Genomic DNA, 42961 nt, shown 5'->3' with positions numbered 1-42961 from the left:
ATAAGATTGCGTTGAACATCAGCCTATTATCCATTGGAGGACGTCCGGTTTTTGCTACTGAAAATAAATCCTTTATTTGATTCCATTGTTCATCAGATATTTCATAACGTTTTTGTGCCATAATAGTTACCTCTAAGTTTTTTCTTTTATTTTACCTAAAAATTAAATTTTGTACAAATTTCTGTTTTCAGACACGCCTAGTCTAACACAAAAATATCAAATGAAGCATTAAATTCTAATGAACCGCCGTATACCGAACGGTACGTACTGGTGGTGTGAGAGGATGCTAAATAAAATAATTATTTAGCTCCTACTCGATTCTTTTTCATGTGATTATTATATTATCAATAAAGGATATTTTTTCTAATATTTTCTATAAAAAAGTATTGCAAAAAGTAACGGAATATGTTAACATTTTAATAATTTAAGAATGCGTTTTGCATAAATTTATTTATATGAAAGCCTATGATAAGAATAGTAGATAATAAAGCTTAGTGTAAAGAGAGTCCGAAGTTGGTGAGATTTGGATACTGTAGATATTATTGAATGGGTCTTTGAGGTGACATTTTGAAATTTTTAAGAGTAGGAATGTACGGGAAGTCAGCCGTTAAAATGACAGGATATAAATTATGAGATTAATAAAGTTAAAGTCTCATTATCAGTATCTGATAAAGTATATACATTAGGTGGTATAGCGAATTTGTAACATTTCGTCCTAGTTTTAGGATTAAGTGTTTTTTTATTTATATTTTTGATTAAGAAGTTATGCATATTATGGAAGTAATTATTTTTTATCGTTTTAAATTGCATAGACAATATTAATTGAATGTAAAAATATAATTGTAAAATATCATTTGGCTTGTATTTAAATTTGGGTGGCATAACGAGTCACTTCGTCCCAAAACTTTAGGACGAAGTGGCTCTTTTTATTATATTTAAAAGAAATATAACTTATTGTGTTTGGGGGAAGGTTTATGATAAACATATCAAAAGAGATTTTTAATGAAAAGAAAAAAGCAGAAAATGTATTTTCTTTAATAAGCGAATTTAGAGGAGATGAAATTACTCCTATAAAGATTTTTGGAGGCTTTAAAGGAAGCAGAAGATTTATTTTTGAAAGTGGAACTAAGGAAGATTATTTTGGAAGATACTCATTTTTAGGAGAAGATCCATATAAAGAAATCTTAGGTGATGATCAGGCTGAAATGGATGAACTTAAAAAGGAAAGCAGAATTAAGTTTGATATAAGCACAAATTCATTTTCTTTTAAAGGTGGAGCAATTGGATATATGGGATATGATTCTATACAACTATATGAGAAAAAGCTTAATTTTCAAAATGAAGATGAATTAAAGGTTCCAGTAATACGATTTAATTTCTATAATAGATATCTTTGTTATGATCACTTTATGCATAAGGTTTATGTTATAGATAATATTTTTAAAGATGATACTAGAGAATATTATGAAATAATTTCTTCACAAAATGAATATATAAACAGCTTACTTTATAAGCCAACAATAACAGAACCGTCAGAACCTAAAAAGGATATAACTTTTAAATTTCATACTTCTGAAAAAGATTATGTTGAAAAAGTAAAGAAGGCAAAAGAACATATTTTATCAGGAGATATTTTTCAAGTTGTATTATCTCAAAGAATGACTTGTGAAACAGAAAAGACTCCTTTAGAAATCTATCGAAAACTTAGAGAAGAAAATCCATCACCTTATATGTTTTTAATAGATTATGATAATTATCAAGTTGTAGGTTCATCACCAGAAAGTCTTGTGTCTGTTATGGATGGGAAGGCTATTACAAATCCTATAGCTGGGACAAGAAAAAGAGGTGAAACACCTGAAGTTGATAGTTCTCTTGAAAAGGAACTTATGGAAGATAAAAAAGAACTTGCAGAACATGTTATGCTTGTTGACCTTGGAAGGAACGATATAGGAAAAGTAAGTAAAATAGGAACAGTTAATGTAAGTGAATTTATGAAAGTAGAAAGATTTTCTCATGTAATGCATATAACTACTAAGGTTATTGGGAATATAAGAGATGAACTAGATGGATTTCATGCTTTAGCAGCTTGTCTGCCAGCTGGAACAGTATCTGGTGCACCTAAAATAAGAGCTATGGAAATTATAGAAGATCTTGAAGACTTTAAAAGAGGAATTTATTCAGGAGCTATTGGATTCTTTTCATATGGTGGAAATATGGAAATGTGCATTGCTATAAGAACTCTTATTCTTCAAGGTAAAACTGCTTATCTTCAAGCAGGAGCAGGAATTGTTTATGATTCAGTACCAAAAAAAGAATTTGAGGAAGTTCAAAATAAATTAATGGCATTGAAGGAGGCTTTAAGATGATAGCTTTAATAGATAATTATGATTCATTTACATTTAATTTATATCAATATTTAAGTGAATTTGCAGAAACAAAGGTTTTTAGAAATGATGAAATAACTGTAGAAGAGTTAAAAGCATTAAATCCTAAAGGTATAGTTATTTCACCAGGACCAGGAGTTCCAGAAGATGCAGGAATTTCTATAGAGGTTATTAAGAAATTAGGAGATAAAATACCAATACTAGGTATATGTCTTGGTCACCAAAGTATTGGATCAGCTTATGGTGGAAAAGTAATAAGAGCAAATGAAATTTTCCATGGTAAAACTTCAAGGATTCAGGTAAAAGGAAAAGATATATTTGAAGGAATTCCAAGAAAGCTAGATGTTATGAGATATCATTCGCTAATAGTTGAAAATAGTTCACTTCCGAATTGTCTTGAAGTTATAGCGTTCACTATTGAAAATAATGATATTATGGCGATTAAACATAAAGAATACAATGTGTTTGGACTTCAATTTCATCCCGAATCAATATATACACCAAGTGGTAAGCATATTATTGGAAATTTTGTGATTAATATTTGTAATGATGAATTAGAAGAATAAGATTTACTAAATTGATTATAAATTCAATGATACAAAGTGGAGCAAAAATAAGCAATTAATAAAAATTAAAGGGGGATTGAAAAATGACAATTGATAATGCAATTAAAAAATTATCTTCAAAGGAAGTTTTGACTGAAGATGAAGTAAGAGCTGTAATAAACCAAATAATGAGAGGAGAAGCAACCTCAGCTCAAATTGGAGGTTTTTTAATAGGCCTTAGAGTAAATGGAGAAACTTCAGCTCAAATTTTAGGTGCAGTTAAAGCGCTTAGAGATAACTTGATTCATGTTGAAATAAAAGATACAGCTAATTTAATAGATACATGTGGAACTGGTGGGGATGGATCAAAGACGTTTAATATTTCTACAGCAGTTGCAATAATTGCAGCAAGTGGGGGTGCAAAGGTTGCAAAGCATGGTAATCGTGCAGTATCAAGTAAAAGTGGAAGTGCTGATGTACTTATAGAGCTTGGAATAAAAATTGATTTTGATGAAAATCAAAGTAAAAAAATTATTGAGGAAAATGGAATGGCCTTTTTATTTGCACAAAAATATAATGGAGCGATGAAAAATGTAGCAAATGAAAGAAAAGAACTTGGAACAAGAACTATATTTAATTTAATAGGACCTCTTTCAAATCCAGCACCACTTACTGGACAGCTTATGGGAGTATATGATGGTTCTTTAATTAAAACTGCTGGAGAGGTTTTATTAAATCTTGGATTAGAAAGAGCAATGGTTGTACATGGTGATGATGGTTTAGATGAAATAACAACAACAACTACTACTGATGTATGTGAAGTTAAAGATGGAAAGCTTATAACTTATAAATTAGATCCTGAAAAGCTTGGTTTTAAGAAAGCATCATTAGAGGAAATTAAAGGTGGAGATGCTAAAGAAAATTCAGAAATAATCTTAAGAGTATTAAAAGGTGAAAAAGGTGCACCAAGAGATATAGTAGTATTAAATAGTGGAGCTGCACTTTATGTTGCTAAGATTACTGATTCGTTAGAAGAAGGAATTAAAAAGGCTGCTGAGCTTATAGATATAGGTATTGCTTATAAAAAATATGACGAACTTTCAAATTTAAAATAGGTATTGGGAATTAAATAACAAGTGGATAAAGTGAAGTTTATTTTTTACAAAATAAACTGAAATGCTAATTTACTAATGTTTAAGATAATGATAAACAATTACTGAAATTTATAAATTAACATATAAATAATTAACTATGAGGTGATATTTTTGATTTTAGATGATATTGTAGCAAAGAAAAAAATTAGAATAGATAAAAGAAAAAAGGAAATTCCCATAAAAGAATTAGAAAAACAAGCATTACAAAAAGTAAGAGTTGAGAAAGAATCTAATTATAAAAATCCCTTTATAGCTGCATTAAAAAAGAAAGGTTTATCTATAATTGGAGAATTTAAAAAATCTTCTCCTTCAAAAGGTGTTATTGTAGAAAATTTTAATATAAAGGAAATATTAAATTATTATACTTACCTTGGAGTTGACGTATTTTCAATTTTAACTGAAGAAGATTTCTTCTTAGGATGTGATGAATATCTTAAAGAAATAAGAAGAATTTCGCATACACCAATTCTCAGAAAAGATTTTGTTATAGATTTTTATCAAGTTTATGAAGCAAAGATTTTAGGTGCAAATGGAATATTACTTATTGTAAGTGTTTTAGGTAATTCACTCGGAGAATTTTATCGTGAGGCAAAAAGATTTGGTTTAGAGCCTTTAGTTGAAGTGCATAATAAAGAAGAAATTGATTTAGCATTAAAATATAATTGTGAAATTATAGGAATAAATAATAGAAATTTAAAAACCTTTGATGTAACCTTAGATACTACTAAAGAGTTAATTGAAAGTATACCAAAAGATAAGGTTATTATAGCTGAAAGTGGAATAATGAGCATTGAAGATTTAAAGTTAATGAAAGAGTTGGGGGTAGATGGAGCTTTAATTGGAGAATTATTTATGAGAAATATAGACAATCTTGATTTTAAAGCTAAATATAAAGAATTTAGAAATTAACAATAGATATGCAAAGATTGCAAAATATTTCTATAGATGAGGAAGTAATATGATTCAAGTTAAAATATGTGGGATAACTAACAAAAAAGAAATAGAATATTTAAATGTTTTAAAACCAGAATACATAGGATTTGTTTTTACAAAGAGTAAAAGACAAGTGACTGGAAATCAAGCAAAGAAATTATGCTCAAATTTAAATGAAGAAATAAAAAAAGTTGGGGTATTTAGAGATAATTCAATAGATGAAATTTTAGACATTTTAGATAAGGTGGATTTAAATGTTCTTCAACTTCATGGAAGTGAAGATGAAGAGTTTATAACTTTATTAAAGAAAAGTATCAATAAATCCATGGAAATATGGAAGGCTGTATCTATAAAAGATATTAAAAGTGCAAAAAAATATATAATAATTAATAAACAAGACAATGAAGGGGATAATTTAATAGATAATATTCTCATAGATGGAGAAAATCCAGGTAGTGGTGAAGCTTTTTCTTTAGAAAATATCAGTGAATATTTTAAGGAAAATTGTGAAGCTATAAATGGAAATGATTGTTTTAAACAATATAATTTCTTTTTAGCAGGGGGAATAACAGATGAAAATGTCATCCTTAGAATAACTGAAACAAAGCCTAAGGGAATTGACGTTTCATCAGGGGTTGAAATTATAGATGAAAATGGAATTAGAACAAAGTCTTTTGAGAAAATGAAAAAATTAATAGAAAAAGTTAAATCAGTTAACAATTAACAGTTAAAAGTTATGGAACAAATCTCGAAGAGAAAGTTCAATTAACCAAATGTAAAATTTGTAGTTTCACTTTTTTTAAGAAGTTTGGAATAATTAATATTTTTTTCAGAAATTACGTAAGGAATTTCAATATCGGCCTTTAATTGTATACTGTTAACTGAATCAAGTGGAGGGTGAAAATCATGGAAGGTAGATTTAATGAATTTGGGGGACAATATGTTCCAGAGACGGTAATGAATGCTTTAATAGAGCTTGATGAAGCTTATAAGAAGGTTAAAGATGATAAAGAATTTATAGAAGAGTATATGTATTATTTAAAATACTATACAGGAAGACCAAGTCCACTATATTATGCTGAAAATATGACTAATGATTTAGGTGGGGCAAAGATTTATTTAAAGAGAGAAGATTTAAATCATACAGGAGCTCATAAAATTAATAATGCATTAGGCCAAGTGCTTTTAGCTAAGAGAATGGGAAAAAAGAAAGTTATAGCAGAAACAGGAGCAGGACAGCATGGTGTTGCAACAGCTACAGTTGCAGCTAAATTTGGAATGGAATGTAAGGTATTCATGGGTGAAGAAGATATAAAAAGACAAGCCATGAATGTTAAGAAAATGGAGCTACTCGGAACAGAAGTTATTCCAGTTTTAAATGGAGCAAGAACCTTAAATGATGCTGTAACTGAAGCTATTAGATATTGGGCAGCAAATGTTGAAGATACATTTTATATTATAGGTTCAGCTCTTGGACCACATCCATATCCAATTATGGTTAGAAATTTCCAAAGGATAATAGGTGATGAAACAAGAAAGCAAATTGTGGAGCTTGAAGGAAAATTGCCTGATTATATTTTAGCTCCAGTTGGTGGCGGCAGTAATGCAATTGGAATGTTCTATCCATTTATTGAAGAGAAGGAAGTTAAATTAATTGGAGTTGAAGGTGCTGGAAAAGGTATTGAAACTGGGGAACATGCAGCTACAATGGCAAAGAGAGAAAAGGGAATTCTTCATGGAATGTTAAGTTATGTTCTTCAAGATAATGATGGCGGAATACTTGAAGCTTATTCAATATCAGCAGGTCTTGATTATCCAGGTGTTGGTCCTGAACATGCTTATCTTTGTGAAACTGAGCAAGCTACTTATGTAAGTGTAACAGATGAGGAAGCTGTAAGAGATGGATTTATGTACTTAACAAAAATTGAAGGCATTGTTCCAGCACTTGAATCATCACATGCTGTAGCTTATGCTAGAAAATTAGCAGCAACTTTAGGTAAGGATAAAATTTTAGTTATAAATCTTTCAGGGAGAGGAGATAAAGATATGGATGCAGTGCTTGCATATCTTGGTGAAAAATAATGAATAGAATTGATATATCATTTAATAAAGTCAAAGAAAATAAGGAAAAGGCTCTTATACCTTTTGTAACGTGTGGAGCAGATTTTACAATTGAGGAAACTGCCGATTTAGTAGTAAGCTTAGATGAAGAAGGGGCAAATTTAGTTGAAATAGGAGTACCTTTTAGTGATCCACTTGCAGATGGTCCTGTTATTCAAAATGCATATATTAATGCTCTTAATAATGGAACAAAACTAAAGGATGTATTTAGATGTGTAGAATTAATAAGAGAGAAATCAGAAATTCCAGTTGTATTAATGGTTTATTTCAACGTTGTATATTTTAAAGGAATAGAAAATTTTATTAAAGAAGCAGCCAAAAGCGGAGTAGATGGACTTATAGTTCCAGATGTTCCTCTTGAAGAAAGAGGAGAGCTTAATAAAATTTGTGAAGAAAATGCAATTTATCTTATTCCATTAGTAGCTAGAACATCAAAAGATAGGATTGCAGCTATAATTAAAGATGCAAAAGGTTTTGTATATTGTGTTTCTACAAATGGAACTACAGGTGAAAGAACTTCTTTAGATAGTGGAACTCAAGAATATTTATCAGAAGTAAGAAAAATTGTAGACATTCCAATTTGTATTGGTTTTGGAATTTCATCAAAGGAAGTTGTAAAAGAAGTTAAAGACTATTGCGATGGAGTAATAGTAGGAAGTGCAATAGTTAAGAGAATGGGCGAAGGTAAGCAAGCAGTAATTGATTTTGTAAAAGATTTAAAAAAAGGTTTTAATTAATTGGATATTTGGACAAGGATTCAGATTATATAGTTATATCTAAAAATAGTAATAAAGTCTTAAGGGATTTTTGATAAAATTAAAATAAGAAACTAATATATAAAGGTTTGAGAGGAGAAAAATTGTGAACTGTAGGTTTAATGAATATGGAGGACAATATGTTCCTGAAAATGTATTAAAGGCATTAGAAGAACTTGAAGGGGAGTATGAAAAGGCACAAAAAGATGAAAAATTTAAAGAAGAATATAATTATTATTTAAATTATTATACTGGAAGACCAAGTCCACTTTATTATGCAGAAAATATGACAAAGAACTTAGGTGGAGCAAAGATTTATTTAAAGAGAGAAGATTTAAATCATACAGGTGCTCATAAAATTAATAATGCAATTGGTCAAGTTTTATTAGCTAAGAGAATGGGAAAAAAAAGGTTATAGCTGAAACTGGAGCAGGTCAACATGGAGTTGCTACAGCTACAGTTTCAGCAAAGTTTGGAATGGAATGCAAAATATTCATGGGTGAAGAAGATATAAAGAGACAAGCCTTGAATGTTAAAAAGATGGAACTTTTAGGTGCAGAAGTAGTGCCAGTCCTAAGTGGTATGAAAACTTTAAATGATGCAGTTAATGAAGCTATAGGATATTGGGCAAATAATGTAGAAGATACTTTTTATCTTTTAGGCTCAGCAGTTGGTCCACATCCATATCCAACTATTGTTCGTGATTTCCAAAGAGTAATTGGAGATGAAGCGAAAAAACAAATTTTAAAATTAGAAGAAAGACTTCCAGATTATATTATAGCAGCTGTTGGTGGGGGAAGTAATGCAATTGGAATATTTGCTCCCTTTGTTGAAAATGAAGAAGTAAAACTTATAGGAGTTGAAGCTTCTGGAAAAGGTGTTGATACTGATCTTACTGCTGCTACAATAACAAAAGGAGTAAAGGGTGTTATTCATGGAATGATGACATATGTCCTTCAAGATAGTGATGGAAATGTTGCTGAGGCTTATTCAATTTCAGCAGGACTTGATTACCCAGGAGTTGGACCAGAACATGCTTATTTAGCAGATACTAAGAGAGCGACCTATGAATGTATAAATGATAAAGAAGCAATAGAAGCATTTTTAGATCTATCAAAAACAGAAGGAATAGTACCTGCAATAGAATCCTCTCATGCTCTTGCATATGCTAAAAAATTAGTGCCTACTTTAGATAGTGATAAAATAGTAATTGTAAATTTATCAGGTAGAGGAGATAAAGATATGGATGCTATAATTTCATATCTTGATAAAGAAAATAAATAATATTGCTTAATAATAAATAATTGGGTGGTATAACAAAATTAAAACATTTCGTCTTTATTGGCGAGATGTTTTTTTATTTTGGTGATTATGATTTTGATGAATGCTCTGAAAATTTATTTGATTTGATACAAAGATATTCAGATTATAATGAATGAAATTTAGAAATACTCGTGAATGATATTAAATAATTATTTTATTAATTAAGTCATTAAAAATTTATATTAATAAAAATTCTTAGGATTATTGAAAGGATATGAAATGAAGGAAACAATATAGAACAAGGATAACATAAGGATACAGTAACTTTCCAAAATTTAATTAAGTGAAAGAAATCGTTCATTTGATATTTCTCTTTTACTAATTTATAAATATATTAAAAGTGCTGAATAAAATACATTTTACCCTTATTTAGTACCTTGCAAAATATAGCGTACAGTAATATAATCAATGTTGGTAAATTAATAGAAAATTGTCAATAAAAATAAAAATATGTAGACAAGGAAGTTTTTGTAAGCTATAGAAGTGACTGCATTAGATTGTTTTATGTTTCATAAATAGAACTTAAAGGCTTTTATATTGCTTAAATGTAGATATAAAGATAATTTAATTAAGTTTACATATAGAAGCAATGTGAATTGATAATTTTTAATATGAGATAAGAAAGGTAAGGGAAGGAATTTGTTAAAAAATATAAGAGTAAAAGTTAAATTAATTGCAGCATTTTTAATTATGGCATGTTTGATTGGAATTGTAGGAGGAATTGGAATTTTTTCACTTAATGATATTGGAGAAGACGCAGAAGCAATTTATACTCAAAATTTACGTAGTGTGTATATATTAACAGATATGAAGCAAAACTTAACTGAAATTAAAAGTAATGTGCTTTCGCTAATTTATGTAAGAGATTCTTCTAAAAGGTTTGAATTAGAGAAAATTATTAGAGATAATCAAGATGAAGATAATGAATATATTAGTGAATTTGAAAAGCTACCAATAGGGGATGATGAAAAGAAAGTATATGATACATTCATTAATCTTTTGCAACAATATAGACCTTTAAGAGAAGAAGTGATTAAACTTGTAGATGCAGGAAACTTTGCAGGCGCAGAGGAAAAATATTCAGATCTATCTAAAATTAGAGAATTGATGTTTGATACGTTAGATACATTAATTGAAAAAAATTTAAATGACGCTAAATCAGTAAATAATAAAATTCATTCAATAAATGAAGAGTTAAACATAGTAATATGGACAATAACTATTTTAGGATTTGCAGTTGCAGCTTTTCTTGGAATACTTATGACAAATGATATAAGCAAGCCACTGGAAAAGATAAGATATTATGCAATGAGGTTAGCTTCATATGATTTTTCCACGCCAATTTCTATTACAAGAAAAGATGAATTTGGAAAAACAGGTATTCAGTTAAATAAAGCTCAAGAAAACGTAAATAATTTAGTTAAGATAATTCAAGGAAAATCTCAAGATATAGGTGCATCTAGTGAGGAACTTTCTGCAACAGTTGAGGAATTAGCGTCTAAAGCTATAAGTATAGATGAAGCAGTAAATAATATTACTAATAATATGCAAGAATCAAGTTTAAGAACAGAAGAAATGAGTGCTTCAATTCAAGAAGTTGATTCAAGTATAAATATACTTTCACAAAAGGCTATGGATGGAAGCACTAATTCAAATGCTGCTAAAGAGAGAGCTATTGAAGTTAAAATTAATAGTCAAAAAGCATTAAAAGAAGTAAAAGAGATAGCTTTTGAAAAAGAACAAAGAATGATAAAGGTTATTGAAGATGGTAAGGTAGTAAATAATATTAAAGTTATGGCAGATACTATAGCTGATATAGCAGAACAAACTAATTTACTTGCATTAAATGCAACAATAGAAGCATCAAGAGCAGGAGAATTTGGAAAAGGTTTTGCAGTCGTATCTGAAGAAGTTAAAACACTTGCAGAGCAATCAGCAGAGGCAGTAAAAAATATTCAAGAAACTATAAATAAAGTACAAGAAACATTTATAAATAGTATTGATACAGGCAATGAAATAGTACAATTTCTTAATAAAGATATAAATTTACAGTTTAAGGAATATGAACAAACAGGTAATAAATATTATAATGATTCTGATTTTGTAAGCAATATGTCGGAAGAAATTGCAGCTATGTCAGAGGAGGTGGCTGCAACTGTTGGACAAGTAAGCGAAGCTGTGCAAAATATGGCGGGAGTATCACAGAAATCTAGCGAAAATGCAGAAGTAATAAGAGAAAGCATGAATGAAACGACAAAAGCATTAGAACAAGTAGCTATGACAGCTCAAAGTCAAGCAGAGCTTGCTCAAAATCTTAATGAAGTAATTCAAAAGTTTAAGATTTAGACTATGTTTTAAATCAATTTTGAAAATTGATATTTATACTCAAAACTTTTCTGCTGATACTTTTATATGTAGTACAAATGCTTTAACTAAAAATGGAGAACTTTATAATATCGATGGTAATGGGAGCAGAGTTGCACCGATGATTTATGGTCCTAAGCAGGTTATTTTAGTAGCTGGAATAAATAAAATTGTTAAGAACATAGAATAAGCAGAAAAAAGAGTTAAAAATTATTCTGCTTCAATTTATGCAAAAAGATTTAAAAAAAATACTCCATGTACTACTTTAGGTTATTGTGTAGATTGCAAAAGTCCCAATAGAATATGTAACGATTTTACAATTATCAGAGGACAATTTGTTAAAAACAAGATTAAAATAATTATTGTAGGAAAACAGTTGGGATATTAAAATTGTTTAGAGTATAGTATTATTCAAAAATGATTTCAAACAATTTTAATAGGTACTGTCCAAATACTATGTGGACAATACCTATTAAAAGCATATTTTCATGGATTATTAGATTATGATAAAAACTAATTCACATCTGTTAAGTTCATTTTCTTTTTGAACATTAATTTATAGTTTTTTATAATATTCTTTTAGTGTAGTTAGTTTTTCTAATATTAGATTTTGCAAAGATTTTGGTTTTATTGAGACTATAGTATCAGCATAGTTAATTAGATAATTAGCAATAAAACTTTCTTCTCCTTTATTGTAAAAGCCTCTAATAAAATATTGTTCTTCTTTAAAATAAAGCTGCATAGATGGATAATGTTCTTTATAAAACAAATCTATTCCTCTAGGGAGTATCCCAATTTCAAAATCTATTGCATCATCATGCTTAAATATGTTTGATGATTGTTTTTTTAAGTCCTTCATTGGTTTTGAAGGATAGGTTGTATTTGTGCTTAGAGATAAAATTTTATCACATCGAAATATCTGGACCTTATTTGTTTCAAAATTAAACCCTGTTGAATACCACTGGTTATAGGATGAGGAAATATCAAAAAATTGAACATAATAATTTTTTTCTATCCCTTTTTTATCATATGTAATTTCACATATTTTTTCTTCAATAGCAATTTGTAAAATGTCTTTTAGAAACGGACTGCTGTTAGGGTGTTTGGAAGAACTCAAAGTCAATATTTCTTCCATTTTATGAATAATATAAATGTGTTCTTTTGAAAGACACAGTTCAAATTTTTGTTTTAGGGTTTCAACACTTAAATGAAAAGGGGTTGACTCATAGGCATTTAATGTTAGCATAGAAAAATATAAAGCGTACATTTCATCAACTGTAAAGATAATAGGAGACAATAATCGATTTTCTAAAATGCCATAGTGACCATTTCTACCTGGTTCTGAATAAATAGGCATTCCAATTTCCTCAAGGGATTGTATATCTCTTAGTGCAGTACTTTTTGAAATATCATATTTATTCATTATATCTTTTAAATTAAAAAAGTTTTTATTGCTTAGATATATCATCATATCATTTATTCTTTCGGATTTACTCATTATAATATTCCTTTCAGAACTTCTTAAAAGGTATCAAAAGATGACACCTTTTAAGAGTATACTAAAAATACAGAAAAATTGAAAGGAGAATTGATATGAATACAAAAAATGAATTTAAGAGAATTATGGAAACACAAACAGAGGTAGCTTTAGCTACAAGTATTAACGATATTCCTAATGTGAGAATTGTAAACTTCTACTATGATGAAGCTGACAACACTTTGTTTTTTTCAACCTTTGGAGATAATGACAAGGTAAAAGAATTTGAATTAAACAATAATGTAGCTTTTACAACTATTCCACTCCAAGGGAATGCACATATTAAAGCGAAAGGAAAGATTAAAAGAAGCAGTCTTACAATTTATGATATAGCTGATTGCATCACAAAGAAAATTCCAGATTATAAAGAAACAATAAATCAGGCTGGACAATATCTTATATTATTTGAAATTAAATTTGATACTGCAATAGTAACATTAGACTTTGAGAATATTGATACTATTTTTTTGAAGTAAAAACTTGAAATTCATATTTTAAGAAGTTCAGGTTGATTTTAAGATATATTAAGACTAGTTCTATAAAAATGTCTGATTTGTTTTTATAAAAAATCTAAGTTATACCTGTTACATTAAATAGTTCAGAATAGAACGTATGATATTTTAAGTATAATAAAAAAATAACAAGTCAACATATATTATATTTGGACTTGTTATTTTTTGATTAATCTTATTTTTATGATATAATCGTCTTTGAAATGAGGTGTTTAAAATTTATGGCAAAAAGAACTAGTAGAAATACAGATATATTAAAAGAAACTAAAAATACAACTTCTCCTAAAATATATTCTTTATTAGTTAAATTAGTAAATGAAGATAGAAGTGATTTAGCAGAAGATGTTTTGAAAATAGATTATTTATTAGCTTATACAAATAATTGTATTAAAGATAAAGATTTTAAGCAGGCAAAAGAAATAATAGAAATGGCAAAAAACAGAATAGATAAATTAATAAAAAATAATGTTAATGTGGAATATTTAATGTATATATATGATGGAATTAAGTTAAAACTATAATGAACTTGATGATTTTTATATATTTATAGATGTATAGATATATTAGTGTTATAATAAATTAATCTTCATTAAGAAATTAATGACTAAATAAATATGTAAAGTGAGAAACATAAATGAGATTTGATAGTTTGGAAAAAACAATAAATAAATTAGATAATGACATTGAAGCATTAAGAAGAGTAAAACAATATTTATCTAATAAGGATGAAATCAATGAAATAAGTGATTTATTAAATAAGGAAAGACAAGTATATTCAGATGAATTATACTTAGGGGATGTAGCAGCTTATACAGAATGTGTAGAAATTATAAGAGGTCTTATAAGTAAAGAATTAGGTAAGAAAGAGCAATTAGAATTACTAGAACAAATAAAAGAAATGCATGGAAGAAAATCTCCTAATGTATCTAAGAAAAGTCATGGACTTAATGCATGGCTTAAATTTCTTGATGTAGAATGTGATTGGATTGAGAATTCAAATAGTGATTGGTCAACTTTGATTATCACAGGATATATACCCAAAAATAATAATTAAACTATATGAGTTATACATGAACTTTTGGATTATACAAAAGTTTATTTTTTATAGGAAAATGTGGTGATTTGTATTTTATGTATAGATTTTAGTTGTGCTAAGGTATATATTCTTAACTGTGCTTCCCACTCTTTTTTAATGTGCATATCCTTCAGAATACATATAGTAATATTCTGAAGGATATTTATTTTAACTATTTTCTTAAAAAATCTATAAGAGTTTTAACGGCTATAGATAAACTAGATGAATCCTTATAAATAATACCAATATGTCTAGGTGGAATAGGAACATCTAAAGGAATTTCTATAAGATTTTTATTTTTCAAATCATTATATAAAAATTCTTTTACAACAGAAGTAATTCCAAGGCCGATTTTAGCACATTCAATTAAAAAATCCATATTACTAGCTTCAATATCTGGAGTGATATTGAAATTGTGTTTGATAAAATAATTATCAAGAAATTCCCTTGTAGCATTTGGCTTTTCCAGAAACATAAAGGAACCTTTTGTAAAAATATCATCTATAGACCTAATGTTTAAGTTTTCTAAATAGTCGCTACTGGCAACTAAAATATCATGCATTTGCCAAAGTTTAATATATTGAAGGTCATCTTCATTAGAATTTACTGCAATAATTCCCAAATCTAATTTTTCTTCTTGAACTAATTTTATTGTATCGAAAGTTGGTTTGTTTACAATTTTAATTTTAAAATAAGGATATTCTTTTATGAATTCATGAAATTTAGGTAAAAAGTAACTCTTTCCTATAGTAGTACTTACTCCTAAATTAATATTTCCCATTTCTTTATTCTTTAATTTTTGTAAAATATGTTCACCTAATGTAAATTCATCAAAAGCATTTTTTATATGATTAAGTAATATTTCTCCTTCTGGAGTTAGCGTTACTCCTTTAGAACTTCTAGAAAATAAAGTAACCTTAAGAGAATTTTCTAAGCTTTTAATAGATTTGCTTACCGCAGGCTGTGAGACAAAAAGTATTTCAGCAGCACGAGATATATTTTTGCAGCTTGAAACTGTAAAAAAAACTCTATAGAGATTTAAATCAATATTCATAATATAACTCCTGTTTATAGTATTCATAACTAATATATATTTTTATTATACATTAAAACAAGGTAGAATGAAAATAAGTTAAAGAAGATATATAGGTACAAATTAAAGTAAGTGATTAAATTCTTTCAAAATTTCTAAAATATTTTCTGGATAAAGTTCATAAATTTTATTATGTGTATATATAAAATAAATAAGAAAGGAAGAGTATATTATGAAAATTGGAATCATAGGAATTGGTGCTGTTGGTGGCTATATTGGTGCTATGCTTTGCAAAAGCAAAGAAAATGTTTATGTTATAGGAAAGGGTGAAGCAGTTAACCTTATAAAGGAGAATGGATTTAATTTAAGTAGTGAAGCGGTCGGAAGCTTTGTAACATTTCCAACCCTTGTAACAGATGATGCAAATGAAGCTGGAATTATGGATATTGTATTTGTGTGTGTAAAAGGCTATTCTTTAAAAGCAGCAGCTAAAGTCATTTCACCTATGGTTGATGATCATACCTTAGTGGTTCCAATTATTAATGGCGTAAGTGGAGGAAGTAAATTATACTCTTATTTAGGAAAAGGAAAAATAGCAGAAGCTGTAATGTATATTAGTTCTAAAATTAAAGCTGATGGAGCTATAAAGCACACAAGTAAAAATACAAAAATTGTTATTTCATCTAATAAGAATCGCCCTATACATAAGAGATATTTAGAAAAAGTTTATAATGTTTTAACTAAGGCAGATATTATATGTGAAGTAAGAAAAGATGCTGAAGCTGCTGCATGGAATAAATATGTTTTTAATTGTGCTTTTAATGTAACGGATTCCTACTATGATGTTAAGGTAAAAGGAATATTAGAAGATAGGATGAAATTCGAAACTTTTTGCAATGTAGTAAAAGAATGTGAAGAAGTTGGAAGAGCTAAAGGAATTGATCTTCATAAAGATATATATGAGAATTCAATTAATATTTTAAAGAAATTATCAAAGAAAAGTATTAGTTCTATGCATAGAGATGTAGCTTTAGGAAAAAAATTTGAACTTGAATTATTCTGTGGTGATTTATGCCGCATGGGAAAAGATGTTGGTATACCAACTCCTTATACTCAAAAAGCTTATGAAAAACTTAAAGTTTTGCAAGCTATGTAAAAATTATTATAGTAAGTTAATAGTTAACTGTACATTTTTAATTGAAACATATATACTAAAGAAAAAGTCATATTTTAATATGGCTTTTCTGTTTACATAAAAAAGGATGGAGATGCCTTGTGGAAAGCAAAAGAATATTAATTGAAAATTCTCATAAGAGAAGTGAAAGCTATGGAGTAGAAAAAAAATCAAATTGTTCAAAGAAGATACTTTTTGGAGAAGAGTTAGAAAAGGTATTAAATGATAATAAGGAATTAATAGAAGTATCAAAATTATATATTGATATGGTTTTTTCTGCTGTCAGCGATAATGAATTTATTATAGTATTAACTGACAACAATGGATGTATTTTATATATTAAGGGGGCAGAGGAGAATAGTGTTAAATTAGATTGTGATAATGTTAATATTGGTGCTTATATGGATGAGCAAAATATAGGCACTAATGCTATGGGAACTGCTATTAAGGAAGACAAATGTGTTCAAATAACTGCTAATGAGCATTACATAGCTGGACTTCAAGGATTAACTTGTTCAGCAGCACCTATTCATAACGCAAATAATGAAATTATAGGAACCTTAAATTTAACTGGTAGAAGTACTATGAAGCATCCACATACTTTGGGGTTAGTAGTTTTTGGGGTTAAGGCAATTGAAAATGAATTGGATAATAAAAAAATAAGTAATATCTTAACTCAAACTTACAATTATATGCAAAGCGTTATAGATAATTTAGATAAAGGAATTATGATTTTAGATAAAGATGGAAAAATAACCAATATTAATAAATTAGGAGTGGAAATATTTAATAGAGATAAAGATGCTTTGTTAAGTGAAGAAGTACATTATATATTACCTAATTTGGGAAACATATTTGAAGAAGTAGATACAGAAAAAAGAGCTATTATAAAAGAAGTGAAATTTAAGCATGCAAGTGCATATAAAACTAAGTTGGTTTTTAAAGGAATTGAGCATAAAGAAAAAATAATTGGAATGGTTGTAACCATGAGTAATGAAAAAGAGGAAATGGATATAAAAAATACAACAGGAGCCTTTTTGACCTTTAACGATATTATTGGAGAAAGTGCAGCTATTGTTAATGTAATAACAAACAGCAAAATTATTTCCAATAGTCCTTCAACAGTTTTAATTGAAGGAGAAAGCGGAACAGGAAAGGAAGTTCTAGCACAAGCTATGCATAATTATAGCTTAAGAAGAAGCAATAAATTTGTAGCAATAAACTGTGGTGCAATACCTGCGAATATAATAGAAAGTGAATTATTTGGATATGAAGAAGGTACCTTTACAGGCGGTAAAAAAGGTGGAAAGTTAGGCAAGTTTGAAATTGCTAATGGTGGTACTCTATTTTTGGATGAAATAGGAGAAATGCCTTTAGATATGCAGGTTAATCTATTAAGAGTATTACAAGAGGGACGAGTAACAAGACTTGGAGGAAGTAATGAAATTCCCATAGATGTGAGAGTAATAGCTGCTACAAATAAGAATCTAAAAAAAGAAGTTAAAAAGGGGGCTTTTAGAGAAGATCTATATTACAGATTATGTGTGATCCCAATAAAGTTACCACCTTTAAGGGAGCGAAAAGGGGATTTAGAAAAACTTATAGAGTATTTTTTAAGAATAAAATCATTTAAGCTAAATAAGCAGATGCCAGAAATAAAGAAAGATTTGCATAACAGCTTATTAGCATATAATTGGCCAGGTAATATTAGGCAGTTAGAGAATTATATTGAAAATATAGTTAACTTAGATGGAAATCTTTCCTTTGATTTATTGGACGATGTGGATGAAAAGATAAATGAAGTAGTTTATAAGGAAAGTATTGAGGAAAATTTAACAGAAAAATATGAAACTGAAAGAAAAAGCTTTGATTTAGAAAGCTTAGAAAGCAAAACAATCAAGGAAGCGATAAAATCATATAACCACAATATGACAAAGATTGCCAAGGCTCTAGGTATAAGTCGAAATACATTATATCTAAAAATGAAAAAATATAAAATTCAAGTGTCCTAAAATAAGACATTGTCATAAAATAAGACAAGCTATATTTGAATAGTTGTCTTGTTTTATGACAATTATTTTGCGGTGAAAAAATAATAATGGCTAAAATAGAAGGATTGATAAAATAATAACAGGTTGGCATGGTTTTTGCTTGTTATATTTATGACAATCTAAATAAATAAAATAAGTATAAATGATGAGAAAAAATTTAGGAGGAACTAATTTATGGCACGTTTTACTTTACCAAGAGATTTATATCATGGGGAAGGAGCATTAGCAGCACTTAAAGATTTAAAAGGCAAGAAAGCTTTCGTAGTAGTTGGTGGCGGATCAATGAAGAGATTTGGTTTTCTTGACCAAGTGGAAAGTTACTTAAAAGAAGCGGGAATGGAAGTAGAATTATTTGAAGGTGTGGAACCAGACCCATCAGTAGAAACAGTGATGAAGGGTGCGGAAGCAATGAGAACTTTTGAGCCTGATTGGATAGTTGCTATAGGTGGAGGATCACCAATAGATGCAGCAAAGGCTATGTGGATATTCTACGAATACCCAGATTTCACTTTTGAACAAGCAGTTATTCCATTTGGATTACCAGAACTTAGACAAAAGGCTAAATTTGTAGCTATTCCATCAACAAGTGGTACTGCTACAGAAGTTACAGCTTTCTCGGTAATAACAAATTATAATGAAAAAATTAAATATCCTTTAGCTGATTTTAATATAACTCCAGATATTGCAATAGTTGATCCAGCATTAGCTCAAACTATGCCAGCTACATTAACAGCTCATACTGGAATGGATGCATTAACTCATGCTATAGAAGCATATACTGCATCACTTAGATCAAACTTCTCGGATCCATTAGCTATTAAAGCAATAGAAATGGTTCAAGAAAATTTAATTAAATCATTTAATGGTGATAAAGAAGCTAGAAATTTAATGCATGAAGCGCAATGTTTAGCTGGAATGGCATTTTCAAATGCATTACTTGGAATAGTTCACTCAATGGCTCATAAAGTAGGAGCGGTATTCCATATACCTCATGGATGCGCTAATGCAATATTCTTACCATATGTAATCCAATATAACAGAACAAAATGTGAAGATAGATACGCTGATATAGCTAGAGTATTAAAGTTAGAAGGAAATACAGATTCAGAATTAACTAATTCATTAATTAAAATGATTGATGGAATGAATGAAAAATTAAGTATTCCTAAGTCAATGAAGGAGTATGGAATTGAAGAAACTGATTTTAAAGCTAACTTAAAGTTTATTTCTCATAATGCAGTATTAGATGCATGTACAGGATCAAATCCTAGAGAAATAGATGATGCGACAATGGAAAAATTATTTGAATGCACATATTATGGAACTAAAGTAAATCTATAATAAATTAATAATTCTCATAATCTCAATCATAATATAAAAATTTAAAATGCATATAATCTCACATAGTATATAAACAAGGGCTCTCAATCTCAGAGAGCTTTTGTTGTTTGAAAGAAAAATAGGAATAACATAGTAAAGAAACCAATAAAAGTAATGGCAGTTCTATTTTTTAATAAGAAAATAATATTCTGTGTTAATAATTTCTAATTTAATCCTTCAAAGATAATTGACTATGATAAAAAATTATTTGAACAATATGTATTATAAAATGAGTTAAATCTATAAGTTCTAATTGATTTGTTACATTAAAACCATATACAATAAATAAATGTAACTTATTTTTTAGAGCATATTATAATAAAAATTTAGGAGGTACAAAGCGTGTACAAAATAACAAGTAAAAAAGAGCTTACGGATAATATATTTTTAATGGATATAGAAGCACCAAGAGTTGCTAAATCTGCAAAGCCAGGTCAATTTATAATTATAAAAAATGATGAAAAAGGTGAAAGAATACCTTTAACAATAGCAGATTATGATGCAGAAAGAGGGACGGTAACTATAGTTTTTGCAACAATAGGAAAAGGAACAAAACAATTAGCGACTTTTAATGTTGGCGATTATGTTGCAGACTTCGTTGGACCATTAGGAGTACCTAGTGAATTTATAGAAGAAGATTTAGAAAAATTAAAAAAGAGAAAGCTTATATTTATAGCTGGTGGAGTAGGAGCAGCTCCAGTATATCCTCAAGTTAAATGGATGCATGAAAATGGAATAGCTGTAGATGTTATTTTAGGAAGCAGAAATAAGGATTTATTAATATATGAAGAAGAATTAAAAAAAGCTTCAGGAAATCTTTATGTAACAACTGATGATGGTTCATATGGATTTAAAGGAACTGGATCAGATATGCTTAAAGATTTAGTTAATAATCAAGGAAAAAAATATGATCATGCAATTATCATTGGACCAATGATAATGATGAAATTTACTTCTATGTTAACTAAAGAATTAAATATTCCAACTACAGTAAGTTTAAACCCAATAATGGTTGATGGTACAGGTATGTGTGGTGCTTGTAGAGTAACTGTTGGTGGCGAAGTTAAATTTGCCTGTGTTGATGGACCAGAATTTGATGGGCATTTAGTAAATTACGATGAGTCAATGAGAAGACAAACAATGTATAAATCAGAAGAAGGAAAAGCACAATTAAAAATAGAAGAAGGGGATAATCATAACCATGGTGGTTGTGGATGTAAGGGGGATAAATAATGGATATGCAAGAAAGAATGAAAAGAACACCAGTAACTGAGCAAGCTCCAGAAGTAAGAGCTAAAAATTTTAAGGAAGTTTGTTTGGGATATGATGAAGAAAAAGCTATAAAAGAAGCTAGTAGATGTTTGAATTGTAAGAATCCTAAATGTGTTGAAGGATGTCCAGTATCAATTAACATTCCAGGGTTTATTTCAAAAGCTAAAACTGGAGATTTTGAAGGAGCAGCTAAAGAAATAGCAAAATATAGTTCGCTTCCAGCAGTATGCGGTAGAGTATGTCCGCAAGAAAGTCAATGTGAAGGAAACTGTGTACTGGGAATAAAAGGTGAAGCAGTAGCTATAGGGAAATTAGAAAAGTACACAGCAGATTGGTCAAGAAAAAATAACGTGGATTTATCAGAAAGAGAACTATCTAAATGTAAGAAAGTAGCTGTTATAGGAAGTGGTCCTGCTGGTCTTACTTGTGCAGGAGATTTAGCTAAAAAAGGCTATGATGTAACTATATTTGAAGCTTTACATGAAGCAGGTGGAGTTTTGGTTTATGGAATACCTGAATTTAGATTACCTAAAGAAGAGGTTGTTAAAGCTGAAATTGAAAATATAAAGAAATTAGGTGTAAAGATTGAAACTAATGTAATTATAGGAAGAACAATAACTATAGATGAATTAATGGAAGACGAAAGCTTTGAGGCAGTATTTATTGGATCTGGAGCAGGACTTCCAAAATTCATGGGAATACCAGGAGAAAATGCTAATGGAGTATTTTCAGCTAATGAATTCTTAACAAGAGTAAACTTAATGAAAGCATTTAAAGACGGTTATGAAACTCCAGTTAAAGCAGGCAAAAAAGTTGCTGTAGTTGGTGGTGGAAATGTAGCTATGGATGCGGCAAGAACTGCATTGAGATTAGGTGCAGAAGCTCATATAGTTTATAGAAGAAGTGATGCAGAACTCCCAGCAAGAGCAGAAGAAATACACCATGCTAAAGAAGAAGGTGTAATATTTGATGTTTTAACAAATCCAACAGAAATCTTAACCGATGAAAATGGATGGGTGAAGGGAATGAAATGTGTTCAAATGGAACTTGGAGAACCAGATGCTTCAGGAAGAAGAAAACCTGTAGTTAAAGAAAACTCAGAATTTGTTTTAGATGTAGATACAGTAATAATGTCTCTTGGAACATCACCAAATCCATTAATTTCATCAACTACTGAAGGGTTAGAAATTAATAAGAGAGCATGTTTAGTTGCAAATGAAGATGGATTAACTACTAAAAATGGAGTTTACGCAGGTGGAGATGCAGTTACAGGAGCTGCAACAGTTATATTAGCAATGGGAGCTGGTAAAAAAGCTGCTGCTGCTATAGATGAATACTTAAAATAAAATTGTAGTATATTTTTATAAAGGTTGGAAGAAAAACACTTTCAACCTTTAGTTTTTATTGTATAAATTTAATTTAAATAGAAATGAAAAAATTAATATTATATGTAATTTATAAGAAGGTTTAAATAGATTTATATGGGAGTTTAGTAGTGTAATTGATGAAATTTATATAAATATATGGTATAATATAAATATTATATGGTGAAAGGTGGTTGTATTATGGTTTCATTTTATCGTTGTGAATTATGTGGAAATATTGTAGGTCTTATAAAAAATGGTGGTGGTCAATTAGTTTGCTGTGGCAAACATATGACTAAGCTTGACGCTAATTCTACAGATGCAGCACAAGAAAAGCATGTTCCACTAGCAGAAAGAAAAGATGATAAAATATATGTAAAAGTAGGCTCAGCTGAGCATCCTATGGCAGATGAACATTATATAGAATGGATTGCTGTGGTTACTGAAAAAGGAACAGAAAGAGTTTCATTATCACCAGGAGAAAAACCAGAAGCAGTTTTTGTAGATAAAGGAAAAGCAACAGTTTATGCATATTGTAATTTGCATGGATTATGGAAAATAGAAATATAATTATTTAGAATTATTAAAACACTTAAGTGTAAAGCTTAAGTGTTTTTAATTATTAAATGTACTAAAAGATAATAAAATTATCACAAGCCATTTCCATTATACTTGGCAAAGAATTTGCTAGGTCTTTAAAATGGTCTCCTTGAATCAATATCAGAATATTCATCATTTAATCCACCTTCTAAAGTCCCGAAATGCCATCACCCACGTCTAGCATCATTTTTTAATATATTAATGACTTTATATTAAATTCTCATTCATAATTAAAGATACTAACATAGTATTGTTTAAATGTACGTTTATAAATGTCATAACAATATAAATTTATAAAGATAATCAATAATTTCATTAATATAATGTATTATCTTATATAATATTTAGGATATTGACATTATCACTAATTAGTGATAAATTTTATATATAGATAAGAAATATAAAACAGATAGTAATTATGACATAAATTTACCTATCTAAGTTATGTTTACTACAGCAGAACAAAAAATGATAAAATAGAGTATGAAACAATAAAAGCAGTAGGATTAAGTAAATCTTAATATTGTAGTTTCTATAACTAACTAGATATAAGTTTTTAATTAAATATAATCAATTAGTGATAAATGGAGGTGTATATTATGTTAAGAAAGATAGATAATAAAAATATGGGGAAAAGTGATTTAGGGTGGTTAAAAAGTTCATTCCATTTTTCCTTTTCAGAGTATTATGACCCATCAAACATTAATTTTGGAAAACTTAGAGTTATAAATGATGATTTAATACAGTCTAAAACAGGATTTCCTATGCATCCTCATAATGATATGGAAATTGTAACTTATGTTATTAATGGAAAGTTAACTCATAAAGATAGTATGGGCAATTCTCATGAGCTATCAAGAGGTGAAGTTCAATATATGAGTGCTGGTACAGGTGTTTACCATAGTGAATATAACCTTGGGGATAAAGAGTTGAGATTACTTCAAATATGGATTTTTCCAGATAAAAAAGATTATAAGCCAAACTATGGTGAATATAAGTTTAATTGGAGTGATAGAGAAAATAAATGGCTTCATATGGTTTCAAGTGTTGAAGGAAATGCTCCAATTAAAATTCATCAAGATGTTAACATTTATTCAATTTATTTAGATAAAAATAGTGAAGAGTTATTAATTTTAGAGAAGCATAGGCAAGCCTATCTTGTTCAAATTGAAGGAGAGTCTATAATAAATAACATAGAATTAAAGGAAAAAGATGCGTTAGAAATTATAGAAGAAAATATTCAAATTAAAGCAAAAGAAAACTCTCATCTCTTAGTATTAGAAATGAAAAAAGACATATAATATAAAACTAAAGAGTTAGGAGATAGAGAAACAATTATATGTTTAGAATAGGGATGTTTTGAAAAATATGTTATAATAAGTTATGAATTAAAACATAATCTAATGAATAGTAGTTAATTTTTATATAATAATTGCCAGTAAAGTATATAATTTTTATAAGTTTACGCATTGTGCTAGTTTTTTTAGAATATAACACCTAGTACAATGCGTTAAATTAGTTTAAGATAAATATGATTCTCAGTTGATCATCTATCTATATCTAATAATTCAGAATTAAATTGAGCTTTACGTACTTAAAAAATATTATATATGTATTAAAAAAATAATATTACATTAAAACTAGCCATTGTTACGTAATTTTATTGAAGATTATTAAAAAAAAATATATTTTGTTAATAAACATTATGATAAGTTTGAGTTTTTTAAGTATAATAAGAGAAGGAATTTAAAATTCAAGAATACAGTCTATTTTTGGAAGGCTTTTATTCCTATAAAAGTTAAAACTATAAAGTGAGGAAAAATAAATGAATGAGAAAAATATAGAAATGATGAAAAAACTAATAGAAGAAAAGAAACAAAAGGGGAATAATTCTAAAAGCAATAGAAAAGCAGAAAAAGTTACAGGGAAAGTAAGTGCCTTGGGGAGAAGTGCTTCAAAAGGAGTTAAGGTTGGAAATGGTGGAGGATTATTCGATAAGTAGTTAGTAAAATTTGAAAATATATGATACAATCATTTTGCGCTATTATTTAACTAAGGGATTATAAAATTATTTAAAGCGGAGGAAGAAAGATGAATGAAAAGAATATAGAAATGATGAAAAAGCTTATAGAGCAAAAGAAAGAAAAGGGAAATAAAACTAAAAATAATGAAAAGCCTAAAAAGGTTATAGGCAGAATGTTGTTGCATAGTGGAAGAACATCATTATAAATAATATACATCTAATGATGTTAATTTAGTTTAGATAAAATCGTAAGAAAGGAGTCTCAGTTTATGATTGATTTACTTTTATTAGGGTGTGGTGGTGGAATGCCTATGCCAAATAGGTTTTTGTCAGCTGTATTATTAAGCTACAAAGGAAGAAAAATACTTATTGATTGTGGAGAAGGAACACAGGTTTCCATGCGAATGGTCAATGCAGGATTTAAGACTATAGATATTATCTGTATAACGCACATTCATGGGGATCATATTGTGGGACTTCCAGGACTACTTGGAACTATAGGCAATAGTGGAAGAACAGAAACTCTTACCATAATAGGACCAGAGGGGATAAAAGATACAGTTAATAAATTAAGAGTAATTGCAAATTGGCTTCCTTATGAGATTAATATAATAGAAAATCCTAAGGAAATCTTTAATATAAATAATGAATACATAAGTTGGAATGTTCAAATATCAACCTTAGAATTAAATCACTCTTCACCTTGCATAGGATATAGTTTTTACTTTCAAAGACAGCCACAATTTGATGTGGAAAAGGCTATGAAAAATGATGTACCTAAAACTTTATGGAGCAGGTTACAAAAAAATGAAAAAAAGATTATCTTAAATGGTATTGAATATACAAGTAGTATGGTACTAGGAAAAGAGAGAAATGGTATAAAAGTTAGTATGACAACAGATACAAGACCTATAGAAGAAATCCATGAATTTATTGAAAATAGTGATTACTTTATATGTGAAGGGACTTATGGAATTGATGAAGATTTGCCTAAAGCTATAAAAAATAAACATATGACCTTTAGAGAAGCTGCAAAACTGGCCAAGGATGGAAATGTAAAAAAGCTATTATTAACGCATTTTGGGACAGCTATGAACGAACCAGAAATATATTTAAATAATGCAAAAGAAGTTTTTGAAAATACTATAATTGGTTATGACAGGTATGATGTTACTTTAAACTTTGAAGAATAGTAAATTAGTAATGAAATAAAAATTAAATGTGAAAAATTTCATAAAATGTAGAATTTTTATGAAGCTAGTGATATAATCAAATTAACTTAAAGAAAGGGTAAGGTAATTTCAACGATGAGAATGTAATCTATAATCAAGATTTTAAGATATAACAATAAAATTAAATTTATTGTTATAGGTTTGATTTATAAATTAATTATAATTTTATAAATTCAATTCGCTATAATAAATTTAAATCCTATGTTAAAGGAGTTATTGTTATGAGTAAATTTAAGGAGAGTAGATTATATAATCTAATAAGTAGTGATTTTACTAGGTATCAATTAAAGAAGTAAAATATAAATTTCACCCTTTCTAACGGAAGTTTTGAAATATAGATATTGTAATTTTAATTCTTCAACAAAATTGAGTTATCATAACTAATTTTAATGAAGACTGCTTTTTGCAATATCTGCAATAATATTATTTTATATTTTGATGCCAATTACTCTAATATAATATGTTGAGTTCTAATCTTTTTAAGTAAAATAATAACATTTATAATTTTTATATTGTAAGTGTATTTTTAGGACTGAATATTAGATTGGATTAATTACTTAAGTGTTAGTTATAAGCATTTAAGTTAAAATTTCATTTACTAAAATAGATATATACTCTCTCCTATAACTTAGGAGGGATTTTTTTATGCAATTAGGAAAATTAGATAAGATAAAAAAATATTATGGAGATAGATTAATTTTAGATGTCAGCAATTTTGAAATTTTAGAAGGAGACAGAATTGGAATAGTTGGGCAAAATGGAGCAGGAAAAACAACTATGTTAAAGATATTAATGAAGAATATTGAACCTGATGAAGGCCAATGCTTCTTAACTGATAGCTATTCATATATAAGTCAAATGGAAGATGAAATTGAAGAGTGCGAAGAAAGCAAGATAAAAAAAATGTTTGATGCACCAAATAAATATGAAGAGTTCCTATCGGGAGGAGAAAAGGTAAAATTAAAAATATCAAAAGCTTTAAGTGAAAATAAAAAACTTATAATAGCAGATGAGCCAACTTCAAATTTAGATGCGAAGAGTATTAAAATACTAGAAGATATGCTAAAAAGCTATAATGGATCATTATTAATAGTATCTCATGATAGAGAATTTTTAGATTCAATTTGTAATAATATTTTAGAACTAGATGATGGAAAAATCAAAATATACAAAGGAAACTATTCTACGTACTTAAATTTAAAAAATGAAGAAAGAAAAAGAAAGGAATTTGAATACGATGAATATTTAGATGAAAAGAAAAGGCTTGAAAATGCTATTGTGGGAAAGGCTGAATTAAGAGACAGTATAAGGAGAACTCCTAAAAGAATGGGGAATTCAGAAGCACGACTTCATAGAAAAATGGGAGGGCAAAGAGGCAAAAAGAAACTTGACGATAATATTAAAGCATTAAAAAGTAGAATTGATCATTTAGAAGTTAAGGAAAAGCCAAAATCTATAAGTGAAACAAAAATAAATATACAAACTGGTATGGAGATAATTTCTAAAAATGTTGTAGAAGTTAGTAAATTAAATTTATTTGTAGATAACAAATTGTTATTAAAAGATGCTGATTTTAAAATTAAAAGAGGTCGCAAAGTAGGAATAATAGGTAATAACGGATGCGGAAAGACTACTTTGTTAAGGGAAATATTAAAAGGGGAAAGTGAAAATGTAAAAATTGCAAATAAAGTAACTATTGGATATTTTGATCAAAGTCAAAAGATACTACAAAAAGAAAAAAGCATTTTAGAAAATGTAACAGAAAATTGTTCATATAATCAAGGTTTTGTAAGAATTAATTTAGACAATTTTGGTTTTAAGGGCGATACAGTTTATAAAATTGTAAGTTCATTAAGTGGAGGAGAAAAAGTTAAAATAGCTCTTTGTAAAATATTACTAAGTGATAATAATCTTTTAATATTAGATGAGCCAACAAATTATTTAGATATTAAAGCCATGGAAGCTTTGGAAAAATCATTAATTAATACTGAAAAAACAGTAATTATTGTATGTCATGATAGAAAATTCATAGAAAATATATGTGATTTTATAATTGAAATAACGAATAATTGTGTTATAACCTTTGATAGAAGCTATAAAGAATATATTAATGAAAAGAATAAGCCTAAAACAAGCAAGGTTGAAAAAGATAATAAAGAAAAATTAATGTTAATGGAAAATAAACTTTCTGAGGTAATTTCTCTATTAGCAATGGAAAAGGATATATCTAAAAAAGAAAAGCTAGAGCACAAATATAATGAATTATTAAAGAATATTAAGATATTAAAAATTTAGTTTCTAGAATATATGTTGTTAAATTGATTTACATTATAATGTTTAATAGTAATAGTAATAGTAATAGTAATAGTAATAGGTTCGTGGAAAATTTAGTTTCTTTAAAAATTAAAATTGTATATTTGGTTAGGAGAGAATTTTTGAAAAAATATTTATTTTGGTGTCAGAATATTAAATTCAATACCGAATATTATAATAGGTGTGCAAAAATCTAATAATATTTATCCTTTATTATGTTATTGGATTAATACTATTATAAGCCAGTAGATACAAAAAATATATCTTTGCAGTGGAACCCCTCCACTGCAAAGATATACATAGTACCTACTGGTTTATTTTATATCTAATGAATATATAAACTACTCTTACTTTCGGATATAGAATAGTTATTTTAGTGTAGAAATTATGGTTACTTTTTCATATTATGTAGTATAAAATTAAAAGAGGTGAAATACGAAAATGATAAGTATTGATTTAAAGGCGAGATTAAAAAACAAGTCTTTTTGGGTTGCCATGACTAGTGCTATAGCAATATTACTCCAACAATTAGGATTAAATATAATTCCATCAAATTATACAGAAATAGTTAATGCAGTTTTAATCATTCTAACAATGATAGGAATAGCGGTTGACACAAGTACAACCGGCATAAGTGATCAAACTACAACAATTACTAAAACAGAAAACGATCAAGTTGTGAATTCTACCGAAGATACCCAATAGGATAAGTAATAAAAGCTTAGTAAAAATATTTAAGAGTAACTTTTAATTAAGGTTACTCTTTAGTATTTTTTATTATAAAAAATATGAAGAAGAGAGATTTAAATGAGTTATATTAAAGGAATAGACGTAAGTAATAATAATGTTTAAATAGATTTCCATGGAATGAGTAGTTATGGTATAGAAATTATTTATGTAAAAGCAACTAAAGTACAAAGTTTCAAGATAATAAAATAGCTACATTTGAAATTATTGTAAAACTTAAGGACTAATAGTTGAGACATACTATTTTTTTGTTGAAACGTAAATAACTAAAGCATAAGTCAAAGATTTCTATGCAATGATAAAATAAAACACACAATTATTCGACGCACCAAATAGAATATTGAAGAGAAGCATAAAATTTGTGAAAGAAGTAAAGAAATGTACTTAATAAAAATATATCTTACAAATGGTGTAATAATTGATTTTATATGTGAGAATTATAAAATATCACAAAATCGAACAACAGGTGAAGTATCAGGATATTGTTTTGAAAATGCTGATAAAAACATTGTATTTCTTAACAAAACATTAATTATAGCAATTACAGGAGAAAAAATACAATCATGATCATTTTAACAAGTTGATAAAAATAGAGAATAGATGAGAAAAAAGTTACTAATTGTAAATTTATATAGTTGTAATGTAGTTATTTGATTAAGATTATTATTTTGTAACCTTTCATAAAAATATTTAATCCTACGTTTATATCAAAAACACTTATAAAATATAGATGTTTTGATGTGTAATAAATTTAAAACAATTACATTTAAATACAATATTCCCTTTGCTTGCTATAATTAAATAGCGAAAGGGGGGTCATTATGGGAAGTGTTAAGAACATAAATAAAAAGATTTGTGATATGAGACAATCATTACAGGATTTAATTAATGAAAAGCCAAGTTTATTAGATCCAGAAGTCATTATTGCAAGTCAAGAGCTTGATGAAGCTTTGAATGAGTATAACAATTTACTTAACAAAGTAGACAAGTAGAACAAATGGGAGAGATAATTAAATCTCTCCTTATATTTTTTGTTGAATCTAATATTGATGCCACACGAAAATAAATGAAAAGTATTTTTAAAAGCTTATAGCAAAGCCGTTTTTCATAAGAAAGAAGAGATGATTAATGTAAAATTTAAATTTTATATATAAATAATTAAATTATCAGAATGTTAACATCTTGCTAAATATTATCAAAATATGATAATATATTAAATGGTTTGTTGTATTTTTAAAATTTTATGGTAAAAATATTAATTGACTGATATAAATACAAATTAAAAGAGGAATTTTGGCGAAAAAGATTAAATTAAAATTAGGAGGATCTTTATGAACATTTTTAAGAAAAAATCGATAGATCAAATGTTAGAAGGTGCACATAAGACAGATTTAAAGAGAAATTTAAAAGCTAGAGATATTGCAGCATTTGGTATAGGTGCAGTAGTAGGCGTAGGTATATTTGTTGCAACAGGAACAGGAGCGCATTTAGCAGGACCAGCTGTAATAATTTCATTTATTTTAGCAGGTATAGTAGCATGTCTTTGTGCCTTATGTTATTGTGAACTTTCAACAATGTTTCCTGTATCAGGAAGTACATATTCTTATTCATATATAGTATTTGGTGAAATAATTGCAATGATAATTGGATGGTGTCTTACAGCAGAATATTTAGTTGCTTGTAGTGCTGTTGCCTCAGGATGGTCAGGCACATTTGTTGGAATATTAAAGTCAATGGGAATAACCTTGCCAACAGTATTTACTTCATCACCAAGTAAAGGTGGAATAGTAGATTTGCCAGCAATACTAATAATTGCATTAATAACTTACATATTGTTTTATGGTATGAAGGAAAGTGCTAGAGTTAATAATATTATAGTTGGAATAAAGATATCCATAATTCTTATATTTGTAGCTCTTGGAGTAGGGCATATAGATACAGCTAATTATCAACCATTTGCTCCATTTGGATTTGGTGGGATTTTTGCAGCAACAGCTACTATATTCTTTTCATTTATAGGATTTGATGCAATATCTACAGCAGCGGAAGAAGCTGAAAATCCAAAGCGAGATATTCCACTTGGACTTATAATTTGTTTAATAGCAGTTACAGTACTTTATGTTGCAGTTGCAGTTGTACTAACAGGAATGGTTCCTTATAATGAAATAATTTCTGAAAATGCAGTACCAGGAGCTTTAGCAAGAGTAGGTATAAAATGGGGAGCTGCTTTAGTAGGAACGGGAGCTATACTTGGGATGATTTCTACTATTATGGTAGTGCTTTATGGTCAAGTTAGAATATTTATGGTAATGTCAAGAGATGGACTTTTACCAAAATTATTTTCTAAAGTACACTCAACTCATAAAACACCACATATTTCAACTTTAATAACTGGAACTATAGCTGCTGTAATAGCAGGATTTTTACCATTAGATATTATTGTAGAATTTTTAAGTACAGGGACGTTATTAAGTTTTATTTCTGTATCTCTTGCAGTTATAGTACTTAGAATAAGTAAACCAAACTTTAATAGAATGTTTAAAGTACCTGGAGCACCATTTACACCTATAATATCTATAGTATGTTGTATAATTTTATTATGTGGCTTAAAATTAATAACTTGGATAGGTTTTGGAGTTTGGCTTGCTATAGGACTTTTAGTATACTTTTTCTATGGAAGAAAGCATAGTGTTCTTCAAAATGGTGGAAATGTAGAAGATTCTGAGGATGTTGCATAGATTAAAAAAATAAAAATTAATATTATTATAATCGTTCTTCTTATAATGATATTAATTTTTATAAAATCATTATTTAATATATAAGTTCTAATTAAGAAAGTTCATAATTTAGTTGGTTGTCGTATCCAATCACTCTAATATAGAAATTAAATCTTAATGAACAAAATTTTTTAGAACATATATGTCAAAATATTAGCGACTTTTTTATAAAGAAAAAGTCAATTAAACTTATAATTAATTAAGTTATTATTTATTAAATATGAAAGCTGTATTACAAATAAAGAAAGTAATACAGCTTTTTTTATTGGGGTTACCCAGTGATACAAGTAAGCAGGATGATGTCATATAGGAAAAAGGAGTAAAAAGAAGAATTGAGAAGCTTTTCAGTGTTAATGTCTTTTGGTCCAAGCAGTCAATAAAATATTATGTTGAATAATGTCGAAAATATGGTAACATAAAGACATGGGTTTTCTTGAAAAAAATAAATATTGTTTAATTTTTTGAAAAAATGATAAACAAAATCAAGGAGCCAAATAAAAAATCAAAGGAGAAAAACTAATGAAGAAAGCATTTTTGCAAAAGGTGGTTGTAGGAATTATTACCGCAACAACAATTACTACTTTAACACCATTAGGAGTATCTGCAGCGACTAATAATTCAATAGATACTAATAGTTACAATTTTACGTTAAACAAGATTCTAAAAACAGGCTGGAATTACGAAAATGGGAATTGGTATTGTTTTGACAAAATGGGTAACATGAAAACTGGTTGGATTAAGGATAATGACAAATGGTATTACTGTGATAATACTGGAGTAATGCAAACAGGTGTCATTAATGTTAATGGAAAAGCTTATTGTTTAAATAACTCTGGTGCAATGGAAACTGGAAAGGTTATCATAAATAATAAGATTTACAAATGTTCATCAAATGGACAAGTTGTAGGAGATAAAATTCCAAAAGTTGATAAAATTTTTAATAAAAACAATGATGTAGTAAAAGATAATAATCAAAATTCTACAGTAATTAATTCAAATAATACTACATCTGCAGAAAATACTAATACAACTAATACTACAGGAAGCACAACTACATCAAGTAATACGATAACTACACCAAATACTAATACAACAAACATATCGAATGTAGATGTACAAGGATTACCTCAATTACCACAAAATTATCCTATAAGTGTACAAGCTTCTGCTGAAGAGCAAATTCTTCAATTAATGAATGCAAAAAGAAAAGAAGCAGGATTAAATCCATTGACTTTAGATAATACTTTATTACAAGTAGCAAGATATAAGAGTAACCATATGATACAATATAATTACTTTGATCATATAACTCCGGAAGGAACTAAGTGGACAAACTGGTTACAAGCAATAGGATATAAATATACTACTACTGGAGAAAATATAGCATATAATACTTATGATGCAGTTGAATTATTTAATCAATGGTGGAATTCACCAGGTCATAGAGCAAATATGATGAATGCTTCATATAATAAAGTTGGTATAGGAGTTCTAAAAGGAAACAATAAATTTATGGGAACTCAAACATTCTCAAATTAATTCTAAAGAAACGTTTTCTGAATATATAGTAAATATTTAGATTAATAATAATGGGGAAAAAGTTAACGAAGATAAGTAATAACAAAAAATTAATTTAAAAGGCAGCAAATAGAAGTAATATTCTATTTGTTGTCTTTTTTATATAAAATGCAAATTAAAACTAATTTGCATTAATTGTCACAATACTTATAAAGTATTGTGACAAAATTGTAAGTAGATTATATACTTTAAGGTTTATACAAGAGGAATAAGTAAAGGATATCAATAAGTATAAATTAACAAAGTTAACAAAAAATAATAAATGTTATTAAAAATATAAATGATTGCTTGATTTAATAAAGGGAGTATTTTTATTTGAAAAGATGTACTAATATTATTTGTGACGAAGTTGTAACAAGAATAAGTTATAATAAATATAATAGTGATTTTTAGGAGGACAGTACATGAAAGTGAAAAAGGTGCTAGTAGTTGATGATGAACAATTAATAAGAAAACTCGTAATAGATTTTCTTAAAAAAGAAGGTTATATTACTATTGAAGCAGAAGATGGACGAAAAGCTATGGAGGTATTTTTTGCAGACGATGATATAGATTTGATAATTCTTGATGTAATGTTGCCAGAATATGATGGCTTTACTGTATGCAGGGAAATAAGAAAAAAATCAAAAGTTCCGATTATAATGTTAACAGCAAGAGGCGAAGAATTTGATGAAATTTTTGGATTAGATATTGGAGCAGATGAATATATATCAAAGCCGTTTAGCCCTAATATATTAATAGCAAGAGTGAATGCTGTGCTGAGAAGAACCATGCCAATAGATATAGAGCTTAAAGAATTTAATGGATTAGCAATAGATTATAATGGACATCAAGTTATTGTAGAAGGCTCAATTATTGATTTAAGTCCTAAGGAATATGAATTATTAACTTATCTTGCTGAAAACTATGGAAGGGCCCTTAGCAGAGAACAAATATTAGATAAAGTTTGGGGATACGATTATTATGGAGATTTAAGAACTGTTGATACACATATAAATAGACTAAGAATAAAATTAAATTCAAAAAGCGATTATGTACGTACTGTACGTGGTTATGGCTATAGATTTGAGACCGAAAAATGAATAAGTCCATAAGATCAAAACTTTTTATCTCCATAATAGCCTTATTAACTTTTTTTGTTGTAGTTTTATGTATATTAAATAGTTTATATTTAGAGCAATATTATATAGAAAAGAAAAAAAATATACTTATTGAAAATGCAAAAGAATTAACTAATATATATACTGGAAATCCACTAGATATAGAAGATGAATTAGATAGGAAAGCAAATATAACAGGAAGTAGCATTGATATTCGTGATACATATGGAAAAATAATTTTTACATCTTCGCGTAGAATGCCTAACGAAAATAGTGTAATAGATAATAATAAAACTAAATTCAATGTACCACCACCTACAATAGATTTTAATCCTAGTAATAATAGATATAAAAAGAACGTAGAAGAGATATATGATGAAGGTGAATATACTTTTGAAACTAGGAGAGATGTACAATTAAAAATAGAACTATTAACTCTAGTAACGAAATTAAATAATGGCGATATACTTGCAATAAAAGTTCCTTTAGTTTCAATAAGTGAAAGTGTAGACATTGCTAATAGATTTATAATTATAACAGGAATTATAATTATAATTCTAGGAAGTATTTGGGCTTATTGGTTTTCAAAGAAATTTACAAAGCCAATATTAGAAGTAAATAATATCGCTACAAATATGGCTAAATTTGATTTTAGTCAAAAGTGCAAAATAAAGGGAGCAGATGAAATTGGACAGCTTGGACAAAATATCAATTACTTATCTTATGAGCTTAATAGGGCAATTACAGAATTAAACATAAAAAATAAAAAGCTTGAAGAAGACATAGAAAAAGAAAGACAAATAGATGAAATGAGAAAAGAGTTTATTTCCAGTGTTTCTCATGAATTAAGAACTCCTCTATCAGTAATACATGGTTATGCGGAAGGTCTTGTTAGCAATGTTGTTGAAAGTGAAGAAGATAAACATTTTTACTGCGATGTCATTATTAAGGAAACAAATAAAATGAATAAATTAGTAAAGGATTTATTAAATCTTTCTCAAATTGAAACAGATCATTTTCAGATTGAAAAAAGTGAATTTAATTTAACTTCTTTAATAGAGTATATTCTTAATAAATATAAAGCTGCTTTTCTAGAACAAAATATTAAAATACAATTTGAAGTTGATGAAAGTTTATTTGTCTCAGCTGATATAGTAAGAATTGAGCAGATAATTACAAATTATCTTAATAATGCTATTAATCATGTGGACAGCAATAAAATTATTAAAATAAATAAGAGCATTAAAAAGGATATAATAAGGATAAATGTATTTAATTCAGGAAAGCATATACCAGAAGACTGTTTGGAAAAGATATGGAAAAGCTTTTATAAGGTAGATAAAGCAAGAACGAGAGCTTATGGTGGATATGGATTAGGATTGTCCATAGTTAAAGCTATTGCTGATCTTCACAATACTAAATGTGGAGTAGACAATCTTGAGGGGGGAGTATCCTTTTGGTTTGAAATAGATAAAATGAAGGAATCCCAAGTCTCAAGCTCTTCAATATAATTCGATAAAAAGAAATCTAATAAATTAATAGGTTGTTTAAAAAGACCAATTTTTTAAGTGATCTGCAATGATATTGTCATTGCAGACTCCTTCTTTATACCAGTTACAGGAACTGCAGATTTTATGAAATTTATTTGAATTGAAATTTTTATAAATTATATTTATTATTTCATTAAAAGCATATTCTTGATTTTCTTTAAGGTTATATATTTCTAAAGTATTATAATCTAACCTAGCTACATTTTCTTTTGTTATACAAACATTATTTAATTGCATATTTGGACAGTTATCACATAACTTATCACATTTTACAATAAGTTTAATTTCAATATTAGGATTTTCTTTAATTAATTTTAAAACAGAATTCATTCCTTTTACAAAATCTTCACTATAACCTAAGCCTTTATAAAAAAATATGCAATTTATATGATGAGGTCTAAGTAGCAGCATTTGGTGTAAGTATGCTTTCAATACTTTTTTTAACTTTTAGTCCTATAGTAACTGCAATTGTAACTGTTATAAAATCCTTAAGTATAAATGGATATAATCCAGATATAAGTGCAGCCTGCATTGTCATCCCTGTTACTATTTTTAATTGAATAGTTCCAAGAAGTAAATCAATTATTACTCCCATATATGAAGCAATAAATAAAAAAAACTTATTTTGTTTTGATGATGCATATCCAATTAAAAATGCCATAATAATAAATCCAACAATATAACCACCTGTTGGTCCAACAAGTACGCCAAAGCCACTATGGAAATTTGCAAACACAGGTAATCCGATAGTCCCAATAATTACATATACAATTAATGCAAGAGTTCCTACTTTAGCACCAACTATAACAGAGAGTATTACTAAACAAAAAACTTGTAAAGTTATTGGCACTGAAGTGAATGGAAGTGGAATTGAAAGCTGAGAAAAAATAGCCATAAGTGCAGCACACATTCCTACCAAAGTAATTTCTTTAATTGATAAATTTAGTTTCATTTTATAACCCTCCCTTTATTTCAGTTTTAGTATACATATGGAATTATATATTGTCAACTTAAAAAGCAAAATAAAGTTTACAATGCTTGACCGCAAAATATTCTATTAAATAATAGTTTTACATATTTATGGCTAAATGGGTGAATAAACTTTAAATATTAAACATAGTATAAAGTAGAGTAACTAAAGGAGGAATAAGAGATGAATTATTTACTTACTAAGCTTAATGATACTTTCAAAGATAAAAAGGCCTATTTTTTCATTGTATTAATAATGTTTTGTTTAGGAATATCCTTTGGACTTTATACTGTTAAATATATGAGCACAAGTGATAGAAATGATTTAACCAACTATTTTTTCAGTTTTACTAATTATATAGGCAATGAGCCTGTAAATTATGGGAAATTATTGTTTGAGGTGATTAAGAAAAATACACTTATAATTGTACCTATATTTATTTTAGGGTTAACCTTTTTTGGAACTCCTATAATATTAGTTTTAGATTTATTAAAAGGTTTTACCTTAGGATATACTTTTTCTTTTATGGTTACTACTTTTGAAGGTAGAGGACTTGGACTAGCTTTGGTGTCTGTTATTCCTCAAAACATAATATATATTCCATGTTTTATAGCATTAAGTGTTATTAGTTTATCTATGTCTACAGAAAAATTCAAAGAGAAATATTTTAAGCACGGAAAAATTAAAGACTTCTTTTTGGCTGGTGTGTTAAATAAGTTGATTATAATTATAACATTATTTTCAATAGGTATATTGATTGAAACTTATATATCACCATCTCTTATTAAATTTGTGGCTAAGAAATTCTATTTATAAATACAAATATATACACAAAAGAAAATTAATAAAGAAGGAAAGTAGACAATTTTGTCGAATATTAATCATAATCAATGGTATAGGAGATAGTTAATGATAAATTGCATAAATAATTATAAAGGCTATTTGTTAGAGAGTGGTAAAAGTGAAAATACTATATATGCATATGTAACTGATGTAAGCCTCTATCTAAAATTTTTAAGCAAAAAAAAGATAGATATATACAAAAGTGATAAATTAACAATTATGTCATATATACAAAATCTAACAAGTTTAGGGAAATCAGAGAGGTCTATAAATAGAATAGTAATAAGCCTTAGAAATTTCTATTCATATTTAAAAAATGAAGCTTTAGTTAAGGAAGTGCCTAAAATAGAATACAAAAGCTCTAAAAACAATCGAAAATTGCCACAAATTTTGACTATTGAAGAAGTTGATAAAATAATTAGAATAGTTGAAAAAGATTGTTCGAAGGGAATCCGTGATAATGCATTACTAGAATTAATGTATGCTACTGGAATGAAGGTTTCTGAGTTAATTGCATTAAATGTTGAGGATGTAAATCTTGATTTGAATTTTGTAAGATGTACGGATAATAAAAATTTTGAGAGATTGATTCCGATAGGAAGAAGTGCAAGTAAAGCTATAACAGAATATTTAGGTATTAGATATAAGATCGCAGAATGTGGCGTGCCTAATTTGTTTGTAAACCTAAATGGAAATAAACTTACAAGGCAGGGGATTTGGAGAATTGTTAAAGAATATGCTAGACAAGCTTGCATTGATAAGGATGTGAATTTAAATACTTTTAGACATTCATTTGCAGTGCATTTACTTCAAAATGGAGCTAATGTAAGAGCAGTGCAAAAACTGCTCGGAAACCAAGTTTTAACATATATGGATACTTATTATGAAATCATAAATAATGATAAAATTAATTATATATATATGCATACACATCCAAGAGCTTGATATTTAGTAAGTATCATTAAGAACAATATAAATTTAATTTATGCATTTTCATTTTGTTGATACCAAAGTTTTAAGTTGGTGGCAAAATTAAAGGAGTAAAAATTAATTTTCTAAAAAATCTTGAAAAGCATAATATAAAAAATTATAATTAAAAAAAGAGATTAACTAAAATTGCTTGTTTTACTCATAAATTAACATTATTAAATAGAGGCTATGGAGTCTAATTTTTATACCAAGAAGGGATAGGAGTTAGACTTTTTTGTTTAGAAAAATATATTTTAAACAAGATAAGGAGGATTATATGATTAAAGAAATTGCAATGTATGTAAATAATTTTGGTGAAATTACAGATTTAAATAAGGATGGATTTATTAAGATTTTCTCAAAATATAATGATAAATGGAATATTATAAAGGAAATACCTTTTGAATTTCAGACTATACAGGAAAAAGAAGATATACGTTTAGATACTTTAAATATTTCAGAAGCCTTGGAAAATTGCAAAGTTTTTGTAGCAAAAGAAATTCCAAATTTAATATATATGATGCTTGACAGTATTGGAGTAAGCACTTGGAAAATGGATGGAAATAAAAAAGAAATTCTTGACTATGTACTGGGAAAAGAGAATGAAGAAGCACAAGAAATTAAATTTATAGGAGCTTCAAAACTTAATGATAAAAAACAAAGTGTTCTTCCAATAGAGATTGGGATTAATGGTTATTATATTTTAAATTTAAAAGAATTTCAGGAGCATAATACTGGAATTACTACCAAACAAGTATTAAAACCTTTCTTAAAGGATAACAAATTTAATGAGTTAATAGTAACTTGCAATCATGTTCCTTGTTGGTTAGAAGGAGAACTAGAAAGATTAAATTTAACCTTTGAGTGTTCAAAGGCTGGGCAAAACGATTATATAGTAATAATAAATCATATATAGAAATTTTATTATTTCACATTGCTATTAATAAAAACACTAGACATAATTATGAAAAATAAGAATGAATGCATTAATTTAAGATAGAATTTATATATAACAGCAGGAGCTAAAGGAGGGGAGAAATTAATGGAGTATATCAAAGAAAATCTAATTGATAGGATAAATATTACATCTTTTTCAGAAATTATTTGTGAAAAATGGAGTATTGATAGTGATATAATAACAAATTATATTTTTGCGAACATAAGTCTTTGCATAGCTAAAAATAGAAATATGAAAAAAGAGATTGATAAAATATATATGCATGATCAGCTAAAATATTATAATGCCATAACTAATTCTAAATGTATAGAGCATGTTATTATCAAGCAAGGAACTCTTGAACATGAATTATATGCAAGAAGAGTTTTAGCAATACTTTTAGAAGCTGAGTATGATAACAGTTTAAGAAGTAAACTTATAAAGCTTCTTAGAAAATATTATCCTATAATTTATACTACAGTAAAAAAACGTAATAAAGAAAAGTTAAAAAATAAATATATGAAAATGGATATAGTTACAAGAAATCTGGAAGCAAAGTTTGATGCAGCAATATATTTATATTTTGCTGTATATATTTCAGCAGAAGCAGTAGATCATGGTTTCGTAATGTCTATATTAAATGATATAGAAGATTTTGAATTTGAAAGTCTAATGAATCAAAATATTGAAAATGAATTAGAAAAATATAAAACTGAAATACAAGAAATAAAAGTATTAATAAAACGAGAATATGGAAAAATTTTTAGCTATAAAGATATTATAAGACATAATAATGAGAACATTAGTAATTTTGGATATTTTTTTGAAGACTTACTTGCAACTAATAAAATTAATATAAACCATATTTTTAGCGAATATGAGTTTGCTAATATTGATAAAACCATATTATCTTATATTAGAGTAACAAAAAATAGAAACATGGATTTAATAGTATCAAGCATTATTAGTGGGATATTTATACAACCACTTATTAACGAATATAAAAATGCTAAAAAAATATGTGTAGAAAATAACAATGAAGTAATACAATGCGAATTAAATCTTGTAGAAGACAAATTAAATTATGTTCTAAATGAAAATAATAATTTAAAAACTAAGATTGAAGAATTAAATAAAGAAAAATTACTTTATGAAAAAAATTTAAATCAACAATTACATAGCTTAAACAATATTCATAAGCAAGAGATTGAGAGGCTGGGAAATAATCTTAAAGAGCTAGAAAATAAATTGAATCAAGAAAAAAGCCTGAGGTTGGAGATAGAGTCTTTAAGAGAATATGAACTTAATTTGAATGGTGATTGTGATAATGGATATTTAGATAAAAATTTATATGATTACATTCAAAATAAAAAAATTATAATAATTGGTGGAGATAAAGAATGGAGAAGGAAATTTAGAATAAAATATCCAGAAATAAGAACATTAAATGGATTTAATGAAAATTTTGATATAAGCACATTAAATAATTCTGATTATATATTTTTTTATACTAAATATATGAATCATTCAACTTTTTATAAAGCTATGAATTATATTAAATTTAACGAATGTAAATTTGGGTATATTGGAAAAACTAATATAAATCTTGTTGAACAGGAAATAATAGATAATATAAGTAAATATTAATAAAATGATTTACAATTATATATAAATATAGTCTTACAATACTAAAGAAAAGTTTTATATAGTTAGTCTATTATGCATCTCAAGGATGAGAGGATAGAAAAATTATGTGTTTTTTTGAGGTGCTTTCTTATTTTACATAATTAGAAATATTTTGATAAAGATTAATATCAAACTAAATACATATGTCTAAATATTATATTATCTTTATTAAAAATTATATATAAACTTATTTAGGAATATAAAAAGTGCAAAATTTTACCTAGGGTGTGTCTGAAAACAATATTGCCTTATGCTATTTTGATAAAATAAAAATGGACGCAACATAAACAAAAGCAAGAAATGAAGACGCAAGCTTGTCATAGCGAGTTGAAACTCTGCGAAAATGCTTGATTTTATTAAAGAAGCATTCTACTAAATGGCGTTCTTTATATACCCACCAGTCACAATGCCATGGATTCTGCGCATTTGTTTTAGGTGGAATTGTATAGGAAGCTTCTTGTGAAGCAATATATTTCTTAATTTCCTTTGTACCATATGCTTTATCACCTAAAATATTACTGCCTTTTATATAAATATTTGAAAGAACATCCACAGCAAGTGTGCTATCATGTAAATTACCAGAAGATAATTGAAAATAAACTGGATTGCCAAGACCATCAACAACTGTGTGGATTTTTGTTGTATGTCCGCCACGACTT

38 protein-coding genes and 2 pseudogenes are annotated in these 42961 nt (G+C 27.5%); 35 read left to right on the top strand and 5 right to left on the bottom strand.

Going from position 1 to position 42961, the window contains the following annotated elements:
- Nucleotides 1-974 precede the first annotated feature (974 nt).
- The 10 genes and pseudogenes from trpE to CLPUN_RS18285 all read left to right on the top strand — a co-directional run.
- Nucleotides 975-2366, top strand: a complete 1392-nt coding sequence (trpE, locus tag CLPUN_RS18330; protein ID WP_077848686.1) for an anthranilate synthase component I — start codon at nucleotides 975-977, stop codon at nucleotides 2364-2366.
- Nucleotides 2363-2950, top strand: coding sequence for an anthranilate synthase component II (locus tag CLPUN_RS18325; protein WP_077848685.1), 588 nt, complete (start codon nucleotides 2363-2365; stop codon nucleotides 2948-2950). Before trpE ends, CLPUN_RS18325 begins: the two co-directional genes overlap by 4 nt.
- 83 nt (nucleotides 2951-3033) lie before the next feature.
- Nucleotides 3034-4044, top strand: a complete 1011-nt coding sequence (gene trpD / locus CLPUN_RS18320; protein WP_077848684.1) for an anthranilate phosphoribosyltransferase — start codon at nucleotides 3034-3036, stop codon at nucleotides 4042-4044.
- A gap of 150 nt (nucleotides 4045-4194) precedes the next feature.
- Nucleotides 4195-4992 carry an indole-3-glycerol phosphate synthase TrpC gene (trpC, locus tag CLPUN_RS18315; protein WP_077848683.1) on the top strand — a complete coding sequence of 266 codons (798 nt, stop codon included), beginning with the start codon at nucleotides 4195-4197 and terminating at the stop codon, nucleotides 4990-4992.
- Between the two features lie 49 nt (nucleotides 4993-5041).
- Nucleotides 5042-5740 (top strand): phosphoribosylanthranilate isomerase, encoded by a 699-nt coding sequence (locus CLPUN_RS18310; RefSeq protein ID WP_077848682.1) that lies wholly within the window; start codon nucleotides 5042-5044, stop codon nucleotides 5738-5740.
- Between the two features lie 182 nt (nucleotides 5741-5922).
- Nucleotides 5923-7098 (top strand): tryptophan synthase subunit beta, encoded by a 1176-nt coding sequence (gene trpB / locus CLPUN_RS18305; RefSeq protein ID WP_077848681.1) that lies wholly within the window; start codon nucleotides 5923-5925, stop codon nucleotides 7096-7098.
- Entirely contained in the window at nucleotides 7098-7874 is a 777-nt protein-coding gene (gene trpA / locus CLPUN_RS18300) for a tryptophan synthase subunit alpha (protein WP_077848680.1), read from the top strand. Before trpB (CLPUN_RS18305) ends, trpA begins: the two co-directional genes overlap by 1 nt.
- 124 nt (nucleotides 7875-7998) lie before the next feature.
- Nucleotides 7999-9176, top strand: a pseudogene (gene trpB / locus CLPUN_RS18295) (tryptophan synthase subunit beta).
- Nucleotides 9177-9854: 678 nt separating this feature from the next.
- Nucleotides 9855-11561, top strand: a complete 1707-nt coding sequence (locus CLPUN_RS18290; RefSeq protein ID WP_077848679.1) for a HAMP domain-containing methyl-accepting chemotaxis protein — start codon at nucleotides 9855-9857, stop codon at nucleotides 11559-11561.
- Between the two features lie 22 nt (nucleotides 11562-11583).
- Nucleotides 11584-11967, top strand: a pseudogene (locus tag CLPUN_RS18285) (lactate utilization protein); the annotation flags it as partial.
- Between the two features lie 168 nt (nucleotides 11968-12135).
- On the opposite strand, the gene CLPUN_RS18280 reads toward CLPUN_RS18285, so the two are convergent.
- Nucleotides 12136-13050 carry a helix-turn-helix transcriptional regulator gene (locus CLPUN_RS18280; protein WP_341425870.1) on the bottom strand — a complete coding sequence of 305 codons (915 nt, stop codon included), beginning with the start codon at nucleotides 13048-13050 and terminating at the stop codon, nucleotides 12136-12138.
- A gap of 122 nt (nucleotides 13051-13172) precedes the next feature.
- On the opposite strand from CLPUN_RS18280, the gene CLPUN_RS18275 reads away from it, so the two are divergent.
- The 3 genes from CLPUN_RS18275 (at nucleotide 13173) to CLPUN_RS18265 (ending at nucleotide 14682) form a co-directional block, all read left to right on the top strand.
- Complete coding sequence (locus CLPUN_RS18275; protein ID WP_077848677.1) at nucleotides 13173-13592, top strand: pyridoxamine 5'-phosphate oxidase family protein; 420 nt, start codon at nucleotides 13173-13175, stop codon at nucleotides 13590-13592.
- A 257-nt stretch (nucleotides 13593-13849) separates the two neighbouring features.
- On the top strand, nucleotides 13850-14149 hold the full coding sequence (locus tag CLPUN_RS18270) for a hypothetical protein (protein WP_077848676.1): 300 nt from the start codon (nucleotides 13850-13852) through the stop codon (nucleotides 14147-14149).
- Between the two features lie 113 nt (nucleotides 14150-14262).
- Nucleotides 14263-14682: a hypothetical protein gene (locus CLPUN_RS18265; RefSeq protein WP_077848675.1), complete on the top strand. Its 420-nt coding sequence runs from the start codon at nucleotides 14263-14265 to the stop codon at nucleotides 14680-14682.
- A gap of 193 nt (nucleotides 14683-14875) precedes the next feature.
- Here the strand turns inward: CLPUN_RS18265 and CLPUN_RS18260 are convergent, their stop codons facing one another.
- The gene (locus CLPUN_RS18260; protein ID WP_077848674.1) at nucleotides 14876-15757 is read right to left on the bottom strand and encodes a LysR family transcriptional regulator; all 882 of its coding nucleotides are present in this window, start codon (nucleotides 15755-15757) and stop codon (nucleotides 14876-14878) included.
- A gap of 211 nt (nucleotides 15758-15968) precedes the next feature.
- Here CLPUN_RS18260 and CLPUN_RS18255 point away from each other — a divergent pair, with 211 nt between their 5' ends.
- From CLPUN_RS18255 to CLPUN_RS18180, 18 genes are all read left to right on the top strand, one after another.
- Nucleotides 15969-16892 carry a ketopantoate reductase family protein gene (locus CLPUN_RS18255; RefSeq protein ID WP_077848673.1) on the top strand — a complete coding sequence of 308 codons (924 nt, stop codon included), beginning with the start codon at nucleotides 15969-15971 and terminating at the stop codon, nucleotides 16890-16892.
- Between the two features lie 119 nt (nucleotides 16893-17011).
- Nucleotides 17012-18922, top strand: coding sequence for a sigma-54-dependent Fis family transcriptional regulator (locus CLPUN_RS18250; RefSeq protein WP_077848672.1), 1911 nt, complete (start codon nucleotides 17012-17014; stop codon nucleotides 18920-18922).
- A gap of 213 nt (nucleotides 18923-19135) precedes the next feature.
- Nucleotides 19136-20302, top strand: coding sequence for an iron-containing alcohol dehydrogenase (locus tag CLPUN_RS18245; RefSeq protein WP_077848671.1), 1167 nt, complete (start codon nucleotides 19136-19138; stop codon nucleotides 20300-20302).
- A gap of 381 nt (nucleotides 20303-20683) precedes the next feature.
- Nucleotides 20684-21574 (top strand): sulfide/dihydroorotate dehydrogenase-like FAD/NAD-binding protein, encoded by an 891-nt coding sequence (locus tag CLPUN_RS18240; RefSeq protein WP_077848670.1) that lies wholly within the window; start codon nucleotides 20684-20686, stop codon nucleotides 21572-21574.
- Nucleotides 21574-22959, top strand: coding sequence for an NADPH-dependent glutamate synthase (gene gltA / locus CLPUN_RS18235; protein WP_077848669.1), 1386 nt, complete (start codon nucleotides 21574-21576; stop codon nucleotides 22957-22959). The genes CLPUN_RS18240 and gltA overlap by 1 nt, the downstream gene beginning before the upstream one ends.
- Nucleotides 22960-23178: 219 nt before the next feature.
- On the top strand, nucleotides 23179-23547 hold the full coding sequence (locus CLPUN_RS18230) for a desulfoferrodoxin (protein ID WP_077848668.1): 369 nt from the start codon (nucleotides 23179-23181) through the stop codon (nucleotides 23545-23547).
- 629 nt (nucleotides 23548-24176) lie between these two features.
- Complete coding sequence (locus CLPUN_RS18225; RefSeq protein WP_077848667.1) at nucleotides 24177-24878, top strand: pirin family protein; 702 nt, start codon at nucleotides 24177-24179, stop codon at nucleotides 24876-24878.
- A gap of 524 nt (nucleotides 24879-25402) precedes the next feature.
- Nucleotides 25403-25579: a hypothetical protein gene (locus tag CLPUN_RS28195; RefSeq protein ID WP_198944369.1), complete on the top strand. Its 177-nt coding sequence runs from the start codon at nucleotides 25403-25405 to the stop codon at nucleotides 25577-25579.
- A gap of 89 nt (nucleotides 25580-25668) precedes the next feature.
- On the top strand, nucleotides 25669-25806 hold the full coding sequence (locus tag CLPUN_RS28190; RefSeq protein WP_198944368.1) for a hypothetical protein: 138 nt from the start codon (nucleotides 25669-25671) through the stop codon (nucleotides 25804-25806).
- 63 nt (nucleotides 25807-25869) lie between these two features.
- Complete coding sequence (locus tag CLPUN_RS18220; RefSeq protein ID WP_077848666.1) at nucleotides 25870-26793, top strand: ribonuclease Z; 924 nt, start codon at nucleotides 25870-25872, stop codon at nucleotides 26791-26793.
- A 684-nt stretch (nucleotides 26794-27477) separates the two neighbouring features.
- Nucleotides 27478-29127, top strand: coding sequence for an ABC-F type ribosomal protection protein CplR (gene cplR / locus CLPUN_RS18215; protein WP_077848665.1), 1650 nt, complete (start codon nucleotides 27478-27480; stop codon nucleotides 29125-29127).
- Nucleotides 29128-29586: 459 nt separating this feature from the next.
- Complete coding sequence (locus CLPUN_RS18210; protein WP_077848664.1) at nucleotides 29587-29850, top strand: phage holin; 264 nt, start codon at nucleotides 29587-29589, stop codon at nucleotides 29848-29850.
- A gap of 420 nt (nucleotides 29851-30270) precedes the next feature.
- Nucleotides 30271-30459, top strand: coding sequence for a hypothetical protein (locus tag CLPUN_RS18205; protein WP_077848663.1), 189 nt, complete (start codon nucleotides 30271-30273; stop codon nucleotides 30457-30459).
- Nucleotides 30460-30713: 254 nt separating this feature from the next.
- Complete coding sequence (locus CLPUN_RS18200; RefSeq protein ID WP_077848662.1) at nucleotides 30714-30884, top strand: aspartyl-phosphate phosphatase Spo0E family protein; 171 nt, start codon at nucleotides 30714-30716, stop codon at nucleotides 30882-30884.
- Between the two features lie 339 nt (nucleotides 30885-31223).
- A complete protein-coding gene (locus CLPUN_RS18195) occupies nucleotides 31224-32630 on the top strand; it encodes an amino acid permease (protein WP_077848661.1) in 1407 nt (468 codons plus the stop codon).
- 558 nt (nucleotides 32631-33188) lie between these two features.
- Nucleotides 33189-34208 carry a CAP domain-containing protein gene (locus tag CLPUN_RS18190; RefSeq protein ID WP_077848660.1) on the top strand — a complete coding sequence of 340 codons (1020 nt, stop codon included), beginning with the start codon at nucleotides 33189-33191 and terminating at the stop codon, nucleotides 34206-34208.
- 443 nt (nucleotides 34209-34651) lie between these two features.
- Nucleotides 34652-35329, top strand: a complete 678-nt coding sequence (locus CLPUN_RS18185) for a response regulator (RefSeq protein WP_077848659.1) — start codon at nucleotides 34652-34654, stop codon at nucleotides 35327-35329.
- Entirely contained in the window at nucleotides 35326-36858 is a 1533-nt protein-coding gene (locus CLPUN_RS18180; RefSeq protein WP_077848658.1) for a HAMP domain-containing sensor histidine kinase, read from the top strand. Before CLPUN_RS18185 ends, CLPUN_RS18180 begins: the two co-directional genes overlap by 4 nt.
- A gap of 36 nt (nucleotides 36859-36894) precedes the next feature.
- On the opposite strand, the gene CLPUN_RS18175 is transcribed toward CLPUN_RS18180, so the two are convergent.
- Entirely contained in the window at nucleotides 36895-37308 is a 414-nt protein-coding gene (locus CLPUN_RS18175) for a DUF1284 domain-containing protein (RefSeq protein WP_077848657.1), read from the bottom strand.
- Nucleotides 37295-37849, bottom strand: coding sequence for a biotin transporter BioY (locus CLPUN_RS18170; RefSeq protein ID WP_077848656.1), 555 nt, complete (start codon nucleotides 37847-37849; stop codon nucleotides 37295-37297). Before CLPUN_RS18170 ends, CLPUN_RS18175 begins: the two co-directional genes overlap by 14 nt.
- 201 nt (nucleotides 37850-38050) lie before the next feature.
- Between CLPUN_RS18170 and spoIIM the strand changes: the two genes are divergently transcribed.
- The 4 genes from spoIIM (at nucleotide 38051) to CLPUN_RS18150 (ending at nucleotide 42263) form a co-directional block, all read left to right on the top strand.
- On the top strand, nucleotides 38051-38683 hold the full coding sequence (spoIIM, locus tag CLPUN_RS18165) for a stage II sporulation protein M (RefSeq protein ID WP_077848655.1): 633 nt from the start codon (nucleotides 38051-38053) through the stop codon (nucleotides 38681-38683).
- A gap of 93 nt (nucleotides 38684-38776) precedes the next feature.
- On the top strand, nucleotides 38777-39655 hold the full coding sequence (locus tag CLPUN_RS18160) for a tyrosine-type recombinase/integrase (protein WP_077848654.1): 879 nt from the start codon (nucleotides 38777-38779) through the stop codon (nucleotides 39653-39655).
- A gap of 301 nt (nucleotides 39656-39956) precedes the next feature.
- Entirely contained in the window at nucleotides 39957-40595 is a 639-nt protein-coding gene (locus tag CLPUN_RS18155; RefSeq protein ID WP_077848653.1) for a Fe-only nitrogenase accessory AnfO family protein, read from the top strand.
- A gap of 126 nt (nucleotides 40596-40721) precedes the next feature.
- Entirely contained in the window at nucleotides 40722-42263 is a 1542-nt protein-coding gene (locus CLPUN_RS18150) for a hypothetical protein (protein ID WP_077848652.1), read from the top strand.
- A gap of 292 nt (nucleotides 42264-42555) precedes the next feature.
- On the opposite strand, the gene CLPUN_RS18145 is transcribed toward CLPUN_RS18150, so the two are convergent.
- Nucleotides 42556-42961: IS5 family transposase (locus tag CLPUN_RS18145; protein ID WP_143328968.1), on the bottom strand; the 406-nt coding region annotated here is incomplete at its 5' end.

The organism is Clostridium puniceum, assembly GCF_002006345.1.
In the GTDB taxonomy this organism is placed as follows: domain Bacteria; phylum Bacillota; class Clostridia; order Clostridiales; family Clostridiaceae; genus Clostridium; species Clostridium puniceum.
Note: the sequence above shows the minus strand (reverse complement) of the source record. Positions and strands in the feature narration are given on the sequence as shown.

Bases quoted from the DNA above. Each gene is read 5' to 3' on its own strand.
- CLPUN_RS18170 (WP_077848656.1), bottom strand. From the start codon at position 37,849: ATGAAACTAAATTTATCAATTAAAGAAATTACTTTGGTAGGAATGTGT.
- CLPUN_RS18280 (WP_341425870.1), bottom strand. From the start codon at position 13,050: ATGATGATATATCTAAGCAATAAAAACTTTTTTAATTTAAAAGATATA.
- CLPUN_RS18255 (WP_077848673.1), top strand. From the start codon at position 15,969: ATGAAAATTGGAATCATAGGAATTGGTGCTGTTGGTGGCTATATTGGT.
- CLPUN_RS18275 (WP_077848677.1), top strand. From the start codon at position 13,173: ATGAATACAAAAAATGAATTTAAGAGAATTATGGAAACACAAACAGAG.
- spoIIM (WP_077848655.1), top strand. From the start codon at position 38,051: ATGAATTATTTACTTACTAAGCTTAATGATACTTTCAAAGATAAAAAG.
- CLPUN_RS28190 (WP_198944368.1), top strand. From the start codon at position 25,669: ATGAATGAAAAGAATATAGAAATGATGAAAAAGCTTATAGAGCAAAAG.
- CLPUN_RS28195 (WP_198944369.1), top strand. From the start codon at position 25,403: ATGAATGAGAAAAATATAGAAATGATGAAAAAACTAATAGAAGAAAAG.
- CLPUN_RS18205 (WP_077848663.1), top strand. From the start codon at position 30,271: ATGTACTTAATAAAAATATATCTTACAAATGGTGTAATAATTGATTTT.
- CLPUN_RS18155 (WP_077848653.1), top strand. From the start codon at position 39,957: ATGATTAAAGAAATTGCAATGTATGTAAATAATTTTGGTGAAATTACA.
- CLPUN_RS18260 (WP_077848674.1), bottom strand. From the start codon at position 15,757: ATGAATATTGATTTAAATCTCTATAGAGTTTTTTTTACAGTTTCAAGC.
- CLPUN_RS18190 (WP_077848660.1), top strand. From the start codon at position 33,189: ATGAAGAAAGCATTTTTGCAAAAGGTGGTTGTAGGAATTATTACCGCA.
- CLPUN_RS18210 (WP_077848664.1), top strand. From the start codon at position 29,587: ATGATAAGTATTGATTTAAAGGCGAGATTAAAAAACAAGTCTTTTTGG.
- CLPUN_RS18325 (WP_077848685.1), top strand. From the start codon at position 2,363: ATGATAGCTTTAATAGATAATTATGATTCATTTACATTTAATTTATAT.
- CLPUN_RS18265 (WP_077848675.1), top strand. From the start codon at position 14,263: ATGAGATTTGATAGTTTGGAAAAAACAATAAATAAATTAGATAATGAC.
- trpB (WP_077848681.1), top strand. From the start codon at position 5,923: ATGGAAGGTAGATTTAATGAATTTGGGGGACAATATGTTCCAGAGACG.
- CLPUN_RS18175 (WP_077848657.1), bottom strand. From the start codon at position 37,308: ATGCTGCTACTTAGACCTCATCATATAAATTGCATATTTTTTTATAAA.
- CLPUN_RS18310 (WP_077848682.1), top strand. From the start codon at position 5,042: ATGATTCAAGTTAAAATATGTGGGATAACTAACAAAAAAGAAATAGAA.
- CLPUN_RS18200 (WP_077848662.1), top strand. From the start codon at position 30,714: ATGGGAAGTGTTAAGAACATAAATAAAAAGATTTGTGATATGAGACAA.
- trpD (WP_077848684.1), top strand. From the start codon at position 3,034: ATGACAATTGATAATGCAATTAAAAAATTATCTTCAAAGGAAGTTTTG.
- cplR (WP_077848665.1), top strand. From the start codon at position 27,478: ATGCAATTAGGAAAATTAGATAAGATAAAAAAATATTATGGAGATAGA.
- CLPUN_RS18150 (WP_077848652.1), top strand. From the start codon at position 40,722: ATGGAGTATATCAAAGAAAATCTAATTGATAGGATAAATATTACATCT.
- trpE (WP_077848686.1), top strand. From the start codon at position 975: ATGATAAACATATCAAAAGAGATTTTTAATGAAAAGAAAAAAGCAGAA.
- CLPUN_RS18270 (WP_077848676.1), top strand. From the start codon at position 13,850: ATGGCAAAAAGAACTAGTAGAAATACAGATATATTAAAAGAAACTAAA.
- CLPUN_RS18195 (WP_077848661.1), top strand. From the start codon at position 31,224: ATGAACATTTTTAAGAAAAAATCGATAGATCAAATGTTAGAAGGTGCA.
- gltA (WP_077848669.1), top strand. From the start codon at position 21,574: ATGGATATGCAAGAAAGAATGAAAAGAACACCAGTAACTGAGCAAGCT.
- CLPUN_RS18180 (WP_077848658.1), top strand. From the start codon at position 35,326: ATGAATAAGTCCATAAGATCAAAACTTTTTATCTCCATAATAGCCTTA.
- CLPUN_RS18225 (WP_077848667.1), top strand. From the start codon at position 24,177: ATGTTAAGAAAGATAGATAATAAAAATATGGGGAAAAGTGATTTAGGG.
- trpA (WP_077848680.1), top strand. From the start codon at position 7,098: ATGAATAGAATTGATATATCATTTAATAAAGTCAAAGAAAATAAGGAA.
- CLPUN_RS18160 (WP_077848654.1), top strand. From the start codon at position 38,777: ATGATAAATTGCATAAATAATTATAAAGGCTATTTGTTAGAGAGTGGT.
- CLPUN_RS18245 (WP_077848671.1), top strand. From the start codon at position 19,136: ATGGCACGTTTTACTTTACCAAGAGATTTATATCATGGGGAAGGAGCA.
- CLPUN_RS18185 (WP_077848659.1), top strand. From the start codon at position 34,652: ATGAAAGTGAAAAAGGTGCTAGTAGTTGATGATGAACAATTAATAAGA.
- CLPUN_RS18230 (WP_077848668.1), top strand. From the start codon at position 23,179: ATGGTTTCATTTTATCGTTGTGAATTATGTGGAAATATTGTAGGTCTT.
- CLPUN_RS18220 (WP_077848666.1), top strand. From the start codon at position 25,870: ATGATTGATTTACTTTTATTAGGGTGTGGTGGTGGAATGCCTATGCCA.